The 56,050-nt window shown below is 70.7% G+C and carries 56 protein-coding genes and 1 tRNA gene (2 of these 57 only partly in view); 46 read left to right on the top strand and 11 right to left on the bottom strand.

Features of this window, described 5'->3' with window-relative positions; genetic code table 11:
* Positions 1-1,297: the 5' portion of a helix-turn-helix domain-containing protein gene (locus ACFWUQ_RS04490; RefSeq protein ID WP_384532640.1), read on the bottom strand. 122 nt of this gene lie to the left of the window's left edge; 1,297 of the gene's 1,419 nt are visible here — the first part of the coding sequence; the start codon lies at positions 1,295-1,297; its stop codon lies off the left edge, out of view.
* A gap of 234 nt (positions 1,298-1,531) precedes the next feature.
* Positions 1,532-1,909 (bottom strand): winged helix-turn-helix domain-containing protein, encoded by a 378-nt coding sequence (locus ACFWUQ_RS04495; protein WP_384532642.1) that lies wholly within the window; start codon positions 1,907-1,909, stop codon positions 1,532-1,534.
* 786 nt (positions 1,910-2,695) lie between these two features.
* On the opposite strand from ACFWUQ_RS04495, the gene ACFWUQ_RS04500 reads away from it, so the two are divergent.
* The 15 genes from ACFWUQ_RS04500 to ACFWUQ_RS04570 all read left to right on the top strand — a co-directional run bounded on the left by ACFWUQ_RS04500 (position 2,696) and on the right by ACFWUQ_RS04570 (position 14,735).
* Entirely contained in the window at positions 2,696-2,998 is a 303-nt protein-coding gene (locus ACFWUQ_RS04500) for a hypothetical protein (protein WP_384532644.1), read from the top strand.
* Positions 2,995-3,648 (top strand): GGDEF domain-containing protein, encoded by a 654-nt coding sequence (locus tag ACFWUQ_RS04505; protein WP_384532647.1) that lies wholly within the window; start codon positions 2,995-2,997, stop codon positions 3,646-3,648. Before ACFWUQ_RS04500 ends, ACFWUQ_RS04505 begins: the two co-directional genes overlap by 4 nt.
* Complete coding sequence (locus tag ACFWUQ_RS04510; protein WP_384532650.1) at positions 3,645-4,523, top strand: DUF2637 domain-containing protein; 879 nt, start codon at positions 3,645-3,647, stop codon at positions 4,521-4,523. The genes ACFWUQ_RS04505 and ACFWUQ_RS04510 overlap by 4 nt, the downstream gene beginning before the upstream one ends.
* The gene (locus ACFWUQ_RS04515) at positions 4,523-4,861 is read left to right on the top strand and encodes an RRQRL motif-containing zinc-binding protein (protein WP_384532653.1); all 339 of its coding nucleotides are present in this window, start codon (positions 4,523-4,525) and stop codon (positions 4,859-4,861) included. Before ACFWUQ_RS04510 ends, ACFWUQ_RS04515 begins: the two co-directional genes overlap by 1 nt.
* Positions 4,862-4,956: 95 nt before the next feature.
* Positions 4,957-7,182: a cell division protein FtsK gene (locus tag ACFWUQ_RS04520; protein WP_384532656.1), complete on the top strand. Its 2,226-nt coding sequence runs from the start codon at positions 4,957-4,959 to the stop codon at positions 7,180-7,182.
* A gap of 140 nt (positions 7,183-7,322) precedes the next feature.
* Complete coding sequence (locus tag ACFWUQ_RS04525; RefSeq protein WP_384532659.1) at positions 7,323-7,574, top strand: hypothetical protein; 252 nt, start codon at positions 7,323-7,325, stop codon at positions 7,572-7,574.
* A 24-nt stretch (positions 7,575-7,598) separates the two neighbouring features.
* Entirely contained in the window at positions 7,599-7,793 is a 195-nt protein-coding gene (locus ACFWUQ_RS04530; RefSeq protein WP_384532661.1) for a hypothetical protein, read from the top strand.
* 12 nt (positions 7,794-7,805) lie between these two features.
* The gene (locus ACFWUQ_RS04535; protein WP_384532664.1) at positions 7,806-8,255 is read left to right on the top strand and encodes a hypothetical protein; all 450 of its coding nucleotides are present in this window, start codon (positions 7,806-7,808) and stop codon (positions 8,253-8,255) included.
* A gap of 11 nt (positions 8,256-8,266) precedes the next feature.
* On the top strand, positions 8,267-8,773 hold the full coding sequence (locus tag ACFWUQ_RS04540) for a hypothetical protein (protein WP_384532667.1): 507 nt from the start codon (positions 8,267-8,269) through the stop codon (positions 8,771-8,773).
* A gap of 84 nt (positions 8,774-8,857) precedes the next feature.
* A complete protein-coding gene (locus ACFWUQ_RS04545) occupies positions 8,858-9,787 on the top strand; it encodes a bifunctional DNA primase/polymerase (protein ID WP_384532670.1) in 930 nt (309 codons plus the stop codon).
* On the top strand, positions 9,784-11,331 hold the full coding sequence (locus ACFWUQ_RS04550) for a YfjI family protein (protein WP_384532673.1): 1,548 nt from the start codon (positions 9,784-9,786) through the stop codon (positions 11,329-11,331). The genes ACFWUQ_RS04545 and ACFWUQ_RS04550 overlap by 4 nt, the downstream gene beginning before the upstream one ends.
* 323 nt (positions 11,332-11,654) lie before the next feature.
* Complete coding sequence (locus tag ACFWUQ_RS04555; RefSeq protein WP_384532797.1) at positions 11,655-11,846, top strand: helix-turn-helix transcriptional regulator; 192 nt, start codon at positions 11,655-11,657, stop codon at positions 11,844-11,846.
* A gap of 53 nt (positions 11,847-11,899) precedes the next feature.
* Positions 11,900-13,309 (top strand): tyrosine-type recombinase/integrase, encoded by a 1,410-nt coding sequence (locus tag ACFWUQ_RS04560; RefSeq protein WP_384532800.1) that lies wholly within the window; start codon positions 11,900-11,902, stop codon positions 13,307-13,309.
* Positions 13,310-13,341: 32 nt separating this feature from the next.
* Entirely contained in the window at positions 13,342-13,992 is a 651-nt protein-coding gene (locus ACFWUQ_RS04565; protein WP_384532675.1) for a hypothetical protein, read from the top strand.
* 65 nt (positions 13,993-14,057) lie between these two features.
* Entirely contained in the window at positions 14,058-14,735 is a 678-nt protein-coding gene (locus ACFWUQ_RS04570; protein WP_384532678.1) for a hypothetical protein, read from the top strand.
* 394 nt (positions 14,736-15,129) lie between these two features.
* On the opposite strand, the gene ACFWUQ_RS04575 is transcribed toward ACFWUQ_RS04570, so the two are convergent.
* Positions 15,130-15,201, bottom strand: a tRNA-Arg gene (locus ACFWUQ_RS04575).
* Between the two features lie 82 nt (positions 15,202-15,283).
* Here ACFWUQ_RS04575 and ACFWUQ_RS04580 point away from each other — a divergent pair.
* From ACFWUQ_RS04580 to ACFWUQ_RS04700, 25 genes are all read left to right on the top strand, one after another.
* Entirely contained in the window at positions 15,284-15,778 is a 495-nt protein-coding gene (locus ACFWUQ_RS04580; RefSeq protein ID WP_384532803.1) for a response regulator, read from the top strand.
* Between the two features lie 229 nt (positions 15,779-16,007).
* Complete coding sequence (nrtL, locus tag ACFWUQ_RS04585; RefSeq protein ID WP_384532680.1) at positions 16,008-17,111, top strand: ArgS-related anticodon-binding protein NrtL; 1,104 nt, start codon at positions 16,008-16,010, stop codon at positions 17,109-17,111.
* Between the two features lie 19 nt (positions 17,112-17,130).
* Positions 17,131-18,522, top strand: coding sequence for a diaminopimelate decarboxylase (gene lysA, locus ACFWUQ_RS04590; RefSeq protein ID WP_384532682.1), 1,392 nt, complete (start codon positions 17,131-17,133; stop codon positions 18,520-18,522).
* A gap of 124 nt (positions 18,523-18,646) precedes the next feature.
* On the top strand, positions 18,647-19,951 hold the full coding sequence (locus ACFWUQ_RS04595; protein WP_384532685.1) for a homoserine dehydrogenase: 1,305 nt from the start codon (positions 18,647-18,649) through the stop codon (positions 19,949-19,951).
* 6 nt (positions 19,952-19,957) lie between these two features.
* Complete coding sequence (gene thrC / locus ACFWUQ_RS04600; RefSeq protein ID WP_384532688.1) at positions 19,958-21,028, top strand: threonine synthase; 1,071 nt, start codon at positions 19,958-19,960, stop codon at positions 21,026-21,028.
* Between the two features lie 314 nt (positions 21,029-21,342).
* On the top strand, positions 21,343-22,269 hold the full coding sequence (gene thrB / locus ACFWUQ_RS04605; RefSeq protein WP_384532690.1) for a homoserine kinase: 927 nt from the start codon (positions 21,343-21,345) through the stop codon (positions 22,267-22,269).
* Positions 22,270-22,684: 415 nt separating this feature from the next.
* Positions 22,685-24,829 carry a transcription termination factor Rho gene (gene rho / locus ACFWUQ_RS04610; RefSeq protein WP_384532693.1) on the top strand — a complete coding sequence of 715 codons (2,145 nt, stop codon included), beginning with the start codon at positions 22,685-22,687 and terminating at the stop codon, positions 24,827-24,829.
* Between the two features lie 366 nt (positions 24,830-25,195).
* Positions 25,196-26,296: an LCP family protein gene (locus tag ACFWUQ_RS04615; RefSeq protein ID WP_384532695.1), complete on the top strand. Its 1,101-nt coding sequence runs from the start codon at positions 25,196-25,198 to the stop codon at positions 26,294-26,296.
* A 184-nt stretch (positions 26,297-26,480) separates the two neighbouring features.
* Positions 26,481-26,699, top strand: a complete 219-nt coding sequence (gene rpmE / locus ACFWUQ_RS04620) for a 50S ribosomal protein L31 (protein ID WP_384532697.1) — start codon at positions 26,481-26,483, stop codon at positions 26,697-26,699.
* Positions 26,700-26,818: 119 nt separating this feature from the next.
* Positions 26,819-27,898, top strand: coding sequence for a peptide chain release factor 1 (gene prfA / locus ACFWUQ_RS04625; protein WP_384532699.1), 1,080 nt, complete (start codon positions 26,819-26,821; stop codon positions 27,896-27,898).
* A gap of 79 nt (positions 27,899-27,977) precedes the next feature.
* Entirely contained in the window at positions 27,978-28,823 is an 846-nt protein-coding gene (gene prmC / locus ACFWUQ_RS04630) for a peptide chain release factor N(5)-glutamine methyltransferase (RefSeq protein WP_384532701.1), read from the top strand.
* Between the two features lie 52 nt (positions 28,824-28,875).
* Positions 28,876-29,523 carry an L-threonylcarbamoyladenylate synthase gene (locus tag ACFWUQ_RS04635; protein WP_384532704.1) on the top strand — a complete coding sequence of 216 codons (648 nt, stop codon included), beginning with the start codon at positions 28,876-28,878 and terminating at the stop codon, positions 29,521-29,523.
* Positions 29,520-30,176, top strand: coding sequence for a protein-tyrosine-phosphatase (locus ACFWUQ_RS04640; RefSeq protein WP_384532707.1), 657 nt, complete (start codon positions 29,520-29,522; stop codon positions 30,174-30,176). Before ACFWUQ_RS04635 ends, ACFWUQ_RS04640 begins: the two co-directional genes overlap by 4 nt.
* 112 nt (positions 30,177-30,288) lie before the next feature.
* Positions 30,289-31,518: a serine hydroxymethyltransferase gene (gene glyA / locus ACFWUQ_RS04645; RefSeq protein ID WP_384532710.1), complete on the top strand. Its 1,230-nt coding sequence runs from the start codon at positions 30,289-30,291 to the stop codon at positions 31,516-31,518.
* A 116-nt stretch (positions 31,519-31,634) separates the two neighbouring features.
* The gene (locus ACFWUQ_RS04650) at positions 31,635-32,969 is read left to right on the top strand and encodes an MraY family glycosyltransferase (protein ID WP_384532712.1); all 1,335 of its coding nucleotides are present in this window, start codon (positions 31,635-31,637) and stop codon (positions 32,967-32,969) included.
* Between the two features lie 274 nt (positions 32,970-33,243).
* Positions 33,244-33,681 (top strand): hypothetical protein, encoded by a 438-nt coding sequence (locus tag ACFWUQ_RS04655; protein WP_384532715.1) that lies wholly within the window; start codon positions 33,244-33,246, stop codon positions 33,679-33,681.
* A gap of 210 nt (positions 33,682-33,891) precedes the next feature.
* Positions 33,892-34,728, top strand: coding sequence for a F0F1 ATP synthase subunit A (gene atpB, locus ACFWUQ_RS04660; protein ID WP_384532806.1), 837 nt, complete (start codon positions 33,892-33,894; stop codon positions 34,726-34,728).
* Positions 34,729-34,802: 74 nt separating this feature from the next.
* Positions 34,803-35,033 carry an ATP synthase F0 subunit C gene (gene atpE, locus ACFWUQ_RS04665; protein ID WP_384532717.1) on the top strand — a complete coding sequence of 77 codons (231 nt, stop codon included), beginning with the start codon at positions 34,803-34,805 and terminating at the stop codon, positions 35,031-35,033.
* Positions 35,034-35,084: 51 nt separating this feature from the next.
* Positions 35,085-35,618 carry a F0F1 ATP synthase subunit B gene (locus ACFWUQ_RS04670; protein WP_384532808.1) on the top strand — a complete coding sequence of 178 codons (534 nt, stop codon included), beginning with the start codon at positions 35,085-35,087 and terminating at the stop codon, positions 35,616-35,618.
* Positions 35,615-36,430, top strand: a complete 816-nt coding sequence (locus ACFWUQ_RS04675) for a F0F1 ATP synthase subunit delta (RefSeq protein ID WP_384532720.1) — start codon at positions 35,615-35,617, stop codon at positions 36,428-36,430. The genes ACFWUQ_RS04670 and ACFWUQ_RS04675 overlap by 4 nt, the downstream gene beginning before the upstream one ends.
* A gap of 133 nt (positions 36,431-36,563) precedes the next feature.
* Positions 36,564-38,159: a F0F1 ATP synthase subunit alpha gene (gene atpA, locus ACFWUQ_RS04680; RefSeq protein ID WP_384532722.1), complete on the top strand. Its 1,596-nt coding sequence runs from the start codon at positions 36,564-36,566 to the stop codon at positions 38,157-38,159.
* Positions 38,160-38,179: 20 nt separating this feature from the next.
* The gene (locus tag ACFWUQ_RS04685) at positions 38,180-39,097 is read left to right on the top strand and encodes a F0F1 ATP synthase subunit gamma (protein ID WP_384532725.1); all 918 of its coding nucleotides are present in this window, start codon (positions 38,180-38,182) and stop codon (positions 39,095-39,097) included.
* Complete coding sequence (gene atpD / locus ACFWUQ_RS04690) at positions 39,097-40,539, top strand: F0F1 ATP synthase subunit beta (protein WP_384532727.1); 1,443 nt, start codon at positions 39,097-39,099, stop codon at positions 40,537-40,539. Before ACFWUQ_RS04685 ends, atpD begins: the two co-directional genes overlap by 1 nt.
* Positions 40,540-40,704: 165 nt before the next feature.
* Positions 40,705-41,076 (top strand): F0F1 ATP synthase subunit epsilon, encoded by a 372-nt coding sequence (locus ACFWUQ_RS04695; protein WP_281209075.1) that lies wholly within the window; start codon positions 40,705-40,707, stop codon positions 41,074-41,076.
* A gap of 161 nt (positions 41,077-41,237) precedes the next feature.
* Positions 41,238-41,684 (top strand): DUF2550 domain-containing protein, encoded by a 447-nt coding sequence (locus ACFWUQ_RS04700; protein WP_384532730.1) that lies wholly within the window; start codon positions 41,238-41,240, stop codon positions 41,682-41,684.
* 101 nt (positions 41,685-41,785) lie between these two features.
* Here ACFWUQ_RS04700 and ACFWUQ_RS04705 read toward each other — a convergent pair whose 3' ends face one another.
* The 3 genes from ACFWUQ_RS04705 to ACFWUQ_RS04715 all read right to left on the bottom strand — a co-directional run bounded on the left by ACFWUQ_RS04705 (position 41,786) and on the right by ACFWUQ_RS04715 (position 45,661).
* Positions 41,786-43,690: a glycosyl hydrolase family 18 protein gene (locus ACFWUQ_RS04705; protein ID WP_384532733.1), complete on the bottom strand. Its 1,905-nt coding sequence runs from the start codon at positions 43,688-43,690 to the stop codon at positions 41,786-41,788.
* Positions 43,691-43,814: 124 nt separating this feature from the next.
* Positions 43,815-44,480: a response regulator gene (locus ACFWUQ_RS04710; protein WP_384532736.1), complete on the bottom strand. Its 666-nt coding sequence runs from the start codon at positions 44,478-44,480 to the stop codon at positions 43,815-43,817.
* Positions 44,477-45,661 (bottom strand): sensor histidine kinase, encoded by a 1,185-nt coding sequence (locus tag ACFWUQ_RS04715; protein ID WP_384532738.1) that lies wholly within the window; start codon positions 45,659-45,661, stop codon positions 44,477-44,479. The genes ACFWUQ_RS04710 and ACFWUQ_RS04715 overlap by 4 nt, the downstream gene beginning before the upstream one ends.
* 179 nt (positions 45,662-45,840) lie before the next feature.
* Between ACFWUQ_RS04715 and ACFWUQ_RS04720 the strand changes: the two genes are divergently transcribed.
* Complete coding sequence (locus ACFWUQ_RS04720) at positions 45,841-46,413, top strand: hypothetical protein (RefSeq protein ID WP_384532741.1); 573 nt, start codon at positions 45,841-45,843, stop codon at positions 46,411-46,413.
* A 46-nt stretch (positions 46,414-46,459) separates the two neighbouring features.
* Here ACFWUQ_RS04720 and ACFWUQ_RS04725 read toward each other — a convergent pair whose 3' ends face one another.
* Complete coding sequence (locus ACFWUQ_RS04725; RefSeq protein WP_384532744.1) at positions 46,460-47,032, bottom strand: cob(I)yrinic acid a,c-diamide adenosyltransferase; 573 nt, start codon at positions 47,030-47,032, stop codon at positions 46,460-46,462.
* 182 nt (positions 47,033-47,214) lie between these two features.
* On the opposite strand from ACFWUQ_RS04725, the gene ACFWUQ_RS04730 reads away from it, so the two are divergent.
* The 3 genes from ACFWUQ_RS04730 to ACFWUQ_RS04740 all read left to right on the top strand — a co-directional run bounded on the left by ACFWUQ_RS04730 (position 47,215) and on the right by ACFWUQ_RS04740 (position 51,391).
* A complete protein-coding gene (locus tag ACFWUQ_RS04730) occupies positions 47,215-48,063 on the top strand; it encodes a 3-hydroxyacyl-CoA dehydrogenase family protein (protein WP_384532747.1) in 849 nt (282 codons plus the stop codon).
* Between the two features lie 180 nt (positions 48,064-48,243).
* Positions 48,244-48,567: an STAS domain-containing protein gene (locus ACFWUQ_RS04735; protein ID WP_384532750.1), complete on the top strand. Its 324-nt coding sequence runs from the start codon at positions 48,244-48,246 to the stop codon at positions 48,565-48,567.
* 193 nt (positions 48,568-48,760) lie between these two features.
* Entirely contained in the window at positions 48,761-51,391 is a 2,631-nt protein-coding gene (locus ACFWUQ_RS04740) for an ATP-binding protein (RefSeq protein ID WP_384532753.1), read from the top strand.
* A 97-nt stretch (positions 51,392-51,488) separates the two neighbouring features.
* Here ACFWUQ_RS04740 and nucS read toward each other — a convergent pair whose 3' ends face one another.
* Positions 51,489-52,160 (bottom strand): endonuclease NucS, encoded by a 672-nt coding sequence (gene nucS, locus ACFWUQ_RS04745; RefSeq protein ID WP_384532755.1) that lies wholly within the window; start codon positions 52,158-52,160, stop codon positions 51,489-51,491.
* Positions 52,161-52,380: 220 nt separating this feature from the next.
* Here nucS and ACFWUQ_RS04750 point away from each other — a divergent pair, with 220 nt between their 5' ends.
* Complete coding sequence (locus ACFWUQ_RS04750; RefSeq protein WP_384532758.1) at positions 52,381-52,773, top strand: SCO5389 family protein; 393 nt, start codon at positions 52,381-52,383, stop codon at positions 52,771-52,773.
* On the opposite strand, the gene ACFWUQ_RS04755 is transcribed toward ACFWUQ_RS04750, so the two are convergent.
* Positions 52,742-53,815, bottom strand: coding sequence for an LLM class flavin-dependent oxidoreductase (locus tag ACFWUQ_RS04755; RefSeq protein ID WP_384532761.1), 1,074 nt, complete (start codon positions 53,813-53,815; stop codon positions 52,742-52,744). The two genes, ACFWUQ_RS04750 and ACFWUQ_RS04755, sit on opposite strands and share 32 nt — an antisense overlap.
* A gap of 230 nt (positions 53,816-54,045) precedes the next feature.
* Here ACFWUQ_RS04755 and ACFWUQ_RS04760 point away from each other — a divergent pair, with 230 nt between their 5' ends.
* Positions 54,046-54,372, top strand: coding sequence for an ATP/GTP-binding protein (locus ACFWUQ_RS04760; RefSeq protein ID WP_384532764.1), 327 nt, complete (start codon positions 54,046-54,048; stop codon positions 54,370-54,372).
* Positions 54,373-54,374: 2 nt separating this feature from the next.
* On the opposite strand, the gene ACFWUQ_RS04765 is transcribed toward ACFWUQ_RS04760, so the two are convergent.
* Positions 54,375-55,238: an ABC transporter permease gene (locus ACFWUQ_RS04765; RefSeq protein WP_384532767.1), complete on the bottom strand. Its 864-nt coding sequence runs from the start codon at positions 55,236-55,238 to the stop codon at positions 54,375-54,377.
* Positions 55,235-56,050, bottom strand: the 3' portion of a protein-coding gene (locus tag ACFWUQ_RS04770) for an ABC transporter ATP-binding protein (protein WP_384532770.1). The gene runs 300 nt beyond the window's last position; only the last 816 of its 1,116 coding nucleotides appear in the window; its start codon lies beyond the right edge, outside the window; its stop codon occupies positions 55,235-55,237. Before ACFWUQ_RS04770 ends, ACFWUQ_RS04765 begins: the two co-directional genes overlap by 4 nt.

The raw sequence follows: 56,050 nt of genomic DNA on the forward strand, positions 1-56,050 counted from the left end.
CGGTGTCCTTCGCAACGGCAAGGGCCTGAAGTCCGATGGAGGCTGCCTGCTCGGCCTCGCCCGCGCGGGCCAGGGAAACAGCCTCCCGCCCCAGGTAGACCCCGCGGTCGCGGTGGTAGCCGGCGGGCAGTCGACTGATGGCATTCCGGAAACCTGCAGCCGCTCCGCGGTGGTCCCCGAGAGCAGCGAGGCTGTGTGCCCGCTGCACGTCGATGTACGCGCCATCGAGCCAGACCCCCCAGGACGAGCTGGGATCCGGGTCCATGCTGGCGTGCAGCTCCCGCGCGTGCTCGTACGCCCGCTGGGCCATGAGCTGGTCATTCCGCAGCGCGTGACCGTGGGCCCCGTACGTAGCCGCCACTGCGGCCAGGCGGCTCCTCGGCGCGGCTCGGTCCTCCGCGGCTTCGGCGACGTCCACCGCCTCGATCGGGTCGTTCATGTCGCCGGCGAGCTGGCTGCGGCGCGCCAGGATGTACGTGGTCAGTTCGTCGTCGCCCGCCATGTGGGAGGCCTCCAGAGCCTCACGCATCCAGTGTTGGGCGGCACGGAAGTCCCCGAGGTCCTGATAGAGCCAGCCGCACAGCTCGGAGTACTGGGTCTGTAGCTGGAGCAGCTGTCGGCGATCGGTTCCGCGGCGATCCGCGCGCAGTTCCTTGATGGCGGCGATCTGCTGCTGGACCGTCGGTATCACCCGATGGGGACCGAACAGGTTGTCGTTGTCGATCAGCACGCGTCGGGTTGCTTGGAGAAGCTCGATCGGGTCGGCCCCGGAGGCGATGAGATCGGATCGCGGGGCAGGAATCGCTGCCGATGAGAGGTCGGAGGTTGCAGCGATGGCGGCACCAGCGCCAAGTGCACCGATCAGAGCCCTTCGGGATAGGGACACGAAGATGATCCTTCCGTCATCGGAACGTACGGGGACGGACATCCCCTCCTCCGACGGTGCATGAATCTCTGGTTCCTCAGCCAGGGCCACAAGGTCGTTGGCCACATGGGGCCCTCGATTAGCCACATCCCCCTGGGGGAGGGCGTCAAGACTGACCCCTTCGAGGATCGATGCGTGGAGCCGGACGAGCGAGCCGCTCGCGCCGAGGGCATCGTCGTATGCCCGGACCAGATCGGCGGATGCGGCCTGGCCGCCGCGCTCAACGCGGGCCATGTAGCTGGTGTTGAACAGGATCGATCGGCTGAGCTTGCCCAGCGATAAGCCCCGCTGTGTGCGCCAGGCGCGCATCTCGGCGCCGAGGTAGTGCTGAGGGCTTGCATGCGGTGTCAGGTCATTCGGTCGCTGCCCCACTCATCCCCCCTCATGCGGCCTATGTGGCCACCCTCCGGCGGCCACATGGCAGATCTGTCGGTCAGTCAACTACCCGGTCTACAAAGGATGCAGAGGGCGGGGCGACAGCCTAGCGACGCAGGTCGGAGCCCTCCATTCGATCCGAACGAAGGGGGCAGGATTGTGACAACGGCAGGCGGTCGTGAACCCATCACCCATCGCAGCGCTGACGGCCGGGGCGGTGCGGGCCGGGGGCTACTTCCCCTCCAGCTCCACAACCCGCTCCCGCAGCTCGGTGACCTCACCCTGGAGCCGAGCGACCTGCTCGCGAAGTTCCGCGATTGCCGTCTCGGGGCTAGCGAGCTTGGCGGCCTCGGAGGCCTCGGCGGTCAGGAACGCGCCCTTGCCTTGATGGCTTACGGCGAGACCGTCCGCCTTGAGCTGGCGGATGGCGTCGCGAGCCACGGTCACCGTGACGCCGTACGTCGCCTGGAGGTCTGCCAGGGACGGCAGCTTGCGGGACTCCGCGAATTCGCCGGCCGCAATCCTCCGCCGCAGCTGCTCCGCCACCTGCTGGTAGGCGGGCTTGCCGGTCCACTCGACCATCTGCACCTCATGTCTGTTCGCTGTCACTGCCTCAGTGTGCCCAAGCGGCACAGAGAGAGCTAGCACTCGCCCTGCTCTTGCGCAGAGAAGGGCTTGCGCAACTCTGCCTCACAGTGCACTCTGAGGCAGAGTTGAGCTTCGCCGGGAGCCCAGCGCGATCGGCCGCAACTGCCATGTCGGCAGGCGCGATCGAGCCCGGATTTGCCATGCCCGGAGGGCCCTCGAAAGGGGCCTGAAGGAAGCACTCGTTCCTTGAGAACTCAACAGCGTGCCAAGTGAGACGAGACGGGGCGTGATCCCCGTCCCCATGGCGACGGGATGTCGTCGGCGGCCACTTCTTCCGCGTGCTGGCTCTGGAGAACACCCCTCGGGGTGCCACCCGGCACGCGCCGCCCTGCTGGCGTCAGAGCAGTGACGATGACGCACCCGATCCTCAGGCTCGGGGCCGGCGTGCCGTGGCAACGGTGCGCCGGCGAAGCCTCGCCCCCTCCGACCTGGAGGCCGCTGTGTTGCTTCGACATACGAGGGCGCTGGCCGTACTGGACCGGTACGGCCAGCCGTGTCCCTTGCGTCACCGCTGAATCGCCGCGCGAGGCGTCCCAGGCTTCACGTCCGGTACCGCCCGCGAGGCCCTCACACCCTCCCGCAGTTCCCAACGCTGCGGCCGGTTGCCTCCCCCGCCCGTCCGGCGCCTTCGCGCTGAACGGGCGGGGCCGAAGGGAGCCGCGAAGTAAGGGCTTCACCCCCGGGGCTGGTCGCCTCTCGCCAAAGACCGCGACCGCCTCGGCATCCCTTCGACTTCAGGAGAGCGCGATGCGTACGTTCATCGGCGGCCAGGAGGCCGTCAGCGTCAACGAGTTCATCGAACTGGCCCTCGGCACCCCGCTGGAGCTCTGGGTCGGGGTGGAAGGGGAGAACGAGGAGGAGCGCGCGGCCCGCCTGGACGCGGCCCGCGACATCCTCTCCGAGTACCCCGACCTGCCCGACGACGTGAGCCGGGTCGCCGCCCAGGTGATCGAGGCCAACGCGCCGGAGCTGTTCAACATCGCCCCGCTGGTGCGGCGGCCCGCCGGCCGTCGCCCGGCGTACAAGGGCGGCAAGGGGGCTGCGGCATGAGCCACACACTGACAGCCCTGTCCGCTGCCCTGCCGCTCGCGGCCGGATGGTCCCTGCACAGCCTGCGCCTGCGGCGCCGGATCGAGGCCGCCCGACGCGACCCGCTGACCGGGCTGCTGACCCGGGACGGTTTCACCGAGCTGGCCCGGCGCCGGCTGGCACACAAGCCGAGGGCGGTCTGCCTGATCGACCTCAACAAGTTCAAGCAGGTCAACGACACCTACGGCCACGCCGCCGGGGACGCGGTCATCCGCGCTGCTGGCGAGCGACTGAGCGAATGGGCCGTCGACCACTCGGCCGTCGTGGGCCGCTTGGGCGGCGATGAGTTCGCTGCTGTGGCTCCTGCCTACAGCCAGGATCAGCTCGCCGAGACCCTCAATTGCCTGGCCTCTGAGCTGGAACGCCCGGTAGAAGCCGGGGGGCACTTGCTGACGGTCAGCGCTTCGATCGGTGCGGTCTGCTTCAACCCGTGTGCCGGCCAGCCGGACTTCTCCGAGCTGCTGCGCGCGGCGGACGAGCAGATGTACCGGGCGAAGCGCCAAGGAGCCCCTTGGTTGACCGCTCAGAGCCTCACTTCGGAACGGGCGACGGTCAACGGCCGCCGCGCCGGCCGCCGGGGAGCGGCGAGCGGGACGGGGGCGGCGGCATGAACCGCGGCGCAAAGACCCTCCTGGTCGCAGCTCTGGTCGGCGTCGTCGGGATGGCCTTCCGGGTGTCGTGGAACGCGCTGCGGGATGTCGCGCGCTCCATCGGCGCGGATGCCACCGCGGCCACGCTGTACCCGTTCGTCGTGGACGGCCTCATGGCGCTGGCCCTGGTCGCCACACTGGTCCTCACCGACGACGCCCGCCGCTTCGCCCTGCGGGTGCTCGCCGGATACACGCTCGCCTCGCTGGTCCTGAACTACGTGCACGGGTTGGTTCCGGCGCTGCACTCGGAGTCGGTGGACTGGAGCAGGCTGGCTGACTGGGATCCGGCGAACTGGGCCCTCGTGCTGCTGGCCACATCCCTGCCAGTCGGGTCCATCTACTTCGGCTCGGACCTGGTGGCCAAGGTGCTCCACCACCGCCCGGAGCCGCCGGACGTTGACCCGTACGAGGAGTGTGCGGGCCACCCCGCACGGCACCCGCACACCCTGGACTCGGTCGAGCTCGACCGCCCGCACACTCAAGCTCCGCTCGCCCCCACTCTGCCCGTTCCGGGGGAGCACACGCAGCTCACCGCCCGTGCGGCAGCGGTGCGGGACGGAAGCCCTCACACCCCGCACGCCGTTCCCGCGCGGCCCGCGTCCACGGACGAGGAGGAGGCACGCCAGGCCGCGTACGAGGAGGCGGAGCTGGAGCGGATGCGGCAGGACGCGCGCCGCACGTACGCCGAGTCCGTACAGGCCGCACGCCCACTCTCCGCGCGTGCACTGGGGGAGGCGTACGGCATGAGCGAGTCCTGGGGCCGCAAGCAGATCCTCGCCGCCCGCGACGAAGCCGACCGCCCCCACCTGACCGCCGTTCCCTCCGGGACCGGCTGATGGGAACCCTGCCCGTCTATCCGTGGCGCCTCGCCCCGGACGGACTGGCCACCCGTCGACAGCTCCGCGCCGCGGGCCTCCGCCCCGGCGGCCAGGACGTGGTCGCCCAACTGGAGCGGCCCCGCTACCGGCGTGGCCCGCTGATCGCCTTCCTGTACCGCATCGAGCTGGCCCTCCCGGTCCGGCCGATGACCCAGGCCAAAGCCGCCGCGCTCGCCAAGGCGAATACCGCCCGCCGGACCTGCCCTACCTGCCGCCACGACGCCGGATACGTCATCCCGGCCTCGCTCGGCATGTGCGTGCCCTGCGCCTACCCCGAAGAACAGCGCGCTGCCTGACCTGCACGGATCACGTCGTACGGGGCCCGGACGGTCGGCCGTCCAAAGCGCCGTCCGGGCCCCATCTCTCAACTCCACAGAGGAGCAGACCCATCGTGTCTGAGATCCACGTCATCGAGCAGCCGGACGAAGAGCCGGACAGCAAGCAGAACTCTTTGGGGTCGGCATCGGTCCTGCCGTTCCCCGCCAAGAAGGACAAGACCGAGCCGCTCGCTCCGGGCGAGGCCAGGCCGGGGGAGTGGGAGGCCGAACTCCCCGACGACGCCCCCGACGACGCTGGGACCGTCGCCGAGGGAGACCCGGTGGACCCGCCCAAGCACGCGTTCCCGCCCTCGATCGCCGAGGTCATCGAAGCCAAGGACAAGGCCCGCAGGCCGGTCCTCCCGGACTGGCTGACCAGCGCCAAGCAGCGCGCCGCCGTCGCCAGGTGGGCGGCAGGCCACTACGGCCAGACCACCGCGTACCACCTGGTGCGGACCCCGGTCTACTCGGCGAAGCTGCTGGCCTACGCCCCGCGCGGCTGCTTCCGCTGGATCGGCGCGACCGGCCGCTGGGTCTCCGACGCCGAGGGACTCCCGGTCCGCCTGGCCGCCGTCCGTACGGAGGACGCGGGCGAGTACCTCAAGCTCTCCCGGCAGCGGGACGCACGGGTGAAGCTGCGCGGCATCATCGCCACCCTGGCCAGCGTGATCGGCCTCGGCGCGGCCCTCGCCATGTGGGTCCTGGCCCCGGCCTGGCTGCTGACGCTGGCCCTGATCGCCCTCACCGGAGCACTCGGGTGGGCGGGTACGCCGGCGGACAGGCCGCTGATCGACGCGGCCCAGGTGAAGTTCCGCCACCGCAAGCTCACCTCGGACATCGTCACCCGCGCCTTCCTCGCCGCCGGCCTCACCAAGCCGGACCAGGGCATCGCCTTCCCGCAGCCCATCCGGCAGGACGGCGACGGCTGGCGCGTCGTGGTCGACCTGCCGTACGGCAAGACGTTCTCCGACGCGGTCAAGAAGCGCGACGCGCTCGCCTCGGGCATCGACGTGGCCGAGACGCAGGTGTTCCTGGACCGCGATACGACCAGCTCACGCCGGGTTTCCATGTGGGTGGCCAACCGCGACCCGCTCGCCGTCCCGACCGGCCGCACCCCGCTGCTCGGCGCGGACCGCGTGGACTTCTGGAAGCCGTTCCCGTGGGGCCGTGACGAACGCGGCATCGAGGTCGAGATCAGCATGCTCTGGCTCTCGCTCCTCGTCGGCGCCGTTCCGCGGCAGGGCAAGACGTTCTCCGCCCGCACCATCGCGCTCGCCGCGGCCCTGGACCCGTACGTCCGCCTGTACGTGTTCGACGGCAAGGCTTCCCCGGACTGGCGGAAATTCTCGATGGTCGCCCACCGGGTCGGCTTCGGCACCGTCCCGCAGAGCGGGGTGGACCCGGTCATGCACCTGGTCAACTCGCTCCAGGAGCTCAAGGCCGACGTGGAGGACCGCTACCACCGGCTCTCCGAACTCCCGCTGCACGTCTGCCCGGAGGGCAAGCTCACCCCGGCCATCTCGCGCGACAAGAAGTACGACATGCCGCTCGTGCTGTTCGTTGTGGACGAGGTGCAGGAGTACCTGATGCACCCCGTCCACGGGAAGACCATCCTTGACCTGCTGGTCTTCCTCGCCCGCGTCGCCCCCGCGGTGGGCGTCTCGGTCATGACCGCGACGCAGAAGCCCGACGACACCGCCTGCCCGTCCGTGCTCCGCGACCAGCACCAGGCCCGGTTTGCCCTGCGCGTCGGCGCCTACCAGGTGTCGGAGACCATCCTCGGCGCCGGATCGTACGGCGAAGGCCTGGACGCCTCCCGGCTCCTGAAGTCCCACAAGGGAGTCGGCCTGCTCAAGGGCATGTCCGACGACGCCGGGATCGTCCGCACCTACCTCGCCGACGGCCGCGACGCGGAGACCATCCTCACCCGCGCTCAGGCCCTCCGCCAGGCGGAGGGCACGCTCTCCGGCGACGCCGCCGGAGAGGCGCCGGCCGACGCCGCGCTCGCCACGATCCTGGACGACATCGCCGCCGTCATCGGCAAGGGCGAGACCAAGATCTGGTCCGAAACCATCGTGGACCGGCTCGCCGACCACCGCCCCGAGGTCTACGGGCCATGGGCCGAGATGGACCCCAAGCCCAAGGCCGAACAGCTCACCGCAGCGCTCAAGCCGTACGGCATCGGCACCGACCAGATCGGCCGCCGCATCGACGGCAAGACCGTCAACAAGCGCGGCATCGAACGCGCCCACATCGCCAAGGCGATTACAGAGCGCAACAAGAAGCGGGACGCGGGCTAGCCCCCAGGGGTCGCTATTGCTAGCAGCAGACGTCGCTAGCGCTAGCGACCCCGCTAGCGGCCCGCATCCCACCTGATCAGGCCGCTAGCAGATAGCGGCCCACCTGCGGAAACCGCCGAGTCCCGCCCTGGAGGCCTCTTGTGACCCTCTTCCTGCTCGCTAGCGTCCTCACCCTGCTGTTCACGCTCGGTTACGCGGGCCTGTGCGCTGCCTCGCCGTTCGGCCGCTGCCGCAAGTGCAACGGGCTGGGCTTCGCCCTCACCCACGACCGCAAGGGCAAGCCCAAGCGCGGCAAGCACTGCCGACGCTGCGACGGCCACGGCATCCGCATCCGCGTCGGCCGCCACCTCTACAACCTGTGGGCCCGTACCTACCGCAACGGCACCCGCTGAACCCCCCCACCGACTGGAGTCGCCATGACGTTCACCATCTCCGCCGTCCTGCTCTTCGGCGCCGGATCGTTCTTCGTCCTCAAGTCCAAGTCCGCCGGAGTCGGAGCCGCGATGGTCCTGTTCCCCTTCGGCTTCTTCACCGCCGGGACCGGCGCCTACGAGCCCATCACCAACCTCGTGAAGTCCGCCGCTGCCGCCGTGACCGACATCGCGGAGTAAGGAGACACCGCCGTGAACCACCACGACCCCGCCCGCTGGGAGACCACCGAGACCCACCACCCGGTCCCCATCGCGCCCGCCCCGCTGGCCGTCTACCACCCGCACGCCGTCCCGGACATCCAGACCATCCAGCTCCCCGACGGCCGCATCATCACCGGCTACGCCATCGCCCCCACCAAGACCCCCGAGCCCGTCCCGGAACGGCCGGCCATCAACCCGCTCGCCGTCAACATCGCCCTCGGCGGCATCGGGTTCGCCGCAGCCTGCGGCGGGCTGATGCTCCTGACCACCTTCATCGCCGCCGCCGCCGCGCTCATCCAGCAGCTCGTCATCCTGGCCGCCGTCATCTTCGGCGGCTTCATCGCCACCCAGATCCTCGGCACCAACAACGGCCGCGGCAAGGGCGAGACGGTCGTCAACATCCGCCGGGCCGTCTTCAAGCGCAACAACTTCCGAGGATGAAGGAGCCAGCCATGTTCGAGATCCGCGTCATCTGCAGCCCGACCGAGGCATCCGAGATCACCAAGGCCCTGTCCGAGACGTTTACGACCGGCCCGGTCCGCCGACACCCCACCCGCGACGGCGAGCGCGTCCGCCTGTACGTCAGCGCCGAACAGCAGCCGAGCCACTGGCCCACACCCGAGGCCGCCTACGCCGCCGCACCGAGCGTCATCAGCGAGATCGGATGGACCGCCCGAGGAGTCCGAGACTGCCTGCATGGCGTCCACGTCCGTGAGTTCTGGCTCCGCAAGGCCGCGCTCCTGGACCGGATCGCCCTCACCGATGACGACCCCGTGAGCGGAGATGCCGCCACCCTCGCTGTCGAAGCGGCCCGGCGCCTCATGGACATCGACCAGACCGCCGGCCTCGGCCCCAGCGGCTACGCCGACGGCCCGTACACCCCGAACCACCCGGACAGCATCTGCGAGCCCCGCGGCTACGTCCGCCAGGAGTACGCCCTCTGGAGCCGGCACCACTAGCTGTGCCCGGGGCGGTCGCCTCTCGCCAAAGACCGCGACCGCCCCGGTCCTCCGTCCCTTCGACAGAAACAGGAGATCCTCAGCATGACATCAACCCCTGCCCCGGCGCTGCTGTGCGCCGCCCTGGCCGCCGCCGAGCGCGGCTGGCCCGTCTTCCCGCTCCGCCCCGGAGACAAGCGGCCCGCCGGACACCCCGAGCGCAACTGCCCCGGCACCGGCCGCTGCACGGACGGCCACCGGACCCCCGAACAGCGCGCCACCCTCGACTCCGGGCAGATCACTGCCTGCTGGCAGGCGGCTCCGTACAACGTGGGCATCGCCACCGGCCCCGCTGGCCTCCTGGTGGTGGACCTCGACATCCCCAAGGACGACGACGGCGCCCCACCCGCAGAATGGGCGGGGGCGACCGATGGCCTGGACGTGTTCGCGATGCTCTGCGAGCGCGCGGGTGAGCGGCTGCCGACCGAGACGTTCACCGTGCGCACCCGCCGTGGCGGACAGCACCTGTACTTCACCGCCCCCGCCGAAAAGCAGCTACGTGGGAGCGCAGGGCGCCTGGGCTGGAAGCTCGACACGCGAGCCTGGGGCGGGTACGTGGTCGCGGCCGGCAGCACCGTCGGCACCGGGGCGTACGAGATCATTCACGACGCGCCCCCGGCCCCCCTCCCCACGTGGCTCGGTGACCTGCTCACCCCACCGCCCGCACCCGCCCCGGTCCCTGTGGCGGTTCTCCGCTCCCGGATCGGGAAGGCGGACCGGTACGCGACGGCCGCCCTGAAAGGCGAGGTCGGCAAGGTCGCGGCTGCTGCCTCCGGCACGCAGAACACGACGCTCTACAACGCGGCCTACGCCCTGGGCCGCCTCATCGCCGCCGGGGCCCTCACTGAACACGAGGTCACCGCCGCGCTCACCGAAGCGGCCCTGCTGAAGGGACTCGCACCGTCCCGCATCGCGGCTAGCATCCGCGACGGCATCCACCGCAGCGCCCGCAACACCACGGGAGACGCGGCATGACCGCACAGCCCGCAGAGGGCGACCTGTGGGCGGGACTGGACGCGAGCAGTGAACCCGGGCCCGCGGAGGCAGAGTGGGAGGAACCGATCCCGCTCAGCGGGCGCCGCGAGCTTCCCGTCTTTCCCGCGCACGTCTTCCCGGCCTGGCTCGGCCAGTTCGTGAAGGCCGTGGCCGAGGAGACACAGACGCCCATCGACCTGGCCGGGTCCATCGCCCTGTCGGTGCTCGCGGCAGCGGTCGGCGGGCGGTCGGTCGTCCACGTGCGCGGGAGCTGGCGTGAGCCCACCAACCTGTACGTGGTGTGCGCGCTGCCCCCGGCCAACCGCAAGTCCGCGGTCTTCGCGCTGCTGACCGATCCGCTGTACGAGGCGGAGAAGAAGCTCCAGACGACGATGGCCCCGGCCATCGTGGAAGCGGCGATGACCGCCCGGCTGGCCAAGGAGGCGGCAGACAACGCCGCCGCCAAGGCCGTGAAGGCCGACGGCGGGAAACGCGAAGAGCTGATCGCCGAGGCGATCGGGCTGGCGCAGACTGCCGAATCGGTGGCCGTGCCGGTGGAACCGCTGCTGCTGGCCGACGACTCCACCTCCGAGACGGTCACCTCGCTCATCGCGGAGCAGGGCGGCAGGCTCGCCGTGATGTCGGCCGAGGGCGGGATCTTCGACATCATCGCCGGGCGCTACTCCGGGGCACCCAACATGGAGGTCTTCCTCAAGGGCCACGCCGGGGACCGGCTCCGGGTCAACCGGCAGACCCGCCGCGAGTACATCGACCACCCGGCCCTGACCATCGGGCTGGCCGTCCAGCCGGACGTGCTCAGGGACATCGCCAAGGTCAAGGGCTTCGACGGGCGCGGCCTGCTCGCCCGCTTCCTGTACTCCATGCCTCGCTCCCTGGTCGGCGAGCGCGCGGTCATCACCGACCCGATCCCCGAGGACATCGCCGCCGTCTACGAGAGCAACGTCCTGGCACTCACGCTCTGGCTGGCCGAGTGGACCGACCCGGCTGTCATCCAGCTCAGCCCCGAAGCGGACAAGGCACTGATCAGCTACCAGCAGCGGGTGGAGCCGCAGCTCGCGGCCCGAGGCGGCGCGCTGGGCCACATCGCGAACTGGGCGGGGAAGCTCGCGGGTGCCGTGGCCCGCATGGCCGCCCTGCTGCACCTGGCCGAGCACCTGGAGGGTGGGCACACCAAGCCGGTCGCCGAGGCCACCATGCACGCGGCGATCACCTTGGGGGAGTACTTCACTGCCCACGCCCTCGGAGTCTTTGACGTCATGGGGGCCGACCCCACCGTGGGCCGCGCTCGCGCAGTGCTGGAGGCGGTACGGGCAGGCGGCTGGGAGGACGTCAGTCGTCGGGACCTGTTCACCAAGCTGTCCCGCTCGGAGTTCGCCAACATCGCCGACCTCGAACCCGCGACCGCGCTGCTGGAAGAGCACGGCTACCTCCGGGCCTACCAGCCCGAGCGCACTGGAGCCCGTGGCCGGCCACCGGCGCCGCGCTACCGCGTGCACCCCGCCCTTCGGGCGAGCGAGGTGTGATGCCGCTCGCCGCCCTCACCCCGCCCGCACAAACCGCACAAACGCAGAAGTCACTGATTGCTGCCTCTGACCTGCGGAAATGGCACACCGCCGCGCCTGGCAGGGGTTCACCGCACAAACCGCAGGTAATTCCGCAAAAATCCTGTGCCCCTGATAAGCCCAGCCGGTCCGCTGAATATTGTGGAGTTTCGCGGATTTCTGCGAAGGCGCCCACCGCGCAAACCCGCACCGCGGACATGCAGGTCACGCCGGGCGGGCGGCTTTCTGCGGTTTGTGCGGCACTCATCGTCGTCTTTCATCCACCGCAGCGCCCTGGAGGAGCCGTGGCTGTACCGCGTGACGAGATGTTGACCATTCCCCAGGTCATTGAAGAGATCGGCGTGCCGCGAGCCACGTTCTACCGCTGGCGGCAGCTCAGGAAGGGCCCCAAGGCCATCAAGCTCCCGAACGGGGCGGTGCGGATCCGGCGCTCTGAACTGGAGCGCTGGATTGGAACGCTGGAGGAAGCTGCGTGAGCAACAGCAAGACCAAGCAGGTACCGGGCCCGCGCAATGGCGCGGGCCCGGTACTGCCGGCCGAACTCACCCTGACCACAGATGTGCGGATTTGGAAGATCACCAAGATTTCCAGCAAGTCCGCCCCGTACCAACTGCGCTGGGTCGTAGCCGGGAAAGTTCGTCACGCCACCTTCGCCACGGTCGCGCTCGCCGAGAGCCGCCGCTCGGAGCTGTGGAAGGCCATGACCAAGGGCCAGCTGTTCGACGTGGACTCCGGTCTCCCTGAATCCGAACTCCGCGCGGCTGCCGCCAAGGAGAACGTCAGGCCGGACCCCAGTTGGTGGGACTTCAGCCGCGAGTACATGGCGGTCCGGTGGAAGACGGCCGCGGCGAAGACCCGGGAGGGACTGGCCGACAGCCTCGCCACCGTGGCCATCGCCATGATGGGCGACGGCGCCAAAGCTCCGACCCCGGAGGAGGTGCGGCTCGCCGTGCGCTGGGGAGTCGTACCCGCCCACGCGGGCGAGGAGCCCCCGCCAGAACTCGTTGCTTCCTGTCTGTGGCTCTCGAACCACTCCCGGCCTCTCTCGGACCTTGCGGATCCACGGGTGCTCCGGGACGTCCAGTACAGGCTCTCTTTCAAGCTGGATGACACTCCAGCGGCCGGGGAGACCTACAAGCGGCGCCGACGCGGCTTCAACACGGCCATGGAATACGCGATCGAGTTGGGCTACCTGGACGCGAACCCGCTCGCCGGGGTGAAACGGGCGGGGCCCAAGGGCGGAGACCAGGTGGACCCCCGGGTCCTGGTCAATGCCGTGCAGGGGCGGGAGCTCCTCACCGCCGTCTCCTATGTCGGCTCCGTCCACCGGAACCGCGGCCGGAGGCTGGTCGCGTTCTTCGGCTGCCAGCTCTACGCGGCGATGCGGCCGGCGGAAGCGGTCGGGCTGCGGGAGCAGGACTGCTTCCTGCCCGAGACCGGCTGGGGCACGCTCACGCTGCGGGAGACGCTGCCTGTCTCCGGCAAGAAGTGGACGGACTCGGGGAAACGCCACGACAAGCGGGGGCTCAAGTCGCGCGAGGCCAAGGCCGACCGGCCGGTGCCCATCCCGCCGCTCCTGGTGGCGATGCTCCGCGACCACGTCGAGGAGTTCGGCATGGCCGGGGACGGCAGGCTCTTCGCCAACGAGCGTGGGGGAGTGCTCGGCACCTCCAGCTACTGGAGGGTCTGGCAGGAGGCGAGACTTCTGGCGCTCCCTCCGGACAGGGCAGCCGCGCCGCTGGCCCGCCGCCCGTACGACCTGCGGCACACCTGCATCACCAACTGGCTGAACGCAGGCGTGCCCGTCGCCGAGGTGGCCCGCCGCGCCGGCAACTCCCCGGAGGTCATTCACCGGCGGTACGAGGGATGCATCGATGGCCATGAGGAGCTGAACAACGCGAAGATCGCGAAGGCGATGGGGTGGGGGGAACCCCAGTGAGCGCGAGGAAACACCAGCACTAGTCTGCGCTCATGCGACAAGTGACAAGATCCTTAGGTCTGTTCGCGCTGCTCATCGTCATAGCCGGGTGCGGTGGCAAGCAGACGACCACCACGACGGGTGAAGTCACCACGACGATCGTGCAGGACAGCCAATGGGTCACTGCCGCGATCTCGGCCGGCGCCGTTCTCATCAGCTCGACCGCAGCGGCCTGGATCACTCACTACTTCACTGGACGGACCGAGAGGAGGAGGCAGCAGCACGCCGACGGCCTGGAGGCCGCGAAGCGCGTTCACGAGGCCAAGCTGGCCCACGAGCAGCGCATTCGGGAGCAGGTGATCGCTACCTCTACGACGATCTCGAAGATGCTCCAGGACTTCCGGGCGAAGATCGGTGAGGCGACGGAAGCGCCGGAGACCTTGGCTGCCATAGGCCTCTACGACGAGTGCTTCGCGATAGTCCGGAGGCATCACGATGACGCCCTGCCAGTCATTGAGGTCATGCCGGACGCTGAACTCCGGGAGAAGGCCAACGCTGTCTTCGTCGCCTACGGGGACTGGGCGGGGGGCACGGCCGAAGCCCTCGCGAACCTGACGCGGCGCCCGGATGCCATCGGGCTCGATGGAACTCGCGAGGGCTACTACGAGCGCGCGCGAGCAGTGATCAATGAGGTGGCTGTCTGACTTCCACTAACCACATGGAGTAACACAGAGAGCTGCGGACCCGGGTTCGAGACCAAGGTAAGAACATGGTCAACAGCGACGACGGGGCAGCGACGTCCCAGAGGAGTCATTCCGACGCTGTGCACAAGTGGGTCGCTACAGTCGCCGGTGTAGCTGCTTTGGCTTTTTCGCTTTACAACTTCACTGAACTTCAAAAGAAGCCAGAGATTGAGTTGGCGCTTCCTCATCTCATGCGTATTGGGATGATGGGCAAGGATGCCCACTTCTATGTTCAACCGACCGTTTCCACCAGAGTCAAGACTCAGGATGTTGAGGTGATTCGTGACGCGCGTTTCGAACTGACACCCGCTGCGTCCGTTGCCTATTCGAAGAGGCCGATTTTTTACTGGAAAGAGGTCGGCGTATGGAACTTCGACCCAGCTTCCGAATGGCTTTCGTACAGATGGTCTGGCGACCCTGCCCCGTTCCTCGTTAGCCAGGACAAACCTCAGCAGCCGATCTTCTTGTTTCAGGCCGACAACTGGAGCTTCGAGCCTGGTCGATATGAGGGCTCGCTGCAGTTGAGCCGGGCGGGTACCCGTAATCCGCTGATCAAGACTTTCTGCATTCTCCTCTCAAAGAAAGCTGCCGACGAAATCCGCGGCGGCGCCGGTGAAGGGGGTATCTACTTCTTCCGCAACGATCTGCCCAAGTTTGCCTCTTCCGGTAAGAATTTGGGCTGCTACGTAAGGGAGACGGACTAAGGAACTGATCAAGGCTCTGGCGGGGCGACGGCGGCGAGGTGCGTTTCGAGGATGGGGCTGACTGGTGGTACCGCCCCATGGGGGCAGGTATCGGGTGCAGGGCCCGGCACCCGTGGCGAGGGATGTGAGGCCGTAAGGCCGGCGGCGACGGGGGCTGGTAGCTGAACTGGCCTCCCGATGGCGGCGGGCAGCCTGGGTCCAACTGCATCGACGGCAACGGTGGCAGCGGGGCAGGCGAGGGGCGCGTGCACGCATCGCCCGTCGGCTCACGCGCCACTCACGCGAGAACAGTGAGAGACAACGAGAAAGCCCCGGACTCAGTGAGACTGAGTTCGGGGCTTCATCATTGGCACTTGCGCAGGTCAGCGAGTGATTTTCGCTGGTCGAGCGGAAGTGCCCCCGGCAGGATTCGAACCTGCGCACACGGCTCCGGAGGCCGTTGCTCTATCCCCTGAGCTACGGGGGCGTGTCGTTCGCGTTGCGGCGACGGGTTGAACACTACCAGCTTCACCGGGGTGATCAGGAACGCGTTTGCGGGGGGACGGAGGGTGGGTCGCCCGGACGGGGCGGAAGTGGCGAAAACCCGGACGCGGGGGGTTCGGCGGACCTACTCTCAAGTTGTGCCAGGCGCCTCGGGCCGGGTGCTTGTTGTCGACGACAACAAGGTCATCCGGCAGCTGATCAAGGTCAATCTCGAACTGGAGGGTTTCGAGGTCGTGACCGCGAACGATGGTGTCGAGTGCCTGGACATCGTCCATCGCGTGTGTCCCGATGTCATCACCCTCGACGTGGTCATGCCCCGGCTGGACGGTTTCGGGGCCGCGGCGCAGCTGCGGGCCGATCCGCGGACGCGGCACCTGCCCGTCGCCATCGTCAGTGCCTGTACCCACCACGAGGTGGAGGCCGGGATCGCGGCCGGGGTGGACGCCTTCGTCGCCAAGCCCTTCGAGCCCGCCGAGCTGGTGCAGGTCGTACGGCGGCTGGTCGATCGCAAGGACCGGCGCGAGCGGGAAGGGACCCCCGCGGGACGGGGGAGGGGATAGTGGTCCGTGGTCGGTAGTCCGTGGTCCGTAGGTCTATAGGTCCGTAGTCCCTAGTCCGTGGTCCGTTCGGCCCGGCCCTGGCGAGCGCCGTCAAGCTCTGCTCTCCTGGGGTCCCGGTCCGCGCCGCCGGTTGCGGGGTTCGCTGCCGGGGTGGCGGGGCGAGCGGGTGGCTGTTCATATGGCGAAACCCTTCGACTGAGGGGTGGGCGTCTCCCCTAGGCTGGGTTCCGTGAACCCCGCTGACCTCCCCCGTACCGTCGCGCGCGCCGTGTGCTGCGCCGTCGAGGAGGGGGAGCTGCCGGCCGGGGTCGAGGTGCCCGGGCGGGTGGTCGTCGAGCGGACGCGTCCTGGCGGGGTGGGGGAGTACGCGACTCCCGTCGCGTTCCAGGTGGCCGGGAGCGCCGGACGCCGGCCCGCCGAGGTCGCCGGTGTGCTGGCCCGCCGGCTGGGAGCCGTTCCGGGGATCGAGCGCGTGGACGTCACCGGAGCGGGGTTCCTGAATTTCGTACTCGCCCCTCTTTCTCCGGCCCGGATCGTCGCCCTCGCCGCCGAGGCCCATTCCTACCCCAAGGCCGACCCCTATCCCGATCCCGATCTCGACCTCGACCCCAATCCCCGTCAATGCCCCTGCGCGCCGACTCGCCGCCGCGCTTCCGCGTTCGACGCGCTCGACGCGGCCGACTCTCCCGACTCTCCCGACGCCCCCGGCGGTCTCCGGGAGCGCGTCGTGCGCGCCGCCGTGGGGCGGATCCTGCGGGTCTGGGGCTGCGTCGGTGAGGAGCACCCCGCCCCCGTCGCCCCCGTCGCCAAGCGCGACGGCGACGTTCTTGCCCGGTACGGGAGCGACGCCGCCCGCTGGGCCATGCTCGTCGTGCCGGCCCGGGAGACGCCGGAGTTCTCCGACGTGCTCCTCGTGCAGGGCGAGGCCAGCGAGTTCTTCCGGGTGCGCTACGCCCACGCCCGCGCCCACGCCCTCGTGGCCAACGCCGCCCGCCTCGGTTTCCGCCCGCTCCCCAGCGACCCCGCGGACACCTCCGAAGCCCCCGAAACCCCAGACACCCCGGACACCACCACCGCCCCCCTGCTGCGCGCCCTCGTCGACCACGCCCTCGTCCTCGAAGCCGCCGCGCACCACCGCGCGCCCGAGCGGCTCGCCCGGCACCTCGTCGAGGTCGCCGACGCGCTGCTCGACTTCCAGTACCGCGTCCTGCCCCACGGGGACGAGAAACCCTCGGCCGCCCACCGTTCACGGCTGGCTCTCGCCGAAGCCGCCGGGACGGTGCTGGCCGGCGGCCTCGCCCTGCTCGGCATAGACGCACCGACACGCCTGTGACCCGCGAAGAGAGATACCGATGAGCCGTTCCGCCCACCCCGCAGGGCCCCGCCACGCCGACGTCCTGCCCGAGGGGCACTACTCCCCGCCGCCCGCCGACCTGAACGCCCTCGACGAGAAGGTCTGGTCGAGCACCGTTCGGCGCACACCCGACGGAGTGGTCTGCGTCGGCGGGATCGAAGTGACCCGGCTGGCACAGGAGTTCGGGACGCCCGCCTTCTTCCTCGACGAGGAGGACTTCCGGGCGCGCTGCCGCGCCTGGGCGCACGCCTTCGGCAAGGACGCCGACGTGTTCTACGCGGGCAAGGCGTTCCTCTCCAAGGCCGTGGTGAAGTGGCTCAAGGAGGAGGGGCTCAACCTCGACGTGTGCTCCGGCGGGGAGCTGGCCACCGCCCTGGCCGCCGGGATGCCCGCCGCGCGGATCGCCTTCCACGGCAACAACAAGTCCGAGGACGAGGTCCGGCGGGCCGTCGGGGCGGGCGTGGGGCGCATCGTCCTCGACTCCTTCCAGGAGATCGCCCGGGTCGCCCACATCGCCCGCGAGCTGGGCGTGCGCCAGCCCGTGCAGATCCGGGTGACCGTCGGCGTCGAGGCACACACGCACGAGTTCATCGCCACCGCCCACGAGGACCAGAAGTTCGGTATCGCCGTGGCCGACGGCTCCGCCGCCGAGGCGGTCCGGCGGGCGCTCGGGCACGACTCGCTGGAGCTGCTCGGCGTCCATTCCCACATCGGCTCGCAGATCTTCGACATGGCCGGCTTCGAGGTGTCCGCCAAGCGGGTCGTGCAGCTGCTGGCCGCCGTCCGCGACGAGCACGGCGTGGAGCTCCCCGAGATCGACCTCGGCGGCGGCCTCGGCATCGCCTACACCTCCGACGACGACCCCCGCGAGCCCCACGAGATCGCCAAGGCGCTCACCGAGATCGTGTCCCGCGAATGCGAGACCGCCGGCCTGCGGGCGCCGCGGATCTCCGTCGAGCCCGGCCGCGCGATCGTCGGCCCCACGGCGTTCACGCTGTACGAGGTGGGGACGATCAAGCCCTTGGAGGGGCTGCGCACGTACGTCAGTGTCGACGGCGGCATGTCCGACAACATCCGTACGGCCCTGTACGACGCCGAGTACTCCGTCAGCCTGGTCTCCCGTACCTCCGACGCCGCGCCCATGCTCACCCGTGTGGTCGGCAAGCACTGCGAGAGCGGTGACATCGTGGTGAAGGACGCGTTCCTGCCCGCCGACCTCGCGCCCGGGGACCTCCTCGCCGTCCCGGCCACCGGCGCCTACTGCCGCTCGATGGCCAGCAACTACAACCACGCGCTGCGCCCGCCCGTGGTCGCCGTGCGCGACGGACAGGCCCGTGTCATCGTCCGGCGCGAGACGGAGGAAGATCTCCTGCGACTCGACCTCGGATGATGAAATAGGTGTCTCACTCAATGGACCGAGGATGGAAAGTGCTGTCCATTGAGTGAGACTGGTTCAAACCCGGCGAACAAACCGCGCGCGGGGCACTGAAGGAAGATCGAAAGGCGTAGGTCGAATGATGCGTACGCGTCCGCTGAAGGTGGCGCTGCTGGGCTGTGGAGTGGTCGGCTCAGAGGTGGCGCGCATCATGACGACGCACGCCGACGACCTGACGGCCCGGATCGGCGCGCCCGTCGAGCTCGCCGGCGTGGCCGTACGCCGCCCCGCGAAGGCGCGCGAGGGCATCGACCCCTCCCTGGTCACCACGGACGCGACCGCACTCCTCAAACGCGGCGACATCGACGTCGCGATCGAGGTCATCGGCGGTATCGAGCCGGCGCGCGCCCTGATCACCACCGCTTTCGAGCACGGCATCTCGGTCGTATCGGCGAACAAGGCGCTGCTCGCCCAGGACGGCGCGGCGCTGCACGCCGCGGCCGAGGCGGCCGGGCTGGACCTGTACTACGAGGCCGCCGTCGCCGGCGCCATCCCGCTGGTCCGCCCGATGCGCGAGTCCCTCGCCGGCGACAAGATCAACCGGGTCATGGGCATCGTCAACGGCACGACGAACTTCATCCTCGACAAGATGGACTCCACCGGCGCCGGGTACCAGGAGGCCCTCGACGAGGCCACCGCCCTCGGGTACGCCGAGGCCGATCCGACCGCCGACGTCGAGGGCTACGACGCCGCCGCCAAGGCCGCGATCCTCGCCGGCATCGCCTTCCACACCCGGGTGCGCCTCGACGACGTCTACCGCGAGGGCATGACGGAGGTCAGCGCCGCGGACTTCGCCTCCGCGAAGCGCATGGGCTGCACCATCAAGCTCCTCGCGATCCTGGAGCGCGCCGCCGACGGCGAGTCCGTCACCGCCCGCGTGCACCCCGCGATGATCCCGCTCAGCCACCCGCTGGCCTCCGTCCGCGAGGCGTACAACGCGGTCTTCGTCGAGGCGGAGGCCGCCGGGCGGCTGATGTTCTACGGGCCCGGCGCGGGCGGCGCGCCCACGGCGTCCGCGGTCCTCGGCGACCTGGTCGCCGTCTGCCGCAACAAGCTCGCCGAGGCGACGGGGCCCGGCGAGTCGGCGTACACCCAGCTGCCGGTCAGCACCATGGGCGAGGTCGTCACCCGCTACCACATCAGCCTCGACGTGGCGGACAAGCCGGGCGTCCTCGCCCAGGTGGCGACCACGTTCGCCGAGCACGGGGTGTCGATCGATACCGTACGACAGCAAGGACGTCCGGACGGGGTCGGCAATGAGGCCTCCCTCGTCGTCGTCACCCACCGCGCGCCCGACGCCGCCCTCTCCGGGACCGTCGAGGCGCTGCGGAAGCTGGACACCGTGCGCGGTGTCGCCAGCATCATGCGTGTTGAAGGGGAGTAAGGACCCATGAGCAGCAATCGCACCCACCAGTGGCGCGGCATCATCGAGGAGTACCGGGACCGCCTGCCGGTGACGGACACGACTCCCGTGGTGACGCTCCGCGAGGGCGGCACTCCCCTCGTCCCCGCGCAGGTGCTCTCCGAGCGCACCGGTTGCGAGGTGCACCTCAAGGTCGAGGGGGCCAACCCCACCGGGTCCTTCAAGGACCGCGGCATGACCATGGCGATCACCAAGGCCAAGGAGGACGGCGCCAAGGCCGTCATCTGCGCCTCCACGGGCAACACCTCCGCCTCCGCCGCCGCGTACGCGGTGCGCGCCGGCATGGTCTCGGCCGTCCTCGTCCCCCGCGGCAAGATCGCGCTGGGCAAGATGGGCCAGGCGCTCGTGCACGGCGCCAAGATCCTCCAGGTGGACGGCAATTTCGACGACTGCCTCGCCCTGGCCCGCGCGCTCTCCGACAACTACCCGGTGGCGCTGGTCAATTCGGTCAATCCGGTGCGCATCGAGGGGCAGAAGACGGCCGCGTTCGAGATCGTCGACGCGCTCGGTGACGCCCCCGACATCCACGTGCTGCCCGTCGGCAACGCGGGCAACATCACCGCGTACTGGAAGGGCTTCAAGGAGTACAAGGCCGACGGCCTGGCCTCCCGTACGCCGCGCGTGTGGGGTTTCCAGGCCTCCGGTTCCGCGCCCATCGTGCGCGGCGAGGTCGTCAAGGAACCGCACACCATCGCCACCGCGATCCGGATCGGCAATCCGGCCTCCTGGGACTACGCGCTGGCCGCGCGCGACGAGTCGGGCGGTTTCATCGACGAGGTGACCGACCGTCAGATCCTGGCGGCTTACCGCCTGTTGGCCTCGCAGGAGGGCGTGTTCGTCGAGCCCGCGTCGGCCGCCTCGGTGGCCGGGCTGCTCAAGGCCGCCGAGCTCGGCCTGGTCGACCCGGGCCAGACGATCGTGTGCACCGTCACCGGCAACGGCCTCAAGGACCCCGACTGGGCGGTCGCCGGCGCTCCGCAGCCGGTCACCATCCCGGTGGACGCCGAGGCCGCCGCCGTACGGCTCGGACTGGTCTGACCGAACGGCCCGAGTGCCGGGTTCCGCAGGGGCTGTCGAGCCCCCGAGGCCCTTCCGGAACCCTTCGGAACCCGGCAACTCACCCCGTACGACGACAAAAGTGCGGCCGAAGCCCGCGACACGCATCGTGCGCCTCCTGTGCGCCCTATGTCGCGGGAGAACCTTCCTTCGATACGCTGTACCCACATCCGCCACCGCGCATATGACGCGGTGCTGCCCCGAGGGCCTTCGGGTGTCGTGCGTTCTCCAGTACATTCACAGCGAGCCAGCGAAGAGCGAAGTTCTCGCACAGTCACAAGGAGTGTCATCGGACGATGGCCGGTCCAGCGTTCCGCGCCGCCGCCGTACGGGTGCGCGTTCCCGCCAGCAGTGCCAATCTCGGCCCGGGCTTCGACGCCCTCGGGTTGGCGCTGGGGCTCTATGACGACGTCGTCGTCCGGGTGGCCGACTCCGGCCTGAACATCGACATCGCGGGCGAGGGCGCCGACACCCTCCCGCGGGACGAGAGCCACCTGCTCGTACGTTCCATGCGCACCGCCTTCGACCTGCTGGGCGGACAGCCGCGGGGGCTGGAGGTCGTCTGCGCCAACCGCATCCCGCACGGTCGCGGCCTCGGCTCCTCCTCCGCCGCCATCTGCGCCGGCATCGTCGCGGCGCGCGCCGTGACCATAGGCGGCGAGGCCAAGCTCGACGACAGTGCGCTGCTGGAGCTCGCCACCGAGATCGAGGGCCACCCCGACAACGTCGCCGCCTGCCTGCTCGGCGGTTTCACCCTGGCGTGGATGGACGGGGGAAGCGCCAAGGCGATCCGGATGGAGCCCGCCGATTCCATCGTTCCAGTGGTCTTCGTCCCCTCCAAGCCGGTCCTGACGGAGACCGCGCGCGGCCTGCTGCCGCGCACCGTCCCGCACGTGGACGCGGCCGTCAACGCGGGCCGGGCGGGCCTGCTCGTGGAGGCCCTGACCAGGCGTCCCGAGTTCCTGCTGCCGGCCACCGAAGACCGGCTCCACCAGGAGTACCGGTCCCCGGCGATGCCCGAGAGCGTGGCACTCGTCAACCGGCTGCGGGCGGACGGCATCCCCGCGGTCATCTCCGGTGCGGGCCCCACGGTCCTCGCGCTGGTCGACAACGGTGCGGCCGACAAGGTCGCGCGGCTCGCGGGCGAGGGGTGGGCGGCCAACCGGCTCGCACTCGACGCCGCGGGCGCGAGCGTACTTCCGCTGGGAACCCAGGGCGGCTGATACAAGCCGGTCGGGGGCGGACGGTCAGGGCAGGCCGTCCGAGCGGAATGGCGCGATTGCCGGTGATTGAGAGGGGGAATATCTGTTGGATCCGGTAGTGTTAGTCTCAAGTGCGCATCCGAAGCCGCCATGGCTCGGTGCTCAGTGTCCCCATCCGGGACCACCTTTCTTCCGGGAGCCTCCCCGACTGCTTTGATCCATTCCAGCAGTTTCGAGCACGCTCCGGAATCGGCGTGACATTCCCACGCTTCCAGCTCGGGGCTTCTCGCCGGAACCACCCACGCACGTTTCTCCCCGCCGTATCTCTATCGGCGGACCACCGCCCCGGCACGGTCCACACCTAGGACTGCTGTCGGACAGCACAACCGGTCGCCGAGCCAGACAGGCCGACGTCCGCTCCAGGGAAGGACCCTTCGTGAGCGACACCACCGATCTGATGGGCGCTGCCGACACCTCTGTCGACACCAGTGCCTCCGCCGCGGGCGCCGCACCCAAGCGTCGCCGCACCGGCACCGGCCTCGACGGCATGGTCCTGGCCGAGCTGCAGCAGGTCGCGTCGGGCCTCGGCATCAGGGGCACCGCGCGGATGCGCAAGAGCCAGCTGATCGAGGTCATCAAGGAGGCGCAGGCGGGCGGCAGTGCCCCCAAGGCCGCGTCCTCCGCCGCCGCGGACACCGCCGAGGCCAAGCCGAAGCGCCGCGCCACCAGCAAGGCCCGTACGGGTGAGGCCGCCGCCGAGGCGCCCGCCGAGAAGGTCGCCACGCAGGCGCAGATCGACATCCCGGGCCAGCCGGCCAGCGACGACGCCCCGGTCGGCGAGCGCCGCCGTCGTCGTGCCACGGCCCCCTCCGGCAGCCCGGAGGCCTCGGCCCCCGCCGCCGTGCAGGTCGAGCAGAAGACCGAGACCGTCACGGCGGAGGCGGCCGCCGTGCCGCAGACCGACTCCCGTGCCGAGGCGGCCACCGCCGTCTCCGCGCCGGCCCAGGAGGGCGAGGGCCGCGGCCGTCGCGACCGCCGGGACCGGGGCGCCGAGCGCGGTGACCGTGCCGAGCGCCAGCGCGACCGCCGCGACCGCGGCGCCAAGGCCGACGACCAGGGCCAGGGCGGCCAGGGCCAGGGCCAGGGCGGCCAGGGTGGCCAGGGCCAGTCCGTGCAGGCCGGCGGCCGCCAGGACCGCGCCGACCGCGGTGACCGCCAGGACCGCGCCGAGCGCGGCGACCGCCAGGACCGCCAGGACCGCCAGCAGCAGGGCGGCCGCGGGCAGGGCCAGCAGGGCCGCCAGGACCGTCAGGACAACGGCCCGCAGGACGACTTCGACGACGAGAACGGCCGCCGCGGCCGCCGCGGCCGCTACCGCGACCGCCGGGGCCGTCGCGGACGCGACGAGTTCGCCCCGAGCGAGCCGCAGGTCGCCGACGACGACGTGCTGATCCCCGTCGCGGGCATCCTCGACATCCTCGACAACTACGCGTTCATCCGGACCTCGGGCTACCTGCCCGGCCCCAACGACGTGTACGTCTCCCTCGCCCAGGTCCGCAAGGCCGGTCTGCGCAAGGGCGACCACACCACCGGTGCCGTGCGCCAGCCCAAGGACGGCGAGCGCCGCGAGAAGTTCAACGCCCTCGTGCGCCTGGACTCGGTGAACGGCATGGCGCCCGAATCCGGCCGCGGGCGCCCGGAGTTCCAGAAGCTGACCCCGCTCTACCCGCAGGACCGGCTCCGCCTGGAGACCGACCCGGGTGTGCTGACGACCCGCATCATCGACCTCGTGTCGCCGATCGGCAAGGGCCAGCGAGGCCTGATCGTGGCTCCGCCGAAGACCGGCAAGACCATGATCATGCAGGCGATCGCCAACGCGATCACCGTCAACAACCCCGAGTGCCACCTGATGGTCGTCCTGGTCGACGAGCGTCCGGAAGAGGTCACCGACATGCAGCGGTCGGTGAAGGGCGAGGTCATCTCCTCCACCTTCGACCGCCCGGCCGAGGACCACACCACCGTCGCCGAGCTGGCCATCGAGCGCGCCAAGCGCCTCGTCGAGCTCGGCCACGACGTGGTCGTCCTGCTGGACTCCATCACCCGTCTGGGCCGCGCGTACAACCTCGCGGCGCCCGCCTCCGGCCGCATCCTGTCCGGTGGTGTCGACTCGACCGCGCTGTACCCGCCGAAGCGCTTCTTCGGTGCCGCGCGCAACATCGAGGACGGCGGCTCGCTGACCATCCTGGCCACCGCGCTCGTCGACACCGGCTCGCGCATGGACGAGGTGATCTTCGAGGAGTTCAAGGGCACCGGCAACATGGAGCTCAAGCTCGACCGGAAGCTCGCCGACAAGCGCATCTTCCCGGCTGTCGACGTCGACCCGTCGGGCACCCGCAAGGAGGAGATCCTCCTCAACGCGGAGGAGCTCGCCATCGTCTGGAAGCTGCGCCGGGTGCTGCACGCGCTCGACTCGCAGCAGGCCATCGAGCTGCTCCTCGACAAGATGAAGCAGACGAAGTCGAACGCCGAGTTCCTGATGCAGATCGCGAAGACGACCCCGTCGGGCAAGAACGACGACTGAGGTCCTCCCGCTCCGCACGCAGCCGCCCCCGCCGCACCCGCGACGGGGGCGGCCGCGCGTTCTGACGCCGGTACGCGCCGCCTCCCGCGTACGGCGTTCCGTGCGAGCTCCGCCACATCCCGGCCCGGGGCCGACCCCGCGGCGGAACCCGACTCCTCGGCCGAAACCGCAGGTAGGCGCGCCGCTACGGGCCGTTTGTCCCGTCAGCCGGACATGCGGCATGCGTCCGGAGCGCCCGGTCCGCGTGGAACCCTGGAACGGAACCGGTCGTCTCTGTCAGCGCACCGAGGGAGCACCGAGGACGCATCCAGGAAGCACCGAGGGCGGACACGGGTCGCGGGGACCGGACTCAGGACTGAGGAGAGCATGAGCCAGGACAGCACCGGCCGAGGCCGCGGCGGCGCGGGGGGCCGCCGGCGGAAACCGGCCAAGCGCCGCCGGGCCCTCGCCGTCGCCGCGTGGACCGCCGCGGGCGTGGTCCTGCTCGGTGGCGCGGGCGTCGGCTACTTCTACGTCAAGCTCAACGGCAACCTGAAGACCGTGGACATCGACCAGGCGCTGGGAGCCGACCGGCCGCAGAACCTCGACAACGGCTCGATGGACATCCTCGTCCTCGGGTCCGACTCCCGCGGCGGGGCGAACGGCGCGTACGGCCGGGACGACGGCGGCTCGGCGCGCTCCGACACCGCGATGGTCGTCCATCTCTACGAGGGCCGCCGGCAGGCCGCCGTCATATCGATACCCCGGGACACCATGGTGGCCCGCCCCTCCTGCTCCACCCCGGGCGGCAAGAGCGACCCCGGGGGCCCGCGCGAGCAGTTCAACGAGTCGTACACCGTCGGCGGGGCCGCCTGCGCGGTCAAGACCGTCGAGAAGATGTCGGGGATCCGCATGGACCACTACATCGAGGTCGACTTCACGGGCTTCAAGAAGATCGTCGACAGCCTCGGCGGCGTCGAGGTGACCACCACGGCGCCGATCAAGGACTCCGCCAGCCACCTCGACCTGGCGGCCGGTACGAACCGGCTGGACGGCGAGCAGGCCCTGGGCCTGGTCCGCACCCGCAAGGGCGTCGGCGACGGAAGCGACCTGGGCCGGATACAGCTCCAGCAGGCCTTCATCAAGGCCCTGATCACGCAGGTCCAGGGGGTCGGCGTGTTCGACGACCCCAAGCGGCTGCTCGGCCTCGCCGACACCGCCACCAAGGCCCTCACCACCGACAAGGCGCTCGGCGACGTGAAGTCCCTCGCCTCATTCGCCCAGGGCCTCAAGGGCATCGGCGCCCAGGACATGCGGATGGTCACCCTGCCGGTGGCCGCCGACCCCGCCGATCCCAACCGGGTGGTCCCGCTCACGAAGGCGTCGCGACTGGTCTGGGACGCGCTGCTGGCGGACCGGCCGATCCCGGCCGAGGCCACGGCGGACTCGGCCGGGGACAAGGGCGGCGCCGGTTCGGTCGTCCGCTGAGGACGGCCTCGCGGGGAGCCTCCCGGGGCGGCCGGAATAGATGCGGGGCCCCCTCCGTTGAGGGAGGCGTCCTCAGAATTTTGACAGGCAGCCCGGTCCTGGCAGACTGGTCTGTCGGCCCCGGTTCACGCAGTGCGCAATTCGGCTCCTGCGACCCGGCGCCCTCCCGAAACTAGGAGACACCTTGAAGCGCGAAGTCCACCCCGAGTACGTCGAGACCCAGGTCAGCTGCACCTGTGGCGCGTCGTTCACCACCCGCTCCACCCTGACCAGCGGCAACATCCGCGCCGAGGTCTGCTCCGAGTGCCACCCGTTCTACACGGGCAAGCAGAAGATCCTCGACACCGGTGGTCGTGTGGCCCGCTTCGAGGCCCGCTTCGGCAAGGGTGCGGCCAAGAAGTAGCGCGACCCAGGCGCCGGTCACCGGCCGCCCCCTGACCACGCGGGGGCGGCCGGACCGGCGCCTTTGTCGTCGTTCCGCCACCCCGCGCAGTTCCGCACATTTACCCCAGGAGTACCCCGATGTTCGAGGCGGTCGAGGAATTGATCGGCGAGCACGCCGATCTTGAGAAGAAGCTCGCCGACCCTTCGGTCCACTCGGATCAGGCCAACGCGCGCAAGCTGAACAAGCGCTACGCGGAGCTGACCCCGATCGTCGCGACCTTCCGTGCCTGGAAGCAGTCCGCCGAGGACATCGAGACGGCGAAGGAGTTCGCCCAGGTCGACCCCGACTTCGCGGCCGAGGTCAAGGAGCTGACCGCGCAGCGCGAGGAGCTCACCGAGAAGCTCCGGCTGCTGCTCGTCCCGCGCGACCCCAGCGACGACAAGGACGTGCTCCTTGAGGTCAAGGCGGGCGCGGGCGGCGACGAGTCGGCGCTGTTCGCCGGCGACCTGCTGCGCATGTACCTGCGCTACGCCGAGCGCGTGGGCTGGAAGACCGAGATCATCGACGCCACCGAGTCCGAGCTCGGCGGCTACAAGGACGTGCAGGTCTCCGTCCGCACCAAGGGCGGCAACGGCGCCACCGAGCCCGGCCAGGGCGTGTGGGCCCGCCTGAAGTACGAGGGCGGCGTGCACCGCGTCCAGCGGGTCCCGGCCACCGAGTCGCAGGGCCGCATCCACACCTCCGCCGCCGGCGTGCTCGTCACCCCGGAGGCCGAGGAGGTCGAGGTCGAGGTCAACATGAACGACCTCCGCATCGACGTGTACCGCTCCTCCGGCCCCGGCGGCCAGTCCGTCAACACCACCGACTCGGCCGTGCGCATCACGCACCTGCCGACCGGTGTGGTCGCCTCCTGCCAGAACGAGAAGAGCCAGCTCCAGAACAAGGAGCAGGCCATGCGCATCCTCCGCTCGCGGCTGCTGGCCGCGGCTCAGGAGGCCGCCGAGCAGGAGGCCTCGGACGTGCGCCGCAGCCAGGTGCGCTCGGTTGACCGCTCCGAGAAGATCCGTACGTACAACTACCCGGAAAACCGGATCTCGGACCACCGCACCGGCTTCAAGGCGTACAACTTGGACCAGGTGCTCGACGGCGACCTCGACTCGGTCATCCAGGCCTGTGTCGACGCCGACTCCGCGGCCAAGCTCGCGGCCGCGCACTGACGGAGCCGCACGGTACCGCGGCGACGCGGTACCCATGCCCCGTACCGACCCCCGTACGACAGCAGTCCGGAGGACCAGCGTGAACTTGCTGCTTGCCGAAGTGGCCCAAGCCACTCAGCGGCTGGCCGCCGCCGGCGTGCCCTCACCGCGCTTCGACGCGGAGGAGCTCGCGGCCTTCGTGCACGGCGTCAAGCGGGGGGAACTGCACCAGGTCAAGGACACGGACTTCGACGCCCGCTACTGGGAGACCGTCGCCCGCCGCGAGGCCCGCGAGCCGCTCCAGCACATCACCGGCCGCGCCTTCTTCCGGTACCTGGAGCTCCAGGTCGGCCCCGGGGTCTTCGTACCCCGGCCCGAGACCGAGTCGGTCGTCGACTGGGCCATACAGGCCGTCCGGGCCATGGACGTCGTCGAGCCGATGATCGTGGACCTGTGCACCGGCTCCGGCGCCATCGCGCTCGCCATGGCGCAGGAGGTGCCGCGCTCGCGCGTGCACGCGGTCGAGCTGTCCGAGGACGCCCTGCGCTGGACCCGCAAGAACGCCGCCGACTCCCGGGTCACCGTGCACCAGGGGGACGCGCTGAGCGCCCTGCCGGAGCTCGACGGCCAGGTCGACCTCGTGATCTCCAACCCGCCGTACATCCCGCTCACCGAATGGGAGTACGTCGCCCCCGAGGCCCGGGACCACGACCCCGAGATGGCGCTCTTCTCGGGCGAGGACGGCCTGGACACCATCCGCGGCATCGAGCGCACCGCCCACCGGCTGCTGCGGCCCGGCGGCATCGTCGTCATCGAGCACGCGGACACCCAGGGCGGCCAGGTGCCGTGGATCTTCGCCGAGGAACGGGGCTGGGCCGACGCGGCCGACCACCCGGACCTCAACAACCGCCCGCGCTTCGCGACGGCCCGCAAGGCCCTGCCGTGACCCGCGCGACTTCTCTCCCCGCCACCCCCCTTCCGCACGAGGAGGCCCGCTGATGGCCCGGCGATACGACTGCAACGACGCGACGGACCGCAAGACGGGCCTGCGTGAAGCCGCCTCCGCCGTACGCCGCGGCGAGCTCGTCGTGCTGCCCACCGACACCCTGTACGGGATCGGCGCGGACGCCTTCAGCCCGGACGCCGTCCACGAGCTGCTGGCCGCCAAGGGCCGGGGCCGCAACATGCCCACGCCGGTGCTCATCGGCTCCCCGAACACCCTGCACGGCCTGGTCACGGACTTCTCCGAGCAGGCGTGGGAGCTGGTCGACGCGTTCTGGCCGGGCGCGCTCACCCTCGTCGCCAGGCACCAGCCGTCGCTGGCGTGGGACCTCGGGGACACCCAGGGCACCGTGGCCGTGCGCATGCCGCTGCACCCCGTCGCGATCGAGCTGCTGACCGAGGTCGGCCCGATGGCGGTGTCCTCGGCCAACCTGTCGGGGCAGCCGGCGCCCGAGGACTGCGACGCGGCGCGCGAGATGCTCGGGGACTCCGTGTCCGTGTACCTGGACGGCGGGCCGACGCCCGGCATCCAGCCGTCGTCGATCGTCGACGTCACCGGCAAGGTGCCCGTCCTGCTGCGTGAAGGGGCGCTCACCGCCGACCAGCTGCGGGAGGTCGTACCCGACCTTGAGGTGGCCCCGTGAGCCCTGAGGGGCGTGGCATAGCCGGGGGGCACCTCTCGGCGGAGGCCGGGGGCGACTCCTTCCGCATACTCCACGTCAGCACCGGCAACGTCTGCCGCTCGCCCATCACCGAGCGGCTGACGCGCCACGCCCTCTCGCACCGCCTCGGCGGCATCGTCTCGGGCGACCTCATCGTGGAGAGCGCCGGCACCTGGGGCCACGAGGGCGCTCCGATGGAGGCGAACGCGGCCGCGGTGCTGGCGGACTTCGGGGCCGACGCCAGCGGGTTCACCGGGCGGGAGCTGCTCGACGAGCACGTCATCCGCGCCGACCTGGTGCTGACGGCCACGCGCGACCACCGGGCCCAGGTCATCTCCATGGGGCACTCGGCGGGGCTGCGCACCTTCACGCTGAAAGAGTTCACCCGGCTGGTGCGGGCGATAGATCCGGCCACCCTGCCGCCGCTGGACGACGGCATGGCCGAGCGGGCGCGGTCCCTGGTGCGGGCGGCGGCCGCGCTGCGCGGCTGGCTGCTGGCCCCCACGCCCGACGCGGACGAGGTGTACGACCCGTACGGGGCGCCGATCACCTTCTTCCGCTCGATCGGCGACGAGATCAATCAGGCGCTGGACCCCGTGGTCACGGCGCTGACGGGCGTCACCGCCCCGCACTGACCCCGTGGGCGGGCGGCTGCGGCGCCGCGCGACGGGCCGGCCGTGTTCCGCAGGGCGTACAGCCGGGAGCGGGCCTACAGTGGCTGGTACCCGGTACCCCTGGAGTCGCGCCATGAGCGTCATCACCCCGCCGACGGACCTGCTGCGGCAGCAGGACCCGCAGATGGCCGACGTGCTGGCCGGGGAGGCGCACCGGCAGGCGAGCACGCTCCAGCTGATCGCCGCCGAGAACTTCACCTCTCCCGCCGTCCTCGCCGCGCTCGGGTCACCGCTGGCCAACAAGTACGCCGAGGGCTATCCCGGCTCCCGCTACCACGGCGGCTGCGAGTACGCCGACCTGGCGGAACAGCTCGCGGTGGAGCGGGCGAAGGCGCTGTTCGGGGTCGAGCACGCCAATGTGCAGCCGCATTCGGGCTCCTCGGCCGTCCTCGCCGCCTACGCCGCACTGCTCAGGCCCGGGGACACCGTGCTGGCCATGGGGCTCCCGTACGGCGGCCACCTCACGCACGGTTCGCCCGCCAACTTCTCCGGGCGCTGGTTCGACTTCATCGGGTACGGCGTGGACACGGAGACCGGGCTGATCGACTACGAGCAGGTGCAGCAGCTCGCCCACGCGCACCGGCCCAAGGCGATCGTCTGCGGCTCCATCTCCTACCCCCGCCATGTCGAGTACTCGGCCTTCCGGGAGATCGCCGACGAGGTCGGGGCCCACCTGATCGCCGACGCCGCCCATCCGATCGGCCTGGTCGCGGGAGGCGCCGCGCCCAGCCCCGTCCCGTACGCGGACATCGTGTGCGCGACCACCCACAAGGTGCTGCGCGGGCCGCGCGGGGGGATGGTCCTGTGCGGCGCGGAGTTCGCCGAGCGGATCGACCGGGCGGTGTTCCCCTTCACGCAGGGCGGCGCCCAGATGCACACCATCGCCGCCAAGGCCGTGGCGTTCGGCGAGGCCGCCGCTCCGGCCTTCGCCACGTACGCCCACCGGGTCGTGGCCAACGCCCGGGCGCTGGCGCAGGCACTGGCGGACCTCGGCTTCACCGTCACCACGGGCGGTACCGACACCCACCTCGTGACCGCCGACCCGGCGCCCCTGGGCGTGGACGGTCCGACGGCCCGGGGCCGGCTGGCGGCGGCCGGGATCGTACTGGACACCTGCGCCCTGCCGTACGGCGACCAGCGCGGGATCCGGCTGGGGACCGCGGCCGTCACCACCCAGGGGATGGGGGAGGCGCAGATGCCCGGGATCGCGGAGCTGTTCGCGGCCGCACTGCACGGAGAGGCGGCGAGGACCCGTGCGGAGGTCAACGAGCTGGTGCGCGAATTTCCCCCGTACGGGCAGTAATCAGGACAAGCAGGGCGTACCGCAACCGGGATACGGCCCCCTCGCGTCCTCGGCACTGGGAACATCGCAGCTAATGTGTGGGGCTGAGATGGCCGGCGATACATCTGGGGCAGCCCGTGCGTGAATATCTGCTGACGCTTTGCGTCACGGTCGCGGTGACCTACCTGCTGACCGGGCCCGTGCGGAAGTTCGCGATCGCGGTCGGGGCCATGCCGGAGATCCGGGCCCGTGACGTGCACCGCGAGCCCACCCCGCGACTCGGCGGCATCGCCATGTTCGGCGGCCTGTGCGCGGGCCTGCTGGTCGCGGACCACCTGCAGAACCTCAACGGCGTCTTCGAGCTGTCGAACGAGCCGCGGGCCCTGCTCTCCGGGGCCGCCCTGATCTGGCTGATCGGCGTGCTCGACGACAAGTTCGAACTCGACGCCCTGGTCAAGCTGGGCGCGCAGATGATCGCCGCCGGCGTGATGGTCATGCAGGGCCTGACCATCCTGTGGATCCCGGTACCGGGACTCGGCACGGTGGCCTTGACCCAGTGGCAGGGCACCCTGCTCACCGTCGCCCTCGTCGTGATCACCGTCAACGCGGTGAACTTCGTGGACGGGCTGGACGGCCTGGCCGCCGGCATGGTGTGCATCGCCGCCGCGGCCTTCTTCCTCTACACCTACCGGATCTGGTTCGGCTACGGCATCGAGGCGGCCGCGCCCGCGACGCTCTTCGCCGCGATCCTGATGGGCATGTGCCTGGGCTTCCTGCCGCACAACATGCACCCCGCGCGGATCTTCATGGGGGACTCCGGGTCGATGCTCATCGGCCTGGTGCTGGCCGCCTCCGCCATCTCCATCACCGGCCAGGTGGACCCCGACACGATGGCGCTGTTCGCGGGTGGCGAGCGCAACGCGACGCACGCGATGTTCCCCGTCTTCATCCCGCTGATCCTGCCCCTGACGATCATCGCGATCCCGATGGCCGACCTGGTCCTCGCCATCGTGCGGCGGACCTGGAAGGGCCAGTCGCCGTTCGCGGCCGACCGGGGCCACCTGCACCACCGGCTGCTGGAACTCGGGCACTCCCACAGCCGCGCGGTGCTGATCATGTACTTCTGGTCAGGGCTGATCGCCTTCGGGGCGGTGGCCTACTCGGTGCACTCCGCCTCGATGTGGATCGTGCTGGCGCTGGCCATCCTGAGCGCCGTCGGCTTGATCCTGCTGCTCCTGCCGCGCTTCACCCCGCGCGCTCCGCGCTGGGCGGAGGGGCTGGTTCCGCCCCGGTACCGGCATGCGGCGCGGGCCGCGGAAGCCGCCGCCGAGGCGGCCGCGCAGGAGGCGCCGGCGACGGAGCCGGAGCCCCTCAGGCCCGTCGTCGCGGGTGTCTCCGGCGTCAACGGGGCGACCGCCGTGGGACCCCGTTCGCGCTTCCCCGACCGGCGTAAGGCCGAGTCGAACCGCTGACCCTCCGGGAGCATGTCCGACATGGAAGCCCTTTAGCAGACAAGTCGGCTGTGTGTCGCGCACACACGCGCAGGGTCACTCTCATGTGTGACAGTCGGCACACCTGGCAGGTAAAGCTCTCATCAAATAGTTTGTGATACCGTTCACTAAACCCGGCGACAGAGCCGAAGGACCGTAGTGCGACGGTCCATTGGCCCGAGGCTCACACTCGGACCGGGCTTACGCTCGTCCCGTACGAGTCCCATGCCCCCACCACCACGCGGAGCAACCCGCCATGCGGTCTGATGACGTCCGATCCCTGCTGCAAGCCGCCGTACCCACAGCTGTCGCCGGCGCTCTCGCCGCAGTGATCAGCGCGCTGGTCGTCGGCGGCAAAGGCGCGGTCGGAGCCGTTGTCGCGACGCTGGTCGTGATTCTGTTCATGGGCATCGGATTCGTCGTTCTGCAGCGCACCGCGAAGTCGCTACCGCACCTCTTCCAGGCCATGGGGCTCATGCTCTACACGGCCCAGATCCTGCTGCTCTTCGTCTTTGTCGCGGCGTTCAAGAACACCACGCTGTTCCACCCCAAGGCCTTCGCCGTCACGCTCGTCGCCACCACCCTGGTGTGGATCGGCGCACAGACGCGTGCGCACATGAAGGCCAAGATCCTTTACGTCGAACCGGACTCGATGAAGGGCGACAAGCCCGGGAATTCGGGGCCGACGCCGTGAAGGGTAGGGCCGGGATAAGCGGGCGTTCGAGATCCTGCTATCGTCCGGTGCCAACTGCGGCACTGCGGGCGCGGGCATCTGAGCTGACGCCTGTCCCATCGCGAGGCTCGATGCCTGAACGCCGCCCCCACACCCGTAACACCAGTCCAGTGCCGACCAGCGGCTGTGCGCCGCGCCGACACAACGAGGTTGCCGTACCTATGCGCCACGCTGAAGGAGCCCGCGGTGAGTGCTGACCCGACGACGGTGCTCGCCTTCGAGACCGACTGCCACATCTTCGACGGTTGTGGCTTCCCGGCTCCCGGCCTGCACTCGTTCCTGTTCGAGCCGATCTTCGGCGACGCGGACAGCAACATCTACTTCAACAAGACGATGCTGCTGGCCCTCCTCGGATCGGTCGTCATCCTCGCCTTCTTCTGGGCGGCCTTCCGCAAGCCGAAGGTGGTCCCGGGCAAGCTCCAGATGGTCGCCGAGGCCGGCTACGACTTCGTGCGCCGCGGCATCGTCTACGAGACGCTGGGCAAGAAGGAGGGCGAGAAGTACGTCCCCCTGATGGTCTCGCTGTTCTTCTTCGTCTGGGTCCTGAACCTCTGGTCCATCATTCCGCTGGCCCAGTTCCCGGTGACCGCGATCATCGCGTACCCCGCCGGCCTCGCGGCCATCGTGTACGTGATCTGGATGAGCGTGACGTTCAAGCGTCACGGCTTCGTCGGCGGCTTCAAGAACCTGACGGGCTACGACAAGTCGCTCGGCCCGGTCCTGCCGATGGTCATGGTCATCGAGTTCTTCTCGAACGTCCTGGTCCGCCCCTTCACCCACGCGGTCCGACTGTTCGCGAACATGTTCGCCGGTCACACCCTGCTGCTGCTCTTCACGATCGCCAGCTGGTACCTGCTGAACGGCATCGGAATCGCCTACGCGGGCGTCTCGTTCATCATGGTCCTGGTGATGACCGCTTTCGAGCTCTTCATCCAGGCTGTCCAGGCGTACGTCTTCGTCCTCCTGGCCTGCAGCTTCATTCAGGGCGCGCTCGCCGAGCACCACTGATACCCGCTCCCTGAGTCCCTTATTCGTCCGGTGGCCAACCCCCACCGGTCCGTGAAAGAGAAGGAAGAACTGGCATGTCCCAGACCCTTGCTGCCGTCACCGGCTCCCTCGGCTCCATCGGTTACGGCCTCGCTGCCATCGGCCCCGGCGTCGGCGTCGGCATCATCTTCGGTAACGGCACCCAGGCTCTCGCTCGTCAGCCCGAGGCGGCCGGTCTGATCCGCGCCAACCAGATCCTCGGCTTCGCCTTCTGTGAGGCGCTCGCCCTCATCGGTCTGGTCATGCCGTTCGTCTACGGCGTGTGATCTTCGGATTCACGACCAGTCCACTAGACGAAAGGCACTGATGTGAACCTCATGGTTCTCGCGGCCGAGGAAATTCAGAGTCCTCTGATCCCGCCGCTCCCCGAGCTCGTCATCGGTCTGATCGCCTTCGTCATCGTCTTCGGCTTCCTCGCGAAGAAGCTCCTCCCGAACATCAACAAGGTTCTGGACGAGCGTCGCGAGGCCATCGAAGGCGGTATCGAAAAGGCAGAAGCCGCTCAGACCGAGGCCCAGAGCGTGCTGGAGCAGTACAAGGCCCAGCTCGCCGAAGCCCGGCACGAGGCCGCGCGCCTGCGCCAGGACGCGCTGGAGCAGGGCACTGCGCTCAAGGAAGAACTGCGCGCAGAGGGCCAGCGGCAGCGTGAGGAGATCATCGCTGCCGGTCACGCCCAGATCGAGGCCGACCGCAAGGCCGCCTCTCAGGCGCTGCGCCAGGACGTGGGCAAGCTCGCCACCGACCTGGCCGGCAAGCTCGTCGGCGAGTCCCTTGAGGACCACGCCCGGCAGAGCCGCACGATCGACCGTTTCCTCAGCGAGCTTGAGGAGAAGGCCGAGGCCGCCCGATGAACGGAGCGAGCCGCGAGGCACTGGCCTCCGCACGCGAGCGTCTCGATGCGCTGACGGACAGCACGTCCGTCGACGCGGCGAAGCTCGCCGGTGAGCTGGCTGCCGTCACCGCGCTGCTCGACCGTGAGGTCTCGCTGCGTCGGGTCATCACGGACCCGGCGCAGTCCGGCGAGGCCAAGGCCGAGCTGGTGGGCCGCCTGCTGACGGGCCAGGTGGGCGGGGAGACCCTCGACCTGGTGTCCGGCATGGCGCGGTCCCGCTGGTCGCAGTCCCGCGACCTGGTGGACTCGCTGGAGGAGCTGGCGGCCACCGCCGACCTCACGGCGGCCCAGCAGTCGGGCGCGCTCGACGACGTCGAGGACGAGGTGTTCCGGTTCGGCCGGATCGTCTCTTCGAGCACCGAGCTGCGCTCCGCGCTCACCGACCGCACGGCCACCGGCGCGGCCAAGAGCGAGCTGCTGCGCAGCCTGCTCGGCGGCAAGGCGAACGCCGTCACCGAGCGCCTGGTCGTCCGTCTCGTCACGCAGCCGCGTGGACGTAGCCTGGAAGCGGGACTGGAGTCCCTTTCCAAGCTCGCCGCCGAGCGCCGTGACCGCATGGTCGCCACCGTGACCACCGCGGTCGTGCTCAGCGACGTGCAGAAGCAGCGTCTCGGTGCGGTACTGGCCAAGCTGTACGGCCGCCAGATGCACCTGAACCTCGACGTGGACCTCGAGGTCCTCGGCGGGATCTCGGTGCGAGTCGGCGACGAGGTCATCGACGGCACCATCGCGGACCGCCTCTCCGAGGCGACCCGCCGCATGGCCGGCTGACCAGCCACCAAGCACAGAACAAAAGCATTCCTAGCGGCCCGGTTGGGCCGTGCAGAACTTGCAGAAGATTCCTGGGGGTCGCCCCCAGACCCCTAAGAAGCTTCAGGCCCAACAAGGAGAGCAGGGAACCCAGATGGCGGAGCTCACGATCCGGCCGGAGGAGATCCGGGACGCACTGGAGAACTTCGTCCAGTCGTACCAGCCGGACGCGGCCTCGCGCGAGGAGGTCGGAACGGTCAGCGTTGCCGGCGACGGCATCGCGAAGGTGGAGGGCCTGCCCTCCGCCATGGCGAACGAGCTGCTGAAGTTCGAGGACGGCACCCTCGGTCTCGCCCTCAACCTTGAGGAGCGCGAGATCGGTGCGGTCGTCCTCGGCGAGTTCAGCGGTATCGAGGAGGGCCAGCCGGTGCAGCGCACCGGTGAGGTGCTCTCCGTAGGCGTCGGCGAGGGTTACCTCGGCCGCGTTGTCGACCCGCTCGGCAACCCGATCGACGGTCTCGGCGAGATCGCGACCGAGGGCCGCCGCGCCCTCGAACTGCAGGCCCCCGGCGTCATGGTCCGCAAGTCGGTCCACGAGCCGATGCAGACCGGCTACAAGGCCATCGACGCGATGGTGCCGGTCGGCCGCGGCCAGCGTCAGCTGATCATCGGCGACCGCCAGACGGGTAAGACCGCCCTGGCCGTCGACACGATCATCAACCAGCGCGACAACTGGCGCTCGGGCGACGTGAACAAGCAGGTCCGCTGCATCTACGTCGCCATCGGCCAGAAGGGCTCGACCATCGCGTCCGTTCGCGGCGCCCTGGAAGACGCCGGCGCGCTGGAGTACACGACGATCGTCGCCGCCCCGGCGTCCGACCCGGCCGGCTTCAAGTACCTGGCGCCGTACACCGGTTCCGCCATCGGCCAGCACTGGATGTACGCCGGCAAGCACGTCCTGATCATCTTCGACGACCTGTCGAAGCAGGCCGACGCCTACCGCGCCGTGTCGCTGCTGCTGCGCCGCCCGCCGGGCCGCGAGGCCTACCCGGGTGACGTCTTCTACCTGCACTCCCGTCTGCTGGAGCGCTGCGCGAAGCTCTCCGACGACATGGGTGCCGGTTCGATGACCGGTCTGCCGATCGTCGAGACCAAGGCGAACGACGTGTCGGCGTTCATCCCGACCAACGTCATCTCCATCACCGACGGCCAGTGCTTCCTGGAGTCCGACCTGTTCAACGCGGGCCAGCGCCCGGCGCTGAACGTCGGTATCTCGGTCTCCCGCGTCGGTGGCTCCGCCCAGCACAAGGCCATGAAGCAGGTCTCGGGCCGTCTGCGCCTGGACCTCGCCCAGTACCGTGAGCTGGAGGCGTTCGCCGCCTTCGGTTCCGACCTGGACGCCGCGTCGAAGGCCTCGCTGGAGCGCGGCAAGCGCCTGGTCGAGCTGCTCAAGCAGGGCCAGTACCAGCCGATGCCCGTCGAGGAGCAGGTCGTCTCCGTCTGGGCCGGCACCACCGGCAAGATGGACGACGTCCCGGTCAACGACATCCGTCGCTTCGAGTCGGAGCTGCTGGAGCACCTGCGCCGCGAGCGCAAGGACCTCCTCACCTCCATCGCCGACGGCGGCAAGATGTCGGACGACACCCTGACGTCGATCGCGGACGCCATCGCCGGCTTCAAGCAGCAGTTCGAGACCTCGGACGGCAAGCTCCTGGGCGAGGACGCGCCGGCCGTCAACGTCTCCAAGTGACGACGGAAGGGACCTGACTCATGGGAGCGCAGCTCCGGGTCTACAAGCGTCGCATCCGTGCCGTCACGGCGACCAAGAAGATCACCAAGGCGATGGAGATGATCGCCGCCTCGCGCATCGTCAAGGCGCAGCGCAAGGTGGCGGCATCGATGCCGTACGCGACCGAGCTCACCCGTGCGGTGACCGCGGTGGCGACCGGCTCGAACACCAAGCACGCCCTGACGACCGAGGTCGAGACGCCGACCCGGGCCGCGGTTCTGCTCGTCACGAGCGACCGCGGTCTGGCCGGCGGCTACTCCTCGAACGCCATCAAGCAGGCGGAGCGGCTCACCGAGCGGCTCCGCGGCGAGGGCAAGGAGGTCGACACGTACATCGTCGGCCGCAAGGGTCTGGCCTACTACGGCTTCCGCGAGCGCAAGGTCGCGGATTCGTGGACCGGCTTCACCGACAGCCCGGCCTACGCCGACGCCAAGCGCGTCGCCGGACCGCTGATCGAGGCCATCCAGACGGAGACGGCCGAGGGCGGCGTCGACGAGCTGCACATCATCTACACGGAATTCGTGTCGATGATGACGCAGAACGCCGTGGACGGCCGGATGCTGCCGCTCAGTCTCGACCAGGCTGTGGAGGAGAGCGGTACGAAGGGCGAGATCCTTCCGCTGTTCGACTTCGAGCCGTCGGCGGAGGACGTCCTCGACGCCCTGCTGCCGCGCTACGTCGAGAGCCGTATCTACAACGCACTGCTGCAGTCGGCCGCTTCCGAGCACGCCGCCCGCCGCCGCGCGATGAAGTCGGCGACCGACAACGCCGGGGATCTCATCAAGAGCCTCTCCCGGCTTGCCAACGCGGCCCGCCAGGCCGAAATCACCCAGGAAATCAGCGAGATCGTCGGTGGCGCGAGCGCCATGGCTGACGCGACCGCGGGGAGTGACAAGTAATGACGACCACTGTTGAGACGGCCGCCGCCACGGGCCGCGTCGCCCGGGTCATCGGCCCGGTCGTCGACGTGGAGTTCCCCGTCGACGCCATGCCCGAGATCTACAACGCCCTCAAGGTCCAGGTCGCCGACCCGGCCGAGGACGGCAAGCTCAAGACCCTGACCCTTGAGGTCGCGCAGCACCTGGGTGACGGACTCGTCCGTACCATCTCGATGCAGCCGACCGACGGCCTGGTCCGCCAGGCCGCGGTGACGAACACGGGCGAGGGCATCACCGTCCCCGTCGGTGACTTCACCAAGGGCAAGGTGTTCAACACCCTCGGTGAGGTGCTGAACTACCCGGAGGCGAACGCCGAGGTCTCCGAGCGGTGGCCCATCCACCGCAAGGCCCCTCGCTTCGACGAGCTTGAGTCGAAGACCGAGATGTTCGAGACCGGCGTCAAGGTCATCGACCTTCTCACCCCGTACGTCAAGGGTGGAAAGATCGGTCTGTTCGGTGGTGCCGGTGTCGGCAAGACCGTTCTGATCCAGGAAATGATCTACCGCGTCGCCAACAACCACGACGGTGTGTCGGTCTTCGCGGGCGTCGGTGAGCGTACCCGTGAGGGCAACGACCTCATCGAGGAGATGGCCGAGTCGGGCGTCATCGACAAGACGGCCCTCGTCTTCGGCCAGATGGACGAGCCCCCGGGCACCCGTCTGCGCGTCGCGCTCGCCGGTCTGACCATGGCGGAGTACTTCCGCGATGTGCAGAAGCAGGACGTGCTCTTCTTCATCGACAACATCTTCCGGTACACCCAGGCGGGTTCCGAGGTGTCGACCCTGCTCGGCCGTATGCCCTCCGCGGTGGGCTACCAGCCGAACCTGGCCGACGAGATGGGTCTCCTCCAGGAGCGCATCACCTCGACCCGTGGTCACTCGATCACCTCGATGCAGGCCATCTACGTCCCCGCGGACGACCTGACCGACCCGGCGCCGGCGACCACCTTCGCCCACCTCGACGCGACGACGGTTCTCTCCCGTCCGATCTCCGAGAAGGGCATCTACCCGGCCGTGGACCCGCTGGACTCGACGTCCCGCATCCTCGACCCGCGGTACATCGCGGCGGACCACTACGCCACGGCGATGCGCGTCAAGGGGATCCTCCAGAAGTACAAGGACCTCCAGGACATCATCGCGATCCTCGGTATCGACGAGCTGGGCGAGGAGGACAAGCTCGTTGTCCACCGTGCCCGTCGCGTCGAGCGCTTCCTGTCGCAGAACACCCACGTGGCGAAGCAGTTCACCGGCGTGGACGGTTCGGACGTTCCGCTCGACGAGTCGATCACCGCGTTCAACGCCATCTGCGACGGTGACTACGACCACTTCCCCGAGCAGGCGTTCTTCCTGTGCGGTGGCATCGAGGACCTGAAGGCGAACGCCAAGGAGCTGGGCGTCTCCTGATCCGGCGCGCTCCGCGAGGAGCGCATCCGGTTCGCAGGCCACCAGCGAATGCTGACAGTGTCTGCAGACGGAGAGGGGCGGGTATGTCCCGTCCCTCTCCCCACGCCCATTAGAATTTGACCCAACACCCGGCCGACCCGCCGGGTGGTGACCCGAGGAGCCACCTTGGCTGCTGAGCTGCACGTCGAGCTGGTCGCGGCGGACCGCAATGTCTGGTCCGGCGAGGCCACCCTTGTTGTCGCCCGCACCACGTCCGGCGACATCGGCGTCATGCCCGGTCACCAGCCGCTTCTCGGTGTGCTGGAATCGGGCCCGGTGACCATCCGTACCAGCGAGGGCGGCACTGTCGTCGCCGCGGTGCACGGCGGATTCATCTCGTTCGCGGACAACAAGCTGTCCCTGCTGGCCGAGATCGCCGAGCTCGCGGACGAGATTGACGTCCAGCGTGCGGAGCGGGCACTGGAACGTGCGAAGTCGGAGGCCGATGCGGCCGCCGAGCGTCGCGCTGATGTCCGGCTGCGCGCCGTAACGGGCTGATCGCCCGTCGGAGTTTGAACCGCCGGGCCCTGGAGGGAGACCTTCGGGGTTCGGCAGACCTCAGCCGCGGTCCGTGCTGGAATTTTCCAGACCGGGTCGCGGCTGAGGCGATGCGGGTCCGTTTTTCGTGAGGTATTCGATGAGCGAGGAGGTCGGTGAAGATGCTCCTCGCTCTGCTTGTGAGCGGCCTGGTCGTAGCCCTGGTGGTGATCGGGCTGTTTGTCTTCGGGCTGCGTCGCAGACTCATCCAGCGGTCCGGCGGGACCTTCGACTGCAGCCTGCGCTGGGGCGTGGCCGAGGAGCCCGACATCTCCGGCAAGGGCTGGGTGTACGGGGTGGCCCGCTACAGCGGTGACCGGATCGAGTGGTTCCGGGTGTTCAGCTACTCACCGCGCCCGCGCCGGCTGCTGGAGCGGTCCTCCATCGAGGTCCTCGCCCGCCGCGCGCCCGAGGGCGAGGAGGAGCTGGCCCTGCTCTCCGACGCCGTCGTGCTCGGTTGTCGCCACCGCGGGACGCGTCTGGAGCTGGCGATGAGCGAGGACGCGCTGACCGGCTTCCTGGCCTGGCTGGAGGCGGCGCCTCCCGGCCAGCGGGTGAACGTCGCCTGACGCGGACATGAGGAAGCCGGGGGGACGGGGGCGGACCCGTCCCCCCGGCTTCGTCTTGCACCGGGTCCGGTCGGTGGGGTCACCGGAGCCCGTCGGCGGGGCTACTGGAGCCCGGTGTGGATGGCGTTCGCCAGCTCACCGTTGGTGGTGTCGCCGCTGAACTCCCAGAAGAAGGCTCCCTTGAGGCCCTGCTGCTTGGCCCAGGTCATCTTGCCCGCGATGGTGGCCGGGGTGTCGTAGCTCCACCAGTTGCTGCCGCACTTGGCGTAGGCCGTGCCGGCGACGGTGCCGGTGGCGGGGCAGCTGGCCTTGAGCACCTTGTAGTCCTCGATGCCCTGTTCGTACGTGCCCGGCGCGGGCCCGGTGGCGGTGCCGCCGGGGGCGGCCTGCGTGACCCCGGTCCAGCCGCGGCCGTAGAACCCGATGCCGAGGTTGAGCTTGGATCCGGGGATGCCCTTGCCCTTGAGCTTGGTGATCGCGGCCTCGGAGTTGAAGCCCTGCTGCGGGATGCCGCTGTACGAGGTGAGCGGCGAGTGCGGGGCCGTCGGGCCCTGCGCCGCCCAGGCGCCGAAGAAGTCGTACGTCATGACGTTGTAGAAGTCGACGTACTGCGCGGCTCCGGCGTAGTCGGCGGCGTCGAGCTTGCCGCCGTTGGAGCCGTCGGCGGAGATGGCGGCGGTGACCAGGTTGTTCGTGCCGAACTTGGCGCGCATGGCCTGCATCATGTTCTTCAGCGCGGCGGGGCCGCTGGTGTCGCAGGACAGGCCGCAGGCGTTCGGGTACTCCCAGTCGAGGTCGATGCCGTCGAAGACGTCCGCCCAGCGCGGGTCCTCGACCAGGTCGTAGCAGGACTGCGCGAAGGCGGCGGGGTTGGCCGCGGCCTGGCCGAAGCCGCCGGACCAGGTCCAGCCGCCGAAGGACCACAGCACCTTGATGTTCGGGTACTGGGCCTTCAGCTTGCGCAGCTGGTTGAAGTTGCCGCGCAGCGGCTGGTCCCAGGTGTCGGCCTTGCCGTCGACGCTCTGGTCGGCGGTGTACGCCTTGTCGTAGTCGGCGTAGGCGTCGCCGATGGTGCACCGGCCGCCCTGGACGTTGCCGAAGGCGTAGTTGATGTGGGTGATCTTCGCGGCGGAGCCGGAGGTGACCAGGTTCTTCACGTGGTAGTTGCGGCCGTAGACGCCCCACTCGGTGAAGTAGCCGAGCTTGACCTTGCCGCCCGGGTCCGGGGGCTCGGTGGTGCCGCCCGGTGTGGTGACCGACAGCTCGCCGGAGGAGGGGCCGGTCTGGTCGGCGCTGTCGCGGGCGGTCACGGAGTAGCGGTACGTGGTGCCCTTGGTCAGGCCGGTGTCGGTGTGCCCGGTGCCGGTGACGGTCGCGATCCTGGAGCCGTTGCGGAAGACGTCGTAGTTCTTGACGCCCTTGTCGTCGGTGGCCGCCGCCCAGGTCAGGGCCAGTGAGGTCTCGGTGACACCGCTCGCGGTGGGGGCGCCGGGAGCGGACGGCGGGTTGTCGCCGGGCTGGGTGGCGCCGTCGCAGGAGCCGCCGTTGACCTTGCAGCCGCCGGGGGCGCCCGGGCCGGCTCCGTTGAAGCCGAAGCTGATGCTGGCGCCGGGGGAGAGGGTCCCGTTCCAGCCGACGTTCTTGCCCGTCCAGTGGGTGCCCGAGCTGGTGACGGTGGCGTCCCAGGCCGAGGTCACGGAGGTGCCGGCCGGGAAGTCCCACTCCACGGTCCAGCTGGTCAGGGTCGTGGTGCCGGTGTTCCTCACCGTCCACTTGCCCTCGAAGCCGGAGCCCCAGTCGGAGACCTTGGTGTAGGTCGCGGTCGCCGAGGTGGCGGCCTGGGCCGGGCCGGCCAGCGCGACGAGCCCGGACACGGGCACGGCGAGGGCGGCGAGGACCGCCGCGACCCGGGTGAAGAACCGGGTGCGCCGGGTGCGGGGTGGGGATGCTGTGCTCAAGGGTGCTCCTCCGTAGGTCCGTCGCGGTCGTGGGGCCGACCGGGACATGGGGGTGGGACCTGCGCCGCCCGTGAGCACGCTTTGTCATGGCACGCTCACCACAGTGTTGCGGTGAGCGTAGAAAGGTCTGGACCAAGCGTCAAGAGGTCCAGACCTCATCGGGGGAACTCCCTCACGCCTGCTCGTGGAGCTCCAACTCCTGCGCCAGTACCGCTGCTTGGACCCGGCTGCGCAGCTCCAGCTTGCCCAGCAGCCGGCTGACGTGGGTCTTCACCGTCGCCTCCGCCATCGACAGCCGCACCGCGATCTCCGCGTTCGACAGGCCGCCTCCCAGACAGCCGAGCACCTCCCGCTCCCGCGGCGTCAGCGAGGCCACCGCGGCCTGCGTGGCCGGCGGGACCTGCGGCCGCGGGGCCCGCGGAGCCGCGAACTCGGCGATCAGCCGCCGGGTCACCGACGGGGCGATCAAGCCCTCGCCGCGCGCGACCGTCCGTACCGCCTCGATCAGCTCCGCCGCCTCCGCGTTCTTGAGCAGGAAGCCGGCGGCCCCCGCCCGCAGCGCCCCGAAGACGTACTCGTCCAGGTCGAACGTGGTCAGGACCAGGACGTCGGCCAGCCCCTCGGCAACCACCTGCCCGGTCGCCGACACCCCGTCCAGCCTCGGCATCTGCACGTCCATGAGGACGAGATCCGGCCGCAGTTCCCGGGCCAGGCGGACGGCCTCCTCGCCGTCGGCGGCCTCGCCCACCACCTCGACGTCGCCCGCGCTGCGCAGGATGAGCACCAGCCCCGCCCGGACCGCGCTCTGGTCCTCCGCCACCACCACCCGGATGGTCATGCCTCCACCGCCTTCTCCTTCGCGGGCAGGGTCGCCCGTACCCGCCACCGGGCGCCGTCGCGGCCCGCCGTGAACGTACCGCCGAGCAGTTCCGCCCGTTCGCGCATGCCGATCAGCCCGACCCCGGAACCGGGCGCGCGGGGGCCGGGCCGGTCCCCGTACGGAGACTCCACCAGCACCGACAGCAGCCCGTCCGAAGCGCTCACGCGGACCGTGACCGTCCCCGGGGCGCCGTGTTTGACGGCGTTGGTCAGCGACTCCTGGACGATCCGGTACGCGGCCAGCTCCACCGGCGCCGGGACCGGCTCCCCGGCGGGCCGCTCGTCACGGAGTACGAAGTCCAGCCCGCCCGCCGCACCGCCCGCGCGGGCCCGCTCCAGCAGGGCGTCCAGCCCGTCCAGCGAAGGCGTGGCCGCGGCCTCCTGCTCCGCGCCGGCCTCCCGCAGCAGTCCGATCAGACGGCGCATCTCGGCCAGGCCCTGCACGCTGTTCTCGCGGATCACCCCGAGCGCGTCGCGACTGGTCCGGGCCGTGTCGATGGACAGCGCCGCCGTGGAGTGGATCGCGATGGCGGACAGGTGGTTGGCGACCATGTCGTGCAGCTCCCGGGCCATTCGGGCGCGCTCGGCGACGACGGCCTGCGCCCGGTCCATCTCGGCGAGCAGCGCCGTCTGCTCGGCGCGCAGCCGGGCCGCCACCGCGGCCTCGCGGTGGTTGCGCAGGGTGGCGCCGGTCAGCGCCGGACCGAAGCTGACGATGCCCGTGACCACTCCGATCAGCAGTGCCTCCGGGGAGCGCAGCCAGACGAGCGCGGCGATCGTGACCGCGACGGTGATCAGGCCCGTGGTCACCGGGAGCCGCCGGGCCGTCGCGGGCTTGCCGTAGACGACGGCCGCGTACATCAGGTCGGTGAAGATCAGGACGGTGGCGATGCTGCCGACCGTGAACTGGTCCGCGACCAGCCCGGCGGTACCGACGGTCAGGGTCAGCCGGGGCAGGGTCCGGCGCACCAGCTCCAGCGAGCCGAGCACCAGGAGAGGGACCAGCGCGGCCCACGCGGGCAGCGGTTCCCGGCCGGGGCTGCTGTGGGCCCCGAGCGACCACAGCACCAGTCCCGCGAGCACGCTGCCCGCGGCGAGCAGCACGTCGTCGCGGTGGGGGCGGAGCTTCGTCGGGGTCACGCTCCCATCCAACACGGTGGGGAGGGCGCGGTCCTCGGCTGCCGGGGGGAACCGGACTACATCGAAGGATGCAGTCCCCGCTCCTCACCGCTGACGACGAAACGGGCCGTCGCGGACGGGAGTCTGGAAGGGACCCACGGCCGGGGTTCCCCGGACCGACGAACCGAACGGAGTCCCCCGTGATCGTCGCCCTGATCATCGCCTGCGAGGTCGGCTTCTGGGTACTGCTGGCCGCCGGCCTGGCCCTGCGCTACCTGGCGCGCAAGCCCGTGCTGGGGGCGGCGGTCCTGCTGTGCGAGCCGCTGCTGGAGCTGGTGCTGCTGGTCGTCACCACGCTCGACCTCAAGAACGGAGCCGCGCCGGACTGGAAGCACGGCGTCGCCGCGCTGTACCTCGGCTACACGGTCGCCTACGGCCATTACACGATCAAGTGGCTCGACGGGCACGCCGCCCACCGGTTCGCCGGCGGCCCCGCGCCGGCCGGCGCCGGGTACGGCGCGGCGCGGGCGGTCCACGAGTGGAAGCTGTGGGGCCGCACCGTCCTGGCCGCCGCGGTCGCGCTGGGCCTGCTCCAGGCCGCCGTCTGGTACGTCGGCGCCTCGGGCGACACCGACTCCTTGCGGGCGTGGCAGTCCGGGGCGCTGCGCGTGGTCGCGATCCACGCGCTGGTCGCCGTCGCCTACACGGTCTGGCCGAAGAAGGCCCCGGCCGGCGCCGCGGAGCCCGCTCCGCTCGCGAAGACCGAGCGCTGAGGGGCGCGGGCGGGCGCGGTCGGGCGGGCGCGGGCGGGCGCGGCCGCTACCGCTCGCCGCCGGGCACCCACAGCACGTCCCCGACCTCCTTGTTGGCCGTACGGGCCAGGATGAACAGGAGGTCGGACAGACGGTTCAGGTACGTCGCGGTCAGCGGGTTCATCACCTCGCCGTGCACCTCCAGCGCCGCCCAGGTGGAGCGCTCGGCCCGCCGCACCACGGTGCATGCCTGGTGCAGGAGGGCGGCGCCCGGGGCGCCGCCGGGGAGGATGAAGCTGCGGAGCTTCTCCAGCTCCCCGTTGAAGGCGTCGCAGTCCGCCTCCAGCTTGTCCACGTAGAACTGCTCCACCCGCAGCGGCGGGTACTGCGGGTCCTCGACGACCGGAGTGCACAGGTCCGCGCCCACGTCGAAGAGGTCGTTCTGCACGCGGACCAGGACCTTCACGACCTCCTGCGGCAGCGCGCCGAGCGCGATCGCCGTCCCGATGGCCGCGTTGGCCTCGTTCGTGTCGGCGTAGGCGGAGATCCGCAGATCGGTCTTGGCCGTGCGGCTCATGTCGCCGAGGGCGGTCGTGCCCTTGTCGCCGGTACGGGTGTAGATACGCGTGAGGTTCACCATGCGGCCAGGGTAGAGGGGACCAACTGCGGGCCCCCGTCCCCGTGCTGGGCCGTACCGGTGTGATGTCCGTCATCTGAGACGTGACGCGTGTTACTTCGCGGTCACACCGCACCGCCCGGACGCTAGTCTCCGCCGGAGAGAGCTACGAGACTGGGCTGTTTTTTAAGAACGAGGGGTGTGCAGTGGCTGGGAAGCTCGCCGTCATCGGTGCCGGACTGATGGGTTCCGGGATCGCGCAGGTCTCCGCGCAGGCGGGTTGGGACGTCGTGCTGCGCGACGTCACCGACGCCGCCCTGACCCGTGGCACGGACGGCATCAAGGCCTCGTACGACAAGTTCGTCTCCAAGGGCCGGATGACGGCCGAGGACGCGGAGGCCGCCCTCGGGCGGATCACCACCACGACCGACCTCGACGCGGCCGTCGACGTCGACATCGTCGTCGAAGCCGTCTTCGAGAAGATCGAGATCAAGCACGAGATCTTCCGCGCCCTGGACAAGATCGTGCGCGAGGACGCCGTCCTCGCCTCCAACACCTCCGCCATCCCGATCACCAAGATCGCGGCCGCGACGGCCCACCCGGAGCGCGTCGTCGGCGCGCACTTCTTCTCGCCCGTCCCGATGATGCAGCTGTGCGAGCTCGTGCGCGGCTACAAGACCAGCGACGAGACGCTCGCCACCACCCGCGCGTTCGCCGAGTCAGTCGGCAAGACCTGCATCGTCGTCAACCGTGACGTCGCCGGCTTCGTGACGACCCGTCTCATCTCCGCGCTGGTCGTCGAGGCCGCAAAGCTGTACGAATCGGGGGTCGCCTCCGCCGAGGACATCGACACCGCGTGCAAGCTCGGCTTCGGCCACGCGATGGGGCCGCTGGCCACCGCCGACCTGACCGGCGTCGACATCCTGCTGCACGCCACCAGCAACATCTACACCGAGTCGCAGGACGAGAAGTTCGCCCCGCCGGAGCTGATGCGCCGCATGGTGGACGCGGGCGACATCGGCCGCAAGAGCGGCCAGGGCTTCTACACGCACTGAGGCCTGGCCGGACCGGGCCACTGAGCACCACCGTTCGAATTCCCTCACCCGTCGGGGTGAATTAGGTATCGGTTCGCTCACGGTCGGCAACTTCACCGCCCGCGCGGCAGTCAGTTGCAGTGAGAGTTGCCGACCACGGACCAGTCGGACCACACGTACGCAGTACCGCCGGGAGTACACATGCACATCAGGGGCGACCACGCCGAACTCGCTGTCGGGGGCCGCCTCGACGTGCGCAGCGCGGCGGACGCCCGTACGGTCCTCCACTGCGCCCTCGACGACGGCCACGGCGACCTGGTGCTCGACCTCACCGGCCTCGACTCCTGGGACGCCACCGGACTCGGCGTGATCATGGGCGCCCACCGGAGGGCCGGCCGGACCGGGCGGAGGCTCGTCCTGCGCGGCGTGCCGCCCCGGATGCAGCGGCTCCTCGTCGCCACCCGCCTGCACCGCATCCTCGCGATCGAGGGCGGACTGGAAGCGGAGACCCTCCCCAGAGTGTGATCACCGTGTGAGGGCCGTGGCCCCGGTTTCCTGCGGAAACGTAACGGTCCGGTGGTGAAGGCACCCCGGCGGTTCCGGCGCGACCGGCCACGGTCTAGGGTTCGGGCGGAAACCGGACCAGAAGCGACGCGGGTGTGCGAAGGCCGGGCGGTACGACGGCGAGGCGCGCGGCCCGCGATCGGGGGACTTGGTCATGGACCGGACACAGGGGCAGGCCGAACCGGACGAACGGCCCACGGGGCCCTCCACGGCTCCCGCACGCGTCGTCACACTGACCGCGGGCGACTTCACCCTCACCGTCAACCCCGTCGACGGCAGCGAGATCGAGCCGCTGCGGCCCGGTACGAGGACCGGCCGCCCCGCCAAGCGGGACACGGCCGCCCGCAGGGCCCGCAACGCCGCCGCGCGACCGCCCGCGCTGCCCGGCGCCCCGCTGCCCGCCCGCCCGCTGCTGGAGCGGGAGGAGGAGAAGGAGCGGCTCGTCCGGCTGCTGAGCCGGGGACGCTCCGTCCGCCTCACCGGGCCCGCCGGATCCGGCCGCACCTCCCTGCTCGACGCGGTCGCCGCCGCGTGCGAGTCCCTCGCGCCCGACGGCGTCGTACGGCTCAGCGGCCACGGGCAGCAGCAGCCCGTCGAACTGCTCCACGCCCTGTACGCGGCCGTCTACGAGTCCTCGGACGAGCGGCCGGACCGTATCGAGCTGCTCTCCCGGGTCCGCGACATCGGCGCCGTGGTCCTCCTCGACGACCTGGAGATGGGCGGCACCGCCCTCGACGAGCTGCTGCGCGCCACCCCTGAATGCGCCTACCTGCTGGCCACGACCCCCGAGACCAGGGCCCCGTCCGACGACTCGCACCTCGAAGAGGTCTTCCTCGGCGGGCTGGGCAAGGCCGACTGCCTGCTCCTTCTGGAGGCCGGCCTCGGACGGCCGCTCACCGACGCGGAGACCGTCTGGGCGGGGGACCTGCGGTTCGCCTCCGAGGGCCTGCCCCTGCGCTTCGTCCAGGCCGCGGCGCTGCTGCGGCAGCGGGACGAGCTGAACCGCACCGACGAGGACGACGACGAGGAGGAGCCGGGCGTCTTCGAGGAACGCCCGCGCGATGCCGTACAGGTCCCGCTGCCGACGTCGGCCGAGGGCGCGAACCCGGCGGAGCTGCTGGCCTCGCGGGTGAGCGAGTCGGCGCGCGCCGCCCTGCGCATCGCGTGCGCGCTGGGCGGGGAGATGCCGCACCACACGCACCTGCCGGCGCTGGTGGGGGACACCCACGCGGACGCGGCGGTGGCGGAGCTGCTGGCCTGCGGCCTGCTCACGCCGGTCGGCACGCGCTACCGGCTGGCCGCGGGAGTGGCCCGCCGGCTGGAGGAGGCCGGGTACGGGGAGACCGCGCCCGAGGAGGCCCGTACGGCGGCCCGGCACTACGCCTGGTGGACCGGGCACGCCTCGGTGCCCCCGGAGCGGGTCGCGGCGGAGGCGGACGCGGTCCTGGCGGCGCTGACGGGCGCGGACGTGGTGGCGGCGGTGCTGCTGGCGCGGACGGCGGCGCCGGCGTTCGCCGCCGCGCTGCACTGGGAGGCCTGGGAGCGGGTGCTGCGCGCGGGCGCCGAGGCCGCGCGCAAGGCGGGCGAGGTCGCCGAGCAGGCGTACTTCCACCACGAGCTCGGAGTCCTCGCCCTGTGCGAGGGGCGCCTGGACCGCGCCCGGGCCGAGCTGGAGACCTCCACCGGTCTGCGGGGGGCGCTGGCGGACAAGCGGGGCACGGTGGCGGGGCGGCGCGCGCTGGCGCTGGTCGCGGACCGGGAGGCCGCGGAGGTGGCGGTGTCGCCGCCGCTGCGCCTGGAGCCGCCGGCCGTCACGGCGGGCGGCGCGGGGGGCGTTGCGGCGGCCCCCGGCGGCGCCGTGGCCGGGGCCGGCGCGGCGGGTGGCGGTGTTGTCGGCGCCGTCGCGGCGGGCGCGGGCCGGGGTACGGCCGGTGTCACGGGCACGGGCACGGGCACGGGTACGGGTGCGGGCACGGCCAAGCCCGGCGCGGGTACGAATACGGGTACGGGTACGGACAAGCCTGTCGGCGCCCTGGGTGCCGGGGCCGGAGCGGGCGCCGGAGCAGCGGCGGTCGGTGGTGCCGGGACGGGTGCCGGTACCGCAGCCGGGACGGGAATCGGTACCGGAGCGGGTGCGGGCGGGGCCTTTGACGTCGTGACCCGGATTACCCCCGTGGTTCCCGTCACGGGCCGTCCGGTGGCGCCCACGACGCTGTCCGAAGCGTTCGAGGACGCCTTCCCCCTCACACCGAAGAAGCCCTTCCCCGCCGTGGCCGCCACCGTGACCGCGGCGCCCGCGGTCCACGGGCCCGGGACGGGACCCGCGCGGCGCAAGCCGCTGCTGCTGGCGGCCGCCGGGGCGCTGGCCGTGGTGGTCGTGGGCACGGTGGCGGCTCTGGCGATGAGTTCGTCGGAGACCCCGGCCGCGCCGAAGGGTCCGGCGGTGTCCTCGACGCCGTCGCCGGCGGTCCCGCCGCTGCCCGCGAGCACCGGAGGGAACGATCCCGCACCGGTACCGGCCGACTCGCAGGCCCCGGCGGAGCCCCCTGTCACGGAGGAGGGCGTCACGCCGGCCCCGGGTCAGACACGCGCCGGTACCCCCTCGCGCCGGCCCTCCGCGACCCCGTCGAAGTCCACGGCGCCGACATCGCAGGTGCCCGTCCCGTCGACGACCGCGCCCCCGGTGGTCACGCCCACTCCGACGCCGACCGTGGAGCCGACGCCCACCGGGCCGACGGGACCGGGGCCGGGCGATCCGCCGGGGCCGACGGGCGGCGAGGTGTAGTCCGTCCTTCCCGCACCGGGTCCCCGGCCGAACCCCGCGTGGGGCCCGCCGGGACCGGCCGGGGGATCGTGAACCGGAAGAGGACGCGGAAGCGGCCTCAGAAGAGGCGGAGCTTGTCGTCCTCGATGCCGCGCAGGGCGTTGTAGTCGAGGACCACGCAGTCCATTCCGCGGTCCGTCGCGAGGACCTTGGCCTGGGGCTTGATCTCCTGCGCGGCGAACACGCCGCGCACCGGCGCCAGATGGGGGTCCCGGTTGAGGAGCTCCAGGTAGCGGGTCAGCTGCTCCACGCCGTCGATCTCGCCGCGCCGCTTGATCTCGACGGCGACCGTCGCGCCCGAGGCGTCCCGGCACAGGATGTCCACCGGGCCGATCGCGGTCATGTACTCGCGCCGGATCAGCGAGTAGCCCGCGCCGAGCGTCTCGATGCGGTCCGCGAGGAGCTCCTGGAGGTGCGCCTCCACGCCGTCCTTGATCAGACCCGGGTCGATGCCCAGTTCGTGGGAGGAGTCGTGCAGGACTTCCTCCATCGTAATGATGAGTTTCTCGCCTGCCTTGTTGATGACCGTCCACACGCCGGTCTCGTCCCCGCTCCCCTCCTTGAGGGTGCACGGGGGCGACATCCAGTTGAGCGGTTTGTACGCCCGGTCGTCCGCGTGGATCGACACACTGCCGTCGGCCTTCACGAGGATCAGACGGGGTGCGGAGGGCAGATGGGCGGTGAGGCGGCCCGCGTAGTCGACGGAGCAGCGGGCGATGACGAGACGCATGGTCGGCAACGCTACTCGACCGACGGCCCCGCACGCGATTCGCCCCTGAAAGCCCCGTTCGCCGATGGCGCGTTGTATGCGCATTCTCCTGGTGCGGCACCCATGGGGCGCCTACCGTGGTGAGCGGGAGGTTGTCGAGCGTGCACGCAGCGTCGCGACCTCCTTCCCTGCCCGTAAGACTCCGGTCACCCGATCGGCCGGGGTCGCGAGAGGAGAACCCATGTCGCTCGACGTCTCACCGGCCCTACTCGAACAGGCCGAGCGAGGCGAGGTCGACGAAGCCGATTTCGTCGACTGCGTCCGGACCTCCCTGCCCTACGCATGGGAGATGATCAGCTCGCTGGTGGCCCAGTTGAAGGTGGACGGCGGACAGTTCGCCGACAACCAGACGCCGCCGCCCGACGAGCAGGCGCGCGGGCAGCTGCTGCGCGCCCTCGCGAGTGACGCGATACGCGGTGCGCTGCAGCGGCACTTCGGAGTGCGCCTGGCGTTCCAGAACTGCCACCGGGTAGCGGTGTTCCCGCTGGACTCCTCGGTGGACGACCGGCTGGCCAAGTTCACTTCGATCCGCGGTCAGCTGCTCAACCAGTCGCCTCAGATGCGGGACTGCTAGTCCGACGGTCTCGGCCGAGACGGGGCAGGACCTCGGCGCCCAGGCGTCGTACGTTCTCCTCCGTCGCGGCGAGATCGCCGGATCCCTCGGTCAGGAGCGCGAAGCGCGTGATGCCCGTCCGCTCGGAGGTGGCCGCCAGCCGGTCAGCCGCGAGCCTCGGGGTGCCCACCGGGTGAAGGTCGCACAGCAGTTCCGTGTACCCGACCGGATCCCGCATCGCGCGCACGCGGCCGTCCACCGTCACATGGGCGTCCAGGCCCTGCTTGAGCCAGCCCGGCATCGACTTCAGCAGTGTCTCGCGGGCGTCCGCCGTGCGGTCCGCCAGCTGGCACACGCCGGCGGAGACGTGACCGACCCCGGCCAGGTGCTCCCGCGAGTGCCCCGCCGCGAGCGCTTCCCGATGCCACATCGCGACCATCGCGGCCTTGTCCTCGTCCCCGCAGTGCATGCCGAGCAGCATCGCCAGCCCGCGCCGCGCGGCCAGCCGGACCGAGGCGGGAGACGTGCAGGCCACGACGACCTCCGGGCCCGTGCCGTCCCCGTCCAGGGACTCCGACGGCCGCGGTACGACGGCCACCTCGCGGAAGCCGTATCGCTCCCCGGACGCCCCCACCCGTGTCTCGGTCAGCCAGCGCCGCAGCAGGTCCAGGGCCTCCGGGAAGCCGTTCTCGTAGCTGTCCAGACCGCCCCCGAACACCTCCAGGTCGACCCACGGACCGCCGCGGCCGACCCCCAGCGTGAAGCGGCCGCCCGATGTCAGGTGCAGCAGCGCCGTCTGCTCCCCGAGGGCCACCGGATGCGTGCTCGGCAGCACGCTCACCGCCGTCCCCACCCGCAGCCGACGGGTGCGCCCCAGCATCAGGGCCGCCAGGGTCACCGCCGACGGGCAGACCCCGTACGGGACGAAGTGGTGCTCGGCGAGCCACACGGCGTCCAGCCCCGCCTCCTCCGCCACCTCGGCGGTCCGCACCGCCCGGTGCAGTGCCTCGCCCTGTCCCTGGCCCGGGAACTGGGCCGCCAGTACAAATGCTCCTACGCGCATCGCCTTTAGCCTCCTCGCGGCTGACGCGGCCTCCCCCAGGTGGACCGGTACTCCTGATGGCAACAACGTCTGACACGTGCCAAAGGCACGGGCTGACAGGAAAGTTATTGGGATTGTCGTGTCGCCCCGGATCGCCCGGCCGCCCTCCCGTAGACACCCTGCGGGTACCCGGGCCCGCTGCGCGTAGTCTGGGAGAAAGTCACTGCCGCCCGCCCCTCCGTGAGGTATACGTGTCACCGCGCCACAACCGCCCCAGGGGCGGCGAGACTCCGGACGAACGACCGAGCACCGGTCTCGACCGGTACGGGCTTGAGCGCACCGAGGAGTACCAGGGCGAGGAGTGGAAGGTCCGGCACGTCGCGGGCGCGAGCGCGAGGGGCAAGCGCTACCGCTGCCCGGGCTGCGACCAGGAGATCCCCTCCGGCACCCCGCACCTGGTGGCCTGGCCGGAGTACGGCGGCGTGGACGACCGGCGGCACTGGCACAAGGCCTGCTGGAACGCGAAGGACCGCCGCACCTCCCGGGTGCAGCGGTCCCGCAACGCGCCGAAGTACTAGGCCTACACGTCCCGGCGGACGACCGTCACGTAGGAGGCGGCCACGGCGGCGCCGGCGACCAGGGTGATCAGCGTCATGTGGGAGAGGCCGCCGGGCAACGGGTCCATGCCCTCGCCCGTCGGCATGCCGAAGAGCTGCATGAGCGCCACCGGCGCGTTGTACTCGATGACCGCCTGGCCCGCCCGGGCGGTGGCCGACCACGAGCTGAGCACCGCGCCGACGACCGGCGGGAGCGTCACCAGGCCCAGCATCACGGCGATCGCCCCGGCGGAGTGGCGCAGCAGCGCGCCCACGGCCAGGGCGAGCACGCCGAGCAGGGTGACGTAGACGCAGCCGGCCAGCGCGCCGAACCACTCGGACGCCGCGTGGGCCCCGGCGTCGCCGCCGCCGCGGACGAGCGCGCCCGCCAGCCCGACGACGAAGACCGACCCGGCGGTGACGAGGAACGCCGTGGCACTGAAGACGAGGTACTTCGCGGTGAGCACCCGGTGGCGGTCGGGCGCGGCCGTGAACGTGGTGCGGACCAGGCCCGTGGCGTGCTCGGAGGTGATCGTCAGGACGCCGAGGACCATCACGGCGATCTGGCCGATCAGCAGGCCGAAGAGGGCCGGGGTCGTGAAGGAGATCTCCGCGTAGTCCCGGTCCACGGTCTGCGAGATGAAGAGCAGGCCGAAGCCTACGACGGTGGCCACGAGGGCGCCCAGCGTCCACAGGGTGGAGCGGACCGACACCATCTTGGTCCACTCCGAGGCCACGGCGTGCCCCAGGTGCGGGCGGGGGTTGGGCAGCGGCGAGGTGTAGTCCCGCGCCGGCTCGCCGGCCGCCGCGCGGGCCTGCGGTGCGGCGGCGGGCCGGGGGCCGGTCATCGGGAGTCCTCCGGGTTGGTCTTGGCGCTCCCGGCGAGTTCGCCGGGGTCGCTGGGCATGAGGAAGGGCCGCCCGCCGGAGCCGGGCGGAGGGGGCGCGTAGAAGCCGGCCCGGGGCACCTCCGGCGCCGGGGCCTCGTCCTCCCACGCCGGGAGGGCCAGGGGCTCCGGCTCCCAGAGCTCGGCCCTCGGGTCGTCGGTGGAGGTGTACTCGACGGAGGACTGCGTCATCCGCATGTACGCCTCCTCCAGCGAGGCGCGGTGCGGTGACAGCTCCCACAGCCGTACGCCGGCCTCGTGGGCGAGCTCCGAGATGCGCGGGAGGTCCAGTCCGGTCACGCGCAGTGCCCCGTCGGGCTCCTGGAGGACCCGGCCGCCGGCCTGGGTGAGCGCCGTACCCAGTGCGTCCCGGCCACCGGGGCCGGTGTCGGCCGCGCGCACCCGAGCGAATCCGGCCGAGTTGTGCGTGATGAAGTCCTGCGTGCCCATGTCGGCCAGCAGCCGGCCCCGGCCGATCACGATCAGGTGGTCGGCGGTGAGCGCCATCTCGCTCATCAGGTGCGAGGAGACGAAGACGGTACGCCCCTCGGCGGCGAGCCGGCGCATGAGGTTGCGGACCCAGAGGATGCCCTCGGGGTCGAGTCCGTTGACCGGTTCGTCGAACAGCAGTACCTGCGGGTCGCCGAGCAGGGCGGTGGCGATGCCGAGCCGCTGGCCCATTCCGAGCGAGAAGCCCTTCGCGCGCTGCCGGGCCACGTCCTGGAGGCCGACGACGGCCAGTACCTCGTCCACCCGCCGCTCCGGGATGCCGGA

Origin of the sequence: Streptomyces sp. NPDC058662 (genome assembly GCF_042716255.1) — a bacterium.
GTDB lineage: Bacteria > Actinomycetota > Actinomycetes > Streptomycetales > Streptomycetaceae > Streptomyces.

Coding starts and splice junctions, on each gene's coding strand:
- prfA (WP_384532699.1), top strand. CDS start 26,819: ATGTTCGAGGCGGTCGAGGAATTGATCGGCGAGCACGCCGATCTTGAG.
- thrB (WP_384532690.1), top strand. CDS start 21,343: ATGGCCGGTCCAGCGTTCCGCGCCGCCGCCGTACGGGTGCGCGTTCCC.
- ACFWUQ_RS04655 (WP_384532715.1), top strand. CDS start 33,244: ATGCGGTCTGATGACGTCCGATCCCTGCTGCAAGCCGCCGTACCCACA.
- ACFWUQ_RS04510 (WP_384532650.1), top strand. CDS start 3,645: ATGAACCGCGGCGCAAAGACCCTCCTGGTCGCAGCTCTGGTCGGCGTC.
- ACFWUQ_RS04675 (WP_384532720.1), top strand. CDS start 35,615: ATGAACGGAGCGAGCCGCGAGGCACTGGCCTCCGCACGCGAGCGTCTC.
- ACFWUQ_RS04505 (WP_384532647.1), top strand. CDS start 2,995: ATGAGCCACACACTGACAGCCCTGTCCGCTGCCCTGCCGCTCGCGGCC.
- ACFWUQ_RS04750 (WP_384532758.1), top strand. CDS start 52,381: ATGTCGCTCGACGTCTCACCGGCCCTACTCGAACAGGCCGAGCGAGGC.
- ACFWUQ_RS04550 (WP_384532673.1), top strand. CDS start 9,784: ATGACCGCACAGCCCGCAGAGGGCGACCTGTGGGCGGGACTGGACGCG.
- ACFWUQ_RS04500 (WP_384532644.1), top strand. CDS start 2,696: ATGCGTACGTTCATCGGCGGCCAGGAGGCCGTCAGCGTCAACGAGTTC.
- glyA (WP_384532710.1), top strand. CDS start 30,289: ATGAGCGTCATCACCCCGCCGACGGACCTGCTGCGGCAGCAGGACCCG.
- atpA (WP_384532722.1), top strand. CDS start 36,564: ATGGCGGAGCTCACGATCCGGCCGGAGGAGATCCGGGACGCACTGGAG.
- ACFWUQ_RS04565 (WP_384532675.1), top strand. CDS start 13,342: ATGCGACAAGTGACAAGATCCTTAGGTCTGTTCGCGCTGCTCATCGTC.
- ACFWUQ_RS04515 (WP_384532653.1), top strand. CDS start 4,523: ATGGGAACCCTGCCCGTCTATCCGTGGCGCCTCGCCCCGGACGGACTG.
- ACFWUQ_RS04755 (WP_384532761.1), bottom strand. CDS start 53,815: ATGCGCGTAGGAGCATTTGTACTGGCGGCCCAGTTCCCGGGCCAGGGA.
- ACFWUQ_RS04570 (WP_384532678.1), top strand. CDS start 14,058: ATGGTCAACAGCGACGACGGGGCAGCGACGTCCCAGAGGAGTCATTCC.
- ACFWUQ_RS04540 (WP_384532667.1), top strand. CDS start 8,267: ATGTTCGAGATCCGCGTCATCTGCAGCCCGACCGAGGCATCCGAGATC.
- ACFWUQ_RS04615 (WP_384532695.1), top strand. CDS start 25,196: ATGAGCCAGGACAGCACCGGCCGAGGCCGCGGCGGCGCGGGGGGCCGC.
- ACFWUQ_RS04710 (WP_384532736.1), bottom strand. CDS start 44,480: ATGACCATCCGGGTGGTGGTGGCGGAGGACCAGAGCGCGGTCCGGGCG.
- ACFWUQ_RS04635 (WP_384532704.1), top strand. CDS start 28,876: ATGGCCCGGCGATACGACTGCAACGACGCGACGGACCGCAAGACGGGC.
- ACFWUQ_RS04765 (WP_384532767.1), bottom strand. CDS start 55,238: ATGACCGGCCCCCGGCCCGCCGCCGCACCGCAGGCCCGCGCGGCGGCC.
- ACFWUQ_RS04700 (WP_384532730.1), top strand. CDS start 41,238: ATGCTCCTCGCTCTGCTTGTGAGCGGCCTGGTCGTAGCCCTGGTGGTG.
- ACFWUQ_RS04740 (WP_384532753.1), top strand. CDS start 48,761: ATGGACCGGACACAGGGGCAGGCCGAACCGGACGAACGGCCCACGGGG.
- ACFWUQ_RS04595 (WP_384532685.1), top strand. CDS start 18,647: ATGATGCGTACGCGTCCGCTGAAGGTGGCGCTGCTGGGCTGTGGAGTG.
- ACFWUQ_RS04735 (WP_384532750.1), top strand. CDS start 48,244: ATGCACATCAGGGGCGACCACGCCGAACTCGCTGTCGGGGGCCGCCTC.
- ACFWUQ_RS04530 (WP_384532661.1), top strand. CDS start 7,599: ATGACGTTCACCATCTCCGCCGTCCTGCTCTTCGGCGCCGGATCGTTC.
- lysA (WP_384532682.1), top strand. CDS start 17,131: ATGAGCCGTTCCGCCCACCCCGCAGGGCCCCGCCACGCCGACGTCCTG.
- atpE (WP_384532717.1), top strand. CDS start 34,803: ATGTCCCAGACCCTTGCTGCCGTCACCGGCTCCCTCGGCTCCATCGGT.
- ACFWUQ_RS04705 (WP_384532733.1), bottom strand. CDS start 43,690: ATGTCCCGGTCGGCCCCACGACCGCGACGGACCTACGGAGGAGCACCC.
- ACFWUQ_RS04670 (WP_384532808.1), top strand. CDS start 35,085: ATGGTTCTCGCGGCCGAGGAAATTCAGAGTCCTCTGATCCCGCCGCTC.
- ACFWUQ_RS04725 (WP_384532744.1), bottom strand. CDS start 47,032: ATGGTGAACCTCACGCGTATCTACACCCGTACCGGCGACAAGGGCACG.
- ACFWUQ_RS04685 (WP_384532725.1), top strand. CDS start 38,180: ATGGGAGCGCAGCTCCGGGTCTACAAGCGTCGCATCCGTGCCGTCACG.
- nucS (WP_384532755.1), bottom strand. CDS start 52,160: ATGCGTCTCGTCATCGCCCGCTGCTCCGTCGACTACGCGGGCCGCCTC.
- ACFWUQ_RS04545 (WP_384532670.1), top strand. CDS start 8,858: ATGACATCAACCCCTGCCCCGGCGCTGCTGTGCGCCGCCCTGGCCGCC.
- atpD (WP_384532727.1), top strand. CDS start 39,097: ATGACGACCACTGTTGAGACGGCCGCCGCCACGGGCCGCGTCGCCCGG.
- thrC (WP_384532688.1), top strand. CDS start 19,958: ATGAGCAGCAATCGCACCCACCAGTGGCGCGGCATCATCGAGGAGTAC.